This is a genomic window from Paenibacillus glacialis, assembly GCF_001637205.1.
GTDB classification, from domain to species: Bacteria; Bacillota; Bacilli; order Paenibacillales; family Paenibacillaceae; genus Paenibacillus_AQ; species Paenibacillus_AQ glacialis.
Genome location: NZ_LVJH01000074.1, coordinates 173,015 through 230,685 on the forward strand (window position 1 = coordinate 173,015; position 57,671 = coordinate 230,685).

General features: G+C 38.0%; 49 protein-coding genes and 2 pseudogenes (2 of these 51 running past the window's edge). 16 read left to right on the forward strand and 35 right to left on the reverse strand.

All coding sequences use genetic code 11. The features are described 5' to 3' along the window. Positions 1 to 1,219, reverse strand: partial view of a DUF1963 domain-containing protein gene (locus PGLA_RS26100; RefSeq protein WP_068538121.1) — the 5' portion only. Its footprint begins 83 nt before the window's first position; 1,219 of the gene's 1,302 nt are visible here — the first part of the coding sequence; the start codon lies at positions 1,217 to 1,219; the stop codon falls past the left edge of the window. A 362-nt stretch (positions 1,220 to 1,581) separates the two neighbouring features. Continuing rightward, positions 1,582 to 1,983, reverse strand: coding sequence for a hypothetical protein (locus tag PGLA_RS26105; RefSeq protein WP_068538122.1), 402 nt, complete (start codon positions 1,981 to 1,983; stop codon positions 1,582 to 1,584). A gap of 606 nt (positions 1,984 to 2,589) precedes the next feature. On the opposite strand from PGLA_RS26105, the pseudogene PGLA_RS29635 reads away from it, so the two are divergent. After that, positions 2,590 to 3,741: pseudogene (locus tag PGLA_RS29635) on the forward strand (family 8 glycosyl hydrolase); the annotation flags it as partial. 81 nt (positions 3,742 to 3,822) lie between these two features. Next, positions 3,823 to 4,446, forward strand: coding sequence for a discoidin domain-containing protein (locus tag PGLA_RS29640; RefSeq protein ID WP_425415426.1), 624 nt, complete (start codon positions 3,823 to 3,825; stop codon positions 4,444 to 4,446). Between the two features lie 188 nt (positions 4,447 to 4,634). On the opposite strand, the gene PGLA_RS26115 is transcribed toward PGLA_RS29640, so the two are convergent. From PGLA_RS26115 to PGLA_RS26140, 6 genes are all read right to left on the reverse strand, one after another. Next, positions 4,635 to 5,957: a glycoside hydrolase family 125 protein gene (locus PGLA_RS26115; protein WP_068538124.1), complete on the reverse strand. Its 1,323-nt coding sequence runs from the start codon at positions 5,955 to 5,957 to the stop codon at positions 4,635 to 4,637. A gap of 13 nt (positions 5,958 to 5,970) precedes the next feature. Continuing rightward, positions 5,971 to 6,804 carry a carbohydrate ABC transporter permease gene (locus PGLA_RS26120; protein ID WP_068538125.1) on the reverse strand — a complete coding sequence of 278 codons (834 nt, stop codon included), beginning with the start codon at positions 6,802 to 6,804 and terminating at the stop codon, positions 5,971 to 5,973. Further along, positions 6,797 to 7,687: a carbohydrate ABC transporter permease gene (locus PGLA_RS26125; RefSeq protein WP_245700374.1), complete on the reverse strand. Its 891-nt coding sequence runs from the start codon at positions 7,685 to 7,687 to the stop codon at positions 6,797 to 6,799. Before PGLA_RS26125 ends, PGLA_RS26120 begins: the two co-directional genes overlap by 8 nt. Before the next feature lie 77 nt (positions 7,688 to 7,764). Further along, the gene (locus PGLA_RS26130; RefSeq protein WP_068538127.1) at positions 7,765 to 9,090 is read right to left on the reverse strand and encodes an extracellular solute-binding protein; all 1,326 of its coding nucleotides are present in this window, start codon (positions 9,088 to 9,090) and stop codon (positions 7,765 to 7,767) included. A gap of 125 nt (positions 9,091 to 9,215) precedes the next feature. After that, complete coding sequence (locus PGLA_RS26135) at positions 9,216 to 10,832, reverse strand: response regulator transcription factor (RefSeq protein ID WP_068538128.1); 1,617 nt, start codon at positions 10,830 to 10,832, stop codon at positions 9,216 to 9,218. After that, positions 10,807 to 12,588 carry a cache domain-containing sensor histidine kinase gene (locus tag PGLA_RS26140; protein ID WP_068538129.1) on the reverse strand — a complete coding sequence of 594 codons (1,782 nt, stop codon included), beginning with the start codon at positions 12,586 to 12,588 and terminating at the stop codon, positions 10,807 to 10,809. Before PGLA_RS26140 ends, PGLA_RS26135 begins: the two co-directional genes overlap by 26 nt. A 249-nt stretch (positions 12,589 to 12,837) precedes the next feature. On the opposite strand from PGLA_RS26140, the gene PGLA_RS26145 reads away from it, so the two are divergent. After that, entirely contained in the window at positions 12,838 to 15,981 is a 3,144-nt protein-coding gene (locus PGLA_RS26145; RefSeq protein ID WP_068538130.1) for a beta-galactosidase, read from the forward strand. A 279-nt stretch (positions 15,982 to 16,260) separates the two neighbouring features. On the opposite strand, the gene sigJ is transcribed toward PGLA_RS26145, so the two are convergent. The 3 genes from sigJ to PGLA_RS26160 form a co-directional block, all read right to left on the reverse strand. Further along, the gene (sigJ, locus tag PGLA_RS26150) at positions 16,261 to 17,124 is read right to left on the reverse strand and encodes an RNA polymerase sigma factor SigJ (RefSeq protein WP_068538131.1); all 864 of its coding nucleotides are present in this window, start codon (positions 17,122 to 17,124) and stop codon (positions 16,261 to 16,263) included. Positions 17,125 to 17,166: 42 nt separating this feature from the next. Further along, positions 17,167 to 18,360 (reverse strand): NAD(P)/FAD-dependent oxidoreductase, encoded by a 1,194-nt coding sequence (locus PGLA_RS26155; RefSeq protein WP_342671713.1) that lies wholly within the window; start codon positions 18,358 to 18,360, stop codon positions 17,167 to 17,169. Positions 18,361 to 18,647: 287 nt separating this feature from the next. Further along, positions 18,648 to 19,433, reverse strand: a complete 786-nt coding sequence (locus PGLA_RS26160) for an SDR family NAD(P)-dependent oxidoreductase (protein ID WP_068538133.1) — start codon at positions 19,431 to 19,433, stop codon at positions 18,648 to 18,650. 239 nt (positions 19,434 to 19,672) lie between these two features. On the opposite strand from PGLA_RS26160, the gene PGLA_RS26165 reads away from it, so the two are divergent. Next, complete coding sequence (locus tag PGLA_RS26165) at positions 19,673 to 20,326, forward strand: TetR/AcrR family transcriptional regulator (protein ID WP_068538134.1); 654 nt, start codon at positions 19,673 to 19,675, stop codon at positions 20,324 to 20,326. Between the two features lie 112 nt (positions 20,327 to 20,438). Here the strand turns inward: PGLA_RS26165 and PGLA_RS26170 are convergent, their stop codons facing one another. The 4 genes from PGLA_RS26170 to PGLA_RS26190 form a co-directional block, all read right to left on the reverse strand. Further along, positions 20,439 to 22,229 carry a glycoside hydrolase family 3 protein gene (locus PGLA_RS26170; protein WP_068538135.1) on the reverse strand — a complete coding sequence of 597 codons (1,791 nt, stop codon included), beginning with the start codon at positions 22,227 to 22,229 and terminating at the stop codon, positions 20,439 to 20,441. A gap of 833 nt (positions 22,230 to 23,062) precedes the next feature. Beyond that, complete coding sequence (locus PGLA_RS26180) at positions 23,063 to 23,326, reverse strand: helix-turn-helix domain-containing protein (RefSeq protein WP_068538137.1); 264 nt, start codon at positions 23,324 to 23,326, stop codon at positions 23,063 to 23,065. A 15-nt stretch (positions 23,327 to 23,341) separates the two neighbouring features. Continuing rightward, complete coding sequence (locus tag PGLA_RS26185) at positions 23,342 to 24,334, reverse strand: hypothetical protein (protein ID WP_068538138.1); 993 nt, start codon at positions 24,332 to 24,334, stop codon at positions 23,342 to 23,344. Positions 24,335 to 24,580: 246 nt separating this feature from the next. Further along, on the reverse strand, positions 24,581 to 24,868 hold the full coding sequence (locus PGLA_RS26190; protein ID WP_068538139.1) for a hypothetical protein: 288 nt from the start codon (positions 24,866 to 24,868) through the stop codon (positions 24,581 to 24,583). 311 nt (positions 24,869 to 25,179) lie between these two features. Here PGLA_RS26190 and PGLA_RS26195 point away from each other — a divergent pair, with 311 nt between their 5' ends. The 4 genes from PGLA_RS26195 to PGLA_RS26210 are packed head-to-tail and all read left to right on the forward strand — an operon-like array spanning position 25,180 to position 27,404. Next, positions 25,180 to 25,563, forward strand: coding sequence for a GntR family transcriptional regulator (locus tag PGLA_RS26195; RefSeq protein WP_068538140.1), 384 nt, complete (start codon positions 25,180 to 25,182; stop codon positions 25,561 to 25,563). Beyond that, positions 25,560 to 26,426, forward strand: coding sequence for an ABC transporter ATP-binding protein (locus tag PGLA_RS26200; RefSeq protein WP_068538141.1), 867 nt, complete (start codon positions 25,560 to 25,562; stop codon positions 26,424 to 26,426). The genes PGLA_RS26195 and PGLA_RS26200 overlap by 4 nt, the downstream gene beginning before the upstream one ends. Then, positions 26,419 to 27,048, forward strand: a complete 630-nt coding sequence (locus PGLA_RS26205; protein WP_068538142.1) for an ABC-2 transporter permease — start codon at positions 26,419 to 26,421, stop codon at positions 27,046 to 27,048. Before PGLA_RS26200 ends, PGLA_RS26205 begins: the two co-directional genes overlap by 8 nt. Positions 27,049 to 27,101: 53 nt before the next feature. Then, entirely contained in the window at positions 27,102 to 27,404 is a 303-nt protein-coding gene (locus tag PGLA_RS26210; RefSeq protein ID WP_068538143.1) for a YfzA family protein, read from the forward strand. A 632-nt stretch (positions 27,405 to 28,036) separates the two neighbouring features. Here the strand turns inward: PGLA_RS26210 and PGLA_RS26215 are convergent. The 8 genes from PGLA_RS26215 to PGLA_RS26260 all read right to left on the reverse strand — a co-directional run bounded on the left by PGLA_RS26215 (position 28,037) and on the right by PGLA_RS26260 (position 38,496). Continuing rightward, positions 28,037 to 28,525, reverse strand: coding sequence for a DUF2199 domain-containing protein (locus tag PGLA_RS26215; protein ID WP_068538144.1), 489 nt, complete (start codon positions 28,523 to 28,525; stop codon positions 28,037 to 28,039). Between the two features lie 133 nt (positions 28,526 to 28,658). Beyond that, on the reverse strand, positions 28,659 to 29,414 hold the full coding sequence (locus PGLA_RS26220) for a hypothetical protein (RefSeq protein ID WP_068538145.1): 756 nt from the start codon (positions 29,412 to 29,414) through the stop codon (positions 28,659 to 28,661). A gap of 128 nt (positions 29,415 to 29,542) precedes the next feature. Then, positions 29,543 to 30,145, reverse strand: a complete 603-nt coding sequence (locus tag PGLA_RS26225; RefSeq protein ID WP_068538146.1) for a hypothetical protein — start codon at positions 30,143 to 30,145, stop codon at positions 29,543 to 29,545. A 2,459-nt stretch (positions 30,146 to 32,604) separates the two neighbouring features. Then, on the reverse strand, positions 32,605 to 34,821 hold the full coding sequence (locus PGLA_RS26245) for a DUF262 domain-containing protein (RefSeq protein ID WP_068538150.1): 2,217 nt from the start codon (positions 34,819 to 34,821) through the stop codon (positions 32,605 to 32,607). Further along, complete coding sequence (locus PGLA_RS26250; RefSeq protein WP_068538151.1) at positions 34,818 to 36,578, reverse strand: DUF262 domain-containing protein; 1,761 nt, start codon at positions 36,576 to 36,578, stop codon at positions 34,818 to 34,820. The genes PGLA_RS26245 and PGLA_RS26250 overlap by 4 nt, the downstream gene beginning before the upstream one ends. Positions 36,579 to 36,625: 47 nt before the next feature. After that, complete coding sequence (locus PGLA_RS27760) at positions 36,626 to 36,820, reverse strand: transposase (RefSeq protein ID WP_145939685.1); 195 nt, start codon at positions 36,818 to 36,820, stop codon at positions 36,626 to 36,628. 236 nt (positions 36,821 to 37,056) lie between these two features. Then, positions 37,057 to 37,488: a transposase gene (locus PGLA_RS26255; RefSeq protein ID WP_068538152.1), complete on the reverse strand. Its 432-nt coding sequence runs from the start codon at positions 37,486 to 37,488 to the stop codon at positions 37,057 to 37,059. A 3-nt stretch (positions 37,489 to 37,491) separates the two neighbouring features. Next, the gene (locus tag PGLA_RS26260; protein ID WP_068538153.1) at positions 37,492 to 38,496 is read right to left on the reverse strand and encodes a hypothetical protein; all 1,005 of its coding nucleotides are present in this window, start codon (positions 38,494 to 38,496) and stop codon (positions 37,492 to 37,494) included. 904 nt (positions 38,497 to 39,400) lie between these two features. Between PGLA_RS26260 and PGLA_RS29910 the strand changes: the two are divergent. Continuing rightward, a pseudogene (locus PGLA_RS29910) lies at positions 39,401 to 39,570 on the forward strand (IS256 family transposase); the annotation flags it as partial. A 272-nt stretch (positions 39,571 to 39,842) separates the two neighbouring features. On the opposite strand, the gene PGLA_RS26270 reads toward PGLA_RS29910, so the two are convergent. Beyond that, the gene (locus PGLA_RS26270; RefSeq protein WP_068538155.1) at positions 39,843 to 40,037 is read right to left on the reverse strand and encodes a helix-turn-helix domain-containing protein; all 195 of its coding nucleotides are present in this window, start codon (positions 40,035 to 40,037) and stop codon (positions 39,843 to 39,845) included. Between the two features lie 115 nt (positions 40,038 to 40,152). Next, positions 40,153 to 41,013: a hypothetical protein gene (locus PGLA_RS26275; protein ID WP_145939686.1), complete on the reverse strand. Its 861-nt coding sequence runs from the start codon at positions 41,011 to 41,013 to the stop codon at positions 40,153 to 40,155. Between the two features lie 306 nt (positions 41,014 to 41,319). On the opposite strand from PGLA_RS26275, the gene PGLA_RS26280 reads away from it, so the two are divergent. The 4 genes from PGLA_RS26280 (at position 41,320) to PGLA_RS26295 (ending at position 45,485) form a co-directional block, all read left to right on the forward strand. Then, positions 41,320 to 42,780, forward strand: coding sequence for a tyrosine-type recombinase/integrase (locus tag PGLA_RS26280; protein ID WP_068538157.1), 1,461 nt, complete (start codon positions 41,320 to 41,322; stop codon positions 42,778 to 42,780). Between the two features lie 12 nt (positions 42,781 to 42,792). Continuing rightward, positions 42,793 to 43,926 carry a tyrosine-type recombinase/integrase gene (locus PGLA_RS26285; protein ID WP_068538158.1) on the forward strand — a complete coding sequence of 378 codons (1,134 nt, stop codon included), beginning with the start codon at positions 42,793 to 42,795 and terminating at the stop codon, positions 43,924 to 43,926. Beyond that, the gene (locus PGLA_RS26290) at positions 43,908 to 44,876 is read left to right on the forward strand and encodes a tyrosine-type recombinase/integrase (protein WP_068538159.1); all 969 of its coding nucleotides are present in this window, start codon (positions 43,908 to 43,910) and stop codon (positions 44,874 to 44,876) included. Before PGLA_RS26285 ends, PGLA_RS26290 begins: the two co-directional genes overlap by 19 nt. Positions 44,877 to 45,083: 207 nt before the next feature. Then, the gene (locus PGLA_RS26295; protein WP_068538160.1) at positions 45,084 to 45,485 is read left to right on the forward strand and encodes a hypothetical protein; all 402 of its coding nucleotides are present in this window, start codon (positions 45,084 to 45,086) and stop codon (positions 45,483 to 45,485) included. Between the two features lie 274 nt (positions 45,486 to 45,759). Here the strand turns inward: PGLA_RS26295 and PGLA_RS26300 are convergent, their stop codons facing one another. The 8 genes from PGLA_RS26300 to PGLA_RS26335 form a co-directional block, all read right to left on the reverse strand. Further along, entirely contained in the window at positions 45,760 to 46,221 is a 462-nt protein-coding gene (locus PGLA_RS26300; RefSeq protein ID WP_068538161.1) for a GyrI-like domain-containing protein, read from the reverse strand. A 24-nt stretch (positions 46,222 to 46,245) separates the two neighbouring features. Next, positions 46,246 to 46,605: a VOC family protein gene (locus PGLA_RS26305; protein ID WP_068538162.1), complete on the reverse strand. Its 360-nt coding sequence runs from the start codon at positions 46,603 to 46,605 to the stop codon at positions 46,246 to 46,248. Positions 46,606 to 46,804: 199 nt separating this feature from the next. Next, on the reverse strand, positions 46,805 to 47,293 hold the full coding sequence (locus PGLA_RS26310) for a GNAT family N-acetyltransferase (protein ID WP_068538163.1): 489 nt from the start codon (positions 47,291 to 47,293) through the stop codon (positions 46,805 to 46,807). 198 nt (positions 47,294 to 47,491) lie between these two features. Continuing rightward, on the reverse strand, positions 47,492 to 48,139 hold the full coding sequence (locus PGLA_RS26315; RefSeq protein ID WP_068538164.1) for a zinc dependent phospholipase C family protein: 648 nt from the start codon (positions 48,137 to 48,139) through the stop codon (positions 47,492 to 47,494). A gap of 152 nt (positions 48,140 to 48,291) precedes the next feature. Continuing rightward, complete coding sequence (locus PGLA_RS26320) at positions 48,292 to 48,939, reverse strand: DKNYY domain-containing protein (protein WP_068538165.1); 648 nt, start codon at positions 48,937 to 48,939, stop codon at positions 48,292 to 48,294. Between the two features lie 261 nt (positions 48,940 to 49,200). Further along, complete coding sequence (locus tag PGLA_RS26325) at positions 49,201 to 50,442, reverse strand: copper amine oxidase N-terminal domain-containing protein (protein ID WP_068538166.1); 1,242 nt, start codon at positions 50,440 to 50,442, stop codon at positions 49,201 to 49,203. Positions 50,443 to 50,930: 488 nt separating this feature from the next. Continuing rightward, a complete protein-coding gene (locus PGLA_RS26330) occupies positions 50,931 to 52,139 on the reverse strand; it encodes a WG repeat-containing protein (RefSeq protein ID WP_161488005.1) in 1,209 nt (402 codons plus the stop codon). Further along, the gene (locus PGLA_RS26335; protein ID WP_068538168.1) at positions 52,097 to 52,462 is read right to left on the reverse strand and encodes a WG repeat-containing protein; all 366 of its coding nucleotides are present in this window, start codon (positions 52,460 to 52,462) and stop codon (positions 52,097 to 52,099) included. The genes PGLA_RS26330 and PGLA_RS26335 overlap by 43 nt, the downstream gene beginning before the upstream one ends. Before the next feature lie 450 nt (positions 52,463 to 52,912). Between PGLA_RS26335 and PGLA_RS26340 the strand changes: the two genes are divergently transcribed. Both PGLA_RS26340 and PGLA_RS27230 read left to right on the forward strand, forming a co-directional pair. Next, positions 52,913 to 53,323: an HNH endonuclease gene (locus tag PGLA_RS26340; protein WP_068538169.1), complete on the forward strand. Its 411-nt coding sequence runs from the start codon at positions 52,913 to 52,915 to the stop codon at positions 53,321 to 53,323. A 194-nt stretch (positions 53,324 to 53,517) separates the two neighbouring features. Further along, a protein-coding gene (locus PGLA_RS27230) for an IS3 family transposase (protein WP_145939688.1) occupies positions 53,518 to 54,875 on the forward strand; the annotation gives its coding sequence in 2 pieces (ribosomal slippage) (positions 53,518 to 53,971 and positions 53,971 to 54,875; 1,359 coding nt in all). Between the two features lie 391 nt (positions 54,876 to 55,266). Here PGLA_RS27230 and PGLA_RS26355 read toward each other — a convergent pair. Then, positions 55,267 to 56,133: a hypothetical protein gene (locus PGLA_RS26355; protein ID WP_068538172.1), complete on the reverse strand. Its 867-nt coding sequence runs from the start codon at positions 56,131 to 56,133 to the stop codon at positions 55,267 to 55,269. Positions 56,134 to 56,381: 248 nt separating this feature from the next. Between PGLA_RS26355 and PGLA_RS26360 the strand changes: the two genes are divergently transcribed. Next, on the forward strand, positions 56,382 to 56,861 hold the full coding sequence (locus tag PGLA_RS26360) for a L,D-transpeptidase (protein ID WP_068538173.1): 480 nt from the start codon (positions 56,382 to 56,384) through the stop codon (positions 56,859 to 56,861). Between the two features lie 618 nt (positions 56,862 to 57,479). Here the strand turns inward: PGLA_RS26360 and PGLA_RS26365 are convergent. Continuing rightward, positions 57,480 to 57,671, reverse strand: the 3' portion of a protein-coding gene (locus PGLA_RS26365; protein ID WP_068538174.1) for a hypothetical protein. It continues 81 nt past the right edge of the window; only the last 192 of its 273 coding nucleotides appear in the window; its start codon lies off the right edge, out of view — the gene reads right to left on this strand; the stop codon is at positions 57,480 to 57,482.

The window sequence follows — 57,671 nt, forward strand, 5'->3', positions numbered from 1 at the left end:
CTTCCCCCCAATCTAACTGACTGAAAAAAATCATGCGCTTGGAGCAACAAGGACATACCGGATACTCCGCGTCCTGTATCCAAGTCGGATGTCCTCCAACCTGTGAAACCGTTGGCTCTAACGTCCAGTGAGCTGCGTAGTAACTGTTTCGAGACTTGCTGGCTAGCCTAAAGGACTTACTTGCAGATACATGTTGGTTATCATAATCTTCAATATTACATACAGGCAAATAGTCTGGTCTCTGATTATATGTACTCCATCTGGACTCACCGTTTGAATCAACATCCATATACATAACGCCATAACAGCTACATTTAACACATGTCTCCAACTTAAGCCGTTCTCCAGACATGGACAAAAAAAGAAACGTAGGGTGGCTTACCTTGAAATCCAAGAGTGTAGTCATCTTTCCTCCACACCACTGACAAGTATGTGAGCTTTCAGTCAGTAAGGTTAGCGGCTCGCTTGCTTCAATACTTGAATCCTCCACTTCTTTTAACTTCTCAATGGCGTAGCTGAATTCATGAAACAAATTTTCTCGCTCCCCGTCTTCGTTGAGCTTCCAACCTGCTTCATGTGTGTATGTATCAGGTGTGACATAGGTTTCTTCTACCCATGGTGGGGGTGATTCACGCCATTCACGAAACCGCTGTACTATCTGTTCATCTCCAATCCAAGCTAATGCTAACAATAGATGATTGCGGTTATCCGTATCATGTTCCACCCGATTCAGCAGTTGATCCCGAGCCTCCACTGAGGCATCCTTAAACAAAATCCCGGGATAATATATATCGCGATTGATAAACACAGGAATCGAGGTAGCTAGCGATTTGTTCTTATAACAAACCAGCGATAATAAAATATCCTGGCTTGTATCTTCATCTCCCGAATCTAGCAGGTTCATGGCATAAGTCAACATTCGATCTGTATCTTCTTCAGTCAATGATATGTATAACTGCTCCTTGTTCAGTTCATATGGAATGAATTTAATTAACGGATCGTATGGGGGACGGTTGTGCATGATCTTAAGAATTTCAACCGGATCATTAATCCCCTCGTACAAATCCACATCTCTACGATGATCCTTGATATATTGTTGCCTCTTTTGGCGCTCCGTCTCCTGACGGCATGGCATGCAATAACCACCTGTTTTTTCAGCAGTGGTTGGTAAAATAGTTGCTGAACAGCCTTCGCTTTTACATGGAGTACGTATCATCATATCTCCTCCTTGCTTTTAAATAATCTTCAAAACGGCATTAATACTGCGCCATCTTGAGACAACATCTCATAGACTCGTATGATCTCGTCTTCCGTTACACATAAATACTTGTCCATTTAGCGAAAAACTTGCTTGTAATACGCTTCCTTCAACACCGCTTCATTAGCTCCATAATGTTGAATGTTACACGGATTTGAGGATATAATCATTTTTTTGCAGTTGATTATTTATAACAGTTTCATTCACTAGAGGCAAGCTTAATCGATTGGATAAAATCGAAACAACAGAGCGCCAGTGCCGATTATTGGGCACTGGCGCTCTGTTGTTTCGGAAGCCGATCCCTCGGCTTTTCCTAAGATAGACTATTGCCACGACGAAACGATATTCGCATTGATCGTCCAAGTTTTGAAAGGCGTTCCTATAATTTCGACTTTGTACGTTCCTGATGGATGAGTAATTGCTGGATAAGAGGTTACTAGACGAACATACTGGGATGTGGTTTCATTCTGGATGATGGAGAATTGATTATAAGAGATCCCCAGCCAATTTCCAGTTGACGGATTATAGTAAGAAAGTAATGCAATGACGGATTCAGTAGCGGATGTCGTAGCTCCATCGACGCGAAAGTCGCCACTGAGGTAAATATGTCCACCGCTATGATAACCAGTAATTATCTGCTTGTAAGGAGGATCGGCGAATGCGGAAGTAGCCAAGCTAAACATGAATACCAGCATCAACAGTCCTACAGTAAACTTTTTTCTCATCAGTTATCTCCTTCGTTTTTGGAAGTCGGGATGCTGCGGTAATATACTTGAACCGTAGTTCCCAAATAACTATATGCCGAGACCTTCTTATATAGAATCTGAACATCGTCCTCATTCACTTCTACCCAATCCCTCATTCAAAGGATATCGTACTATTTCATAATCACAAATTTCTTATATCGTTATAGATCAGCTCACAAGATCATGGATTTCTAATTTTACATTGCGAAAATGAAATTATTGTGGACACAACCAAAATTTGTATGTTAAATTCATTATCAAGAGGGAAGAACATCTTCCCTCGAAAAATTGTGGGTTATAAGTAACTTAGTCGATCCAGTGGCGGGGCATGCTCCTAAGGTATCCTCTAAATTACTTTTTAATTAACCCAAAAGTTAAAGCGCTTTAATTTAAGAATGTGTGTTATATGGAAAGGAGGCTGTGATAGCGTCGAGGATTGTTAGAATACAATACAAGGAGGAGTTTTAATTGTACACTTTAAAATCGAACAAAAGTTTGATGAAATTGATTGGTCTTGTTCTTCTCTGTCTAACAATGCTTATGACACTACTGGGTGCACCTGCTCCATTTCAAACAAAAGCTCATGCTGCAGGAGAACTTAAACCGTTCCCACAGCAAGTCAGCTACCCAGGTATTATTAAGCCTAACCATGTAACTCAGGCAGCAATGAATAGCGCAGTTTCAAGTTATTATGACTATTGGAAAGGAAAATACTTAAAAAATAACTTATCTTCCTTACCTGGCGGATATTATGTAAAAGGCGAAATTACTGGTAATCCTGGCGGTTACACTCCGCTCGGATCTTCAGAAGGACAAGGTTATGGAATGGTCATCACAGCTCTGATGGCAGGGCACGATTCGAATGCAAGAACGATCTTTGATGGCCTATTCAAAACGGCAAGAGCTTTCAAAAGTAAGAATAATGCAAATCTAATGGGCTGGATTGTCGCGGATAGCAGCAGTGCCCAAGGGCATTATGGCTCAGCTACCGACGGTGATTTAGATATCGCTTATTCCTTGATTCTTGCAGATCGTCAATGGGGATCGTCTGGTACGATTAACTATTTGGCAGAAGCCAAAAAAATGATTACCAATGGAATCAAAGTAAGCATTGTGACAACGAATAATAGGCTAAATCTTGGAGATTCGTTTGGGAAAAACACATTTGACACTCGTCCATCCGATTGGATGCTCTCCCATTTAAGAGCTTTCAACCAAGTTACAGGAGATCAAGTATGGTTAGATGTCATCAATAATTTGTATACCGTTTACGGCCAATTCTCAACATCTTACTCATCTACTACAGGTCTAATCTCTGACTTTGTAGTTAACAATCCCCCTATACCGGCTGATCCCGACTTTTTGGAGGGTCCGTATGATAAGGAATATAACTACAATGCAAGCCGGGTTCCATTAAGAATTGTAATGGACTACGCTTTTTACGGAGACACTAGAGGCCGGGATATTGCAAACAAAATGGCGGTATGGATTAAAGGTAAGACAAATGGCGTTCCAGGCAACATTAAAGACGGATATCAATTGAATGGTACAGCAAGAGGATCATATGCTACAGCCGTGTTCGTATCACCGTTTATTTCAGCAGCGACAACGAACAGCGCTCATCAAGCATGGGTGAATTCTGGTTGGGACTGGATGAAGAACAAAAAAGAGGGATATTTCAGCGATTCCTACAACTTGCTTAACATGCTCTTCATTTCAGGAAACTGGTGGATACCAACGGCTGGCGGCGGAACACCAGATACACAAGCCCCTACAGCTCCTTCTAACCTGACTACAGCCGTTGTATCAAACAACCAAATCAATTTAAACTGGACAGCTTCGACAGATAATGTTGGCGTAGCTGGATACCAAGTTTTCCGCGGTGGCACTCAAGTAGGTACACCGACTGGTACCACTTTTAATGACACAGGCTTGACTGCATCAACGGCATATAGTTATACAGTTAAAGCCGTTGATGCTGCTGGTAACCTTTCGGCAAACAGCAATTCAGCGACTGCTACAACAAGTGCAAATCCAACAACGGGCACTAACCTCGCTCTTGGCAAGACGGCTGTAGCTAGTTCGGTAGAAGCAAGTGGATTCGAAGCTTCCAAAGCAACTGACGGCAATTCGTCGACAAGATGGGCAAGTAATGAAGGAAGCAATAACGAATGGATCTATGTGGATCTTAGTGTAACCCAAAGCGTATACCAGGTAAAATTAAACTGGGAAGATGCTTATGCTAAAGGTTACAAAATACAGGTTTCCGACGACAAGACCACATGGACAGATGCTTATACGGCAACAACCGGTAATGGCGCAATTGATGATATTACATTCTCAACTCCTAAGAGCGGAAGATATGTAAGAGTACTTGGCGTAACAAGAGGCACAGCATACGGATATTCACTCTTTGATTTTGAGGTATATGGCGCTCAATAAGTAAAATCTAACAAAGCCTGACGGAGAAATTCCGTCAGGCTTTGTTAGATTCGCTCACAGGTACCAAATAAAATATGTCGAAAACGAGATGAAAACATGTAGTAAAAAAGATATATCGCTATGAGTTAAGTACACCGAAAAAAACAGCTAACCTATCTCGATAGGCTAGCTGCTTTACATTTGCTGATTTATTCGAATAACCCACGTTCCATCGCCTTATTGATCAGCATAGCGAACATACTGTTAGACCATGCAAACCATGGCCTTGTAAATTGCGAAGGATCGTCAGCATGAAAGCCTTCATGCACATAACCGGTATCCGCATCCGTTGCTTCGATCATATTAATCATTTCCATCATTTCTTCATCGCTAGATGCCGTTAACCCTTGCATGGAAAGTGCTATATGCCACACATAATCCGGCGGAGTATGCGGACTGCCTATACCTTTGGCTACTTTGCCTTCATAATAATAAGGGTTGTCCTTACTTAGAATGAATCTCCGTGTATTCTGATAAATTGGATCGTCATTTGAAATATATCCGATATATGGGATCGACATAAGAGATGGCGTTCCCGCATCATCCATTAAGCAATAATTCCCGAATCCATCTGTTTCAAATGCATATATCGCCCCATATTTAGGGTGGTTATAAATTCCATAGAGTCGAATTCCATGCTCGATTTCTTCCTCAAGCTTTGCCATTTCCTTAACAAATAGTTCATCGCGGAACACATATCTGGCAATTTCCTGCATTTGACGAAGAACGGCAACAGCGAACATATTCGAAGGAACATTGTAATGAAAGTCGCATGCATCATCACTTGCGCGGAATCCAGACCAGATCATCCCTGTATAATTAACAGACATGCCCTTCCCTTCATTACGTAGAGTGTCAATGGCTGGGCAATTCCGACGCATGAAAGTATATGGAGAATCCTCCCCATGCCGTTGCTCTACCTTCCACAAATCAACCGTCTTACGCATAGCCGTAAGGAAATGCTCATCGAATATGTCCGTTTTCCCTGTTTCTTTCCAGTATAAATACGAAAGCTGCATCGGGAAACAAATGGAGTCAAGTTCAAACTTACGTTCCCATACCCACGGGGTCATGTCCGTTTCATCATTAGCATCCCAATGCCAATCATTCGGGCCTTCATTAAAGGCATTGGCATACGGATCTTTTAGAATATAGAACATTTGACGTCGAATCAATCCACCAATTATCCGCTGTAATTCCACGTCATCTTTAGCAAATGGTACATAATGGCGTACCTGTTCGACTGAATCGCGCAACCACATAGCTGGAATATCCCCTGTAATCACAAAGGTCGTACCGTCATCCATCAATTTTGTCGTTGTTTCTAACGTATTTGGAAAACAATTTTTAAATAACGTGAGCAACTTAGGACGATGCGCTAGTGTCTGCTCTGCGATGTGTAGTACCTGCTCCACACTTTGTGGAATGGCCACTGACCCCAAATCAATTTTTGGTAATCTAAAACGTTCCATAGTTAAGCCCTCCTTATCCTTTTACAGCCCCAGCTGTCATCCCTTGCATAACCTTTTTGGCGAAAGCCAAATATACGACTACAACTGGCAAGACCACAATAACCATTGCCGCTAGCATCTGTGTATAGTTAGCCGTATATTGCCCGTTGAAATTAGTTAAACCGATCGGCAAGGTGCGCAGTTCCGCACTCTTAATAAGAACGAGCGCAAACGGAAATTCGTTCCAAGCTCCGAGGAAAAATAAGATGATCGAAGTCGAAATGACCGGCATACAAAGTGGTAATACGATGCGAAATACGGTATTTGTCGAACTACTTCCATCGATACATGCGGCTTCTTCCACATCAATAGGTACCGTCTTAATAAAGTTCTCAAACAAAAAGATGGCCATCGATAAATTAAAGGCTACATAAGGAAAAATGAGCGTAATCCGCTTATCTAAAAGTCCCAACGCTTTGAATTCAACGAAAATAGGAATAAGTAAGCCGTGTACCGGAATAAGCATACCTGTCAAAAACATAAAGTAGATTACATTTCGGAAAGGAAACTTAAATCGAGCTAAAATATAGGCCGTAAAAAATCCGAATAATATCGTGAAAATAACAGTAAACAAGCTTACAAAGGCACTATTCCAAAAGTATGTGCCCATTTTTCCGATTTCGAAAGCATCGATATAGTTTTGAAATTGAGGCTTAGAAGGTAACGACATAATATTGAGGTCAAATTCTTGTGATGTTTTCAATGAAGAGTAGAGCATCCAAATCAAAGGAAATATACACGACAATGAGACCGCGAACAAAAAGACGTTAATCGCGATTTGACTGATTCTATTTGCTGTCTTAGTCACGTTTTTTTCCTCCAATCAAGCGGCTGATAACAATCAACCCAACACTTAAGATCATAATACCTACAGAAATCGTACTTCCGTATCCAAGCTTAAACGATTTAAATGATGTGTCGTACGCATATTGTGCCATAACGGTCGAGCTACTGCCCGGTCCGCCACCTGTCATGACGAAAATACTATCAAACGCCTTCATATTCCCAGCGATACAGAGCATAATTGCAATCTTAATCGTGTCTGACAACAACGGAAATGTAATATAAAGCATTTTCTTAAATCCGGTTGCACCATCAAGTTCAGCCATCTCATAGACCTCGCTGTTAATACTTTGCATCGCAGCCAAGAAGATAATCAGATAAAACCCGATATATTGCCAAACAATCGGAACTGTAACGGAGAACATAACAATATTCGGATCATCTAACCACGGTCTGATCCAAGACTCTAAGCCAACTGAGCTCAGTAGCCAATTTAACATCCCGGCATCTTGGTTAAATATCATTCCCCACAAAAATCCGATAACGACGGAAGATAGAACGACTGGAATGAAGATGACCGTACGATGAAATCCTTTCCACTTCACGACTTTTGACATCAAAAAGATGCTTATAACGAAAGCAATTCCAATTTGACCAAACACACTAAAAAATACTATAAGTAAGTTTTTCAGAAAAGCATTCCAAAAATAACTATCTTTTATCAACGTCATATAATTATCAAGCCCGATAAACTCCATTTTTGGTCCGCCTGACCAATTGAAGAAGCTGTATCGTACAGCTAGAATAACTGGAACAAGTACCATGAAAGCAAACAATATGACACTTGGTAACAAGTATATTAAAAACGTAATCCGTTTGGGGCGCATGGCCGGTGAACTTTCCATCATGCTTCCTCCTTCTATTTTGAAAATAATATTCTCCTGGGCAATTTGCTCAGGAGAATATCGATAAACGTTTCCGTTTATTACTTCATTTCATTATCGTACTCTTTCTGAAGAACCTCTGCTGCTTGCTCAGGTGTGTATTTATCAATCATCATCTCTTGTAATATCGTATTCATTGCCTCAGTCAAAGCTGGAGACAAGCGGGTATCATATATTGGTGAATATTTTGTAGTCTCAAGCAATTTAAGAAGATCTTTGCTTATTGGTGTTAATTCGATGCCTTCAATGTTTTCTACTTTACTAGAAGGAATATCCCCATACTTCAACATCAATTTTGCAGCTTCAGAATCCGTTACGCTTTGAATCAATTTTTGAATATTATCCAATTTAGCCGGATCTATATTTGTATTGACTGCATAAGCCCAACCACCGCCGCCTGAAACGCTGTTCTGATCACCTTTGGCTCCTTCAATCGCAGGGAATACTGCAACAGCTGTATTCTCAATAATTTCTTTCGGTGCACTCGTTTCAATAGCAGTTACTGCCCAGTTACCTTCAATGAACATCGCTGCTTTACCGTTATAATAGAGCGTTCTTTGTTGATTATTATCGATACTGTTCATATCTTTATTGAACGCCCCGATCGTAACAAGGTTCTTCAACGCGCCTAACGCTTGTACAAATTCAGGATCCGTAAACTTCGCGCCTTTATTGTCAATTAGACTGGTAAACCATTCGGTACCTGTAAAACGATCACCTAATGTACTCATATAAGAGGAGTTCGCAACCCATTTACCTTTATTACCAAGTGCAATTGGCGTAATCTTTTGCTCAACTAATTTATTAATTAAGGTTTCGAACTCGGTCCATGTTTTAGGGAATTCTGAGAATCCTGCATTGGCAATCAGTTCCTTATTGTAATAAATAACATGTGTTGGTCCGCCTGTCATTTGAATACCATAGGTCTTCCCGTCAATCGTATAAGGATCAAGTACACCCTCATTAAAACCTTCTTTCCATGCTGTGTTCTTATCTAGCTGATCATTTAGCGGAAGAAGTAAACCGTTTTCAACAAAAGTCGAGACCATCGATGGTTTCACAAGAAAGACATCTGGTAATTCGTTTGCCGCAGCTAATGTTTTAATTTTTGTTTCATAATTATCATGAGACTGAATTTCTTCGTCAAAAGTGACATCTGGGTTTGCTGCTTTAAATTGTTCAATCAATTCCGCTTGATGACTTGGTTGTGATGAATTTTTATCATACATATGCATGAATTTAATCTTCGATGTTGCCTTTGCTTCATCTGTTCCTTCTGTTGCGTCATTTGAGCCGCATGCCGTAGCTACAAGCACCAAACTCGAAATAAGCATCATCGCAGTCATTCTTTTGAAACCTTTCTTCATAACAACTCAACTCCCCTTTATGTTTGTCTTACTTCAATTGATGATAAGGTGAGTATATAAAAGATAAGGACTTAAAGAAGTAGACATTTCTATGAAAATATCCGTAAATCTATCCTTTTGATTATTTAAGACTGATTTCGGTACTCCTTCGGAGTTAATCCTGTAACCTTTTTAAAAATATGTGTGAAGTATTTGTAGTCATTGTAGCCAACCCGCTCCGCCACTTCATAAATTTTAGCGCTAGCATCCTTCAATAATACTTTGGCCTTCTCTACACGATACTTATTTAACCACTCCGTAAAATGCTGTCCTGTTTCTTCCTTAAAAATTCGACTAAAATAATTCGGTGTCACAAAAACTTGGGCAGAAATGTCCTCCAGCCTTATTTCTTCCGAGTAGTGCTCGTGTATATACTTAATGGCAACGGAAACGATATTTTTATATCGTACATTTTTGTACGCTGCGATCGATTCGATAAATACGGTAAATAAACCGCCTAACCACCGCTTTATATCATCAGTCGTTTCATATTTTTCAATTTCTGCATACGGATTCAAGACCAAACGCTTACTATCGCTCAGGTCTACTCCCATTTGTTCCAAGTGTGCTATCGACAATATGACCCATTTCACACTTATGTTTTTAATGTTCTCGTAGGAAACGTACGATTGCGCAAACTGTTTGAAGCGGTTATCGAGTAATTCATCAATTTTCACTTTATCCATCGTACTCAAGTATTCAAGTAATACCTTCTCGTCGTCCGTTGGTAACATGATTGCACGCTTAGACGACTCCCCTTGAATTTCGGATTCCACTTCCTGATATGCAATGATTTGCCCTTTCCCGCGATAAACTTTACACTGCATGGCATAAACGGCCTGAGCGTAGCTCTCATGAACTTCCTCTAAATCGTTAACATATTGACCTAAACCAATCGTGACGGAAAGTTTCATATATCGGGCAATACAACGTTGCGCTTCGACGCAGCATTCCATTAGACGGTGTTTGTTTTGCATAGTTGCATTTAATAGCACATTTATATTATCGAAATCACTGTGACATGCCGTGCAAAGAAAAACGGATGAGAATATTTCCTCCACAATGTTGTTTATAGAATAATGGATTAATTCTTTTTCCCGATCCGACACATGCTCAGTATTTAATCGGAAATCATCGACATCCACAACCACAGCACAGTACTCTGGACCATGTAGAGGAATATGTAGCTGAGCTGCTTTATCCAATAGGGCATTATTAAGCTTGATCTCCCCTTTTAACAAACGGTTCAACCACTTCCGCTGAATATAAGGGAAATTCTCACGCATCAAAAAATGGTTGTTCTGTTCTTTTTCATTTTGAAGCTTTTCCTGAGTAATATCATTGCCTAATTTGCTGATGAGTTCTGTTAATTCCTCCGCACCTACCGGCTTCATTAAATATTCGGATACACCGATTTTTAAAGCTTGTCTAGCATAATTAAAATCATCATACCCGCTTAAAATAATAATCTTGATATGCGCAAATTGTTCTTTCAATTGTTCCGCGAGTTTCAATCCATCCATATGTGGCATACGAATATCAGTGACAACGATATCAGGCATTAATTGTTCCACTAATTCTAAAGCTTGTGTGCCGTTACGCGCCTCACCAACAATCTCCACATTTAATGCCCACCAATCGATGGAAGTTCGAATTCCTTTACGAATGATGGACTCATCATCTACGATCATCAACTTGATCATTTTTCATTTCCCCCTTAATACACGGTTGAACCACTTTAACGACGGTACCTTCCGGTTGATTCATAAATTCGATACCGTATTGTTTGCCATAATACAATTGAATACGATCATTTATGTTCTTCACGGCGAAACCCTTATTGTTCTCACCATATTGCTCTAACAAACAATGGATCTCCTCCAAGTCAACACCATCGCCTGAATCGGAAATATAGTAAACCAAGAAATCTTGTTCTCGTTTAATTTCCACCCGAATCGTACCCGATTCGCCCTTTTTCTCAATTCCATGCACAATCGCATTTTCTACAAATGGCTGTAGAATTAATTTCACCGTATGACAATTGAGTGTTTCTTCATCAACTGAAATTTGAAAATCAATCATTTCTTCGTAACGTTTTTGTTGAATAACGACATAATTGCGAAGATGCTCAACCTCATCACGAACAGTCGTTATTTCGCGTCCGCTATTTAAGCTAAGACGAAATAATTTAGATAGAGCTTGCACAAGCTCTGATGTCTCAAACGCTTTTTCCATACGGCTCATCCAGTATATTGTATCCAACGTGTTATATAAGAAATGTGGGTTGATTTGCGCTTGGAAGGCCTTTAGCTCAGCTTCCTTCTTATTGAGCTTTGCTGTGTATACTTCTGAGATTAATTCGCGCAAGCGCTCAAGCATTTTATTAAAGCTTAGCCCTAATTGCGTAATTTCATCATTCCCTGATACATTAATGTGGGCTGTGAAATCTTCTACTTTCACTCGGCTCATCAATCGGCTAAGCTTTCGAATCGGAATAATAATATGCCTTGAGAATAAATAGGCCATTCCCGCACATAAGAAAAAAGTAATAATGATCGTAATGATAATAATCCGCGGTATAACTTGATTTTCTTTCAACAACTCGCTTGAAGGTACGAGATGAAGTACATGCCAATCTAGCGCCGTAATCTTGTCGTAGGTTAACAAATATGACGTATGATCTATCGTCAGTTCCAAGTATCCTTGATCATTTTCAAACGCCACCGAACCGCCAATAATATCTGACATCATTTGATTCTCATGTTTCACATCCGTTGATGCGACAATAGAATAATCCTCATTTATGAGATAATAACCGTCAATATCCCCGCTTAGGCGGCTCGCCAATAGCCGATTAACTGCTTCCAGATCCATATTCATTTGGACAACCCCAAGTGGAGTGGAGATATTGTTAATATCTTTAATCTCCCTTTCATAGGAAATGACCATCTTTTTCGTTCCATTACCCAGTATGACTTCGTTTAAATACCACAGTGGCTTCCCCTTACGCTCCAATATCCTAGCTATTTCCCCCGGTAGTAACGAACGTACCTCGCCACGCGCATTTAATCGGTTATCGTTCATCCCTTCGAGTTGAATCGATTGCACGAATGTTTTCATACTCGGTAAATTCGTTAATAACTGTTCGGTTATAGATTTTTGTTCGTTATATACTAGCGGGTCTTCGTCAGTCTTCATTTTCAGGAATTGCCTTACTTCATGTGATTGCATCATAAAAAGCGAGGTGTCGTTGAAATAATCAAACATAAATTCGAGATTTTGTGTTATTTGCGTTACCGTGTTCAAATCCGAAACGCTAACCTTTTGACGAATAATTTCTGACGATTTGACATATGACAAAATGCCGACAACCAAGAGTGGAATAAGTACCAAAATTAATGTGAAAAATAAAATTTTGTACTGCAAACTAATGAATCGCTTTTGACTTTTCCGTATCATAACTGTTACATCCCCCCTTTCCATACCCAAATGTTATCATCCATCATCGATAGGTACATTCTTTCAAAAGAATGAATATAGCATACATTTTCTAATTGAAACAATAAACAAATACTCCAGCCTACCCAGGCTAGTTCCTACTTTCCATAGATAATTGGACATTTACATAGTTTTTTTTATATTCTTATCCATTCAGGCATGATAGTGTTTGATTACTATATGTAGCGTGCTGAAAGGGGACAATCAACTATGAATCACATTGTTGTTTTATATGATCCAACATTTCCTTATCAAGGGGACGAAATCGACAAGCTATCTTTAACAAAGCTCCAGGGTGGAGCAAATGTCGTCAATGTAGATGATCTTGATCAAGCACTTACTACGCTAGAGGGTGGATGCTTTGTTAATTTACATGCGCCCTATTTCCCTAAAAATAGCTGGGATATCATTGTAAGATTTCTAGAGCGTGGCGGTTCATTACTAAGTATCGGAGGAGCTCCGTTTCGTACTCCAGTATACCGCGAGAATGGTCAATGGCTGGCAGAGGTGGAGCAAACCTCCTACCACCAACATTTAAACATTCATGAAGCGATGCCTATTCAACCTGAACCTTTCGATCATTTGATCAGTTCCACAGATAATCCCATCTGTTCGCCTTACATCAACGGGTTAACCATCGAGCCGACATTTAGTTTTGTGCTACATGTAACGAAGGAAACGTCATTACCGCATGAAATGGGTTCTTTAGGCCCGATGAACGCTCATATCCAACCTCTTGTTACTGCCATTTCTAAGGATGGTCGCGAAGTTGGTGCCCCGATTGTTATGATCGAAAATACACGAGGAACGTTTGCTGGAAGTCGCTGGATGTTCGTCAATCAACCTCTCCGAGCATCGTTTTGGAATGCTGAGGGCGCAGAAGCCATTGTGACATGGGCGGAATATTGCTCTCGCGGTGTTACCGAATTGTGGTTAAAACCGAGCTATGCCAGCTATGATCCAGGTGATCGGGCTAAGTTTAAATTCCAATGGCAAACACTTGGGAACAATTCTACTTCCCAGGCAGATACTTCCAACAAGGAATGGACAATGAAGCTTAGCTTCGGTAAAGACGCTGGTGGAGAACCACAGGCCGAATGGACAGAAACATACGTATTGACTAGCTCTCGTGAGCAGCAATCGATCACGATAAACGTTCCAGTAGAATTACAAGCGGGGCAGTATACAATGCGTGCCGATCTGATAGCAAACACCGGCGAACGCAAGACGATGCGCCAAGGTATTTGGTGCTGGGATGAACAAATGCTTCAGACAGGTGAACCATTAACCTGTGATCGTGACTACTTCCACAAAGGTGGTCGTCCGCTACCTCTTGTCGGTATGACTTATATGACTAGCGACGTCGCACGCAACTTCCTATTCCTGCCAAATGTGGCCGTATGGGATCGAGACATGGGAGCGATGAAGAAAGCGGGTATCAACTATATTCGTACCGGTATTTGGACGGGCTATCGCCAAATCATGCTTCTCGATGGCCATCCGTCAGAAGACGTGTTGCGAGCGATTGATGCATTTGTAATGACAGCCAAGAAACATGACTTAGAGCTTACTTTCTGTTTCTTCTCATTCGCACCAGAGATGTGGGAAGGACTCAATCCATATCTCGATCCGCGTAGCCTAGAAGCACAGAAACGTTTTATCGGATCAATCGTCTCACGGCATAGCCAAACTTCAAACGTCCATTGGGATTTGATCAACGAACCGTCTATGTTCGATCCTAAGCAAATTTTCTCTAAAGGTCCGCGCAGTGCTCATGATCCATATGAAAAAGCGGCCTATATTGAATGGTTGAAACAACGCCACGGCTCGATCCGAGAGCTACAAGAACGTTGGGGCATGACGCCAGTCAAACTTCCGAGCTTCGATTCGATCCAAATACCAGAAGACAGTGAGATTAATTCGGACATTCAAGATGTGCACTTAGGTAAAAAAGGAACACGTTGGCTTGATTATTCGCTATTCTCAATGGATATGCTGAACCGTTGGGCGAACGAGTTAAATGAAACAATCCGTTCTTTTGCACCGAATCATCTCATTACGATTGGACAGGACGAAGGACTAAATGCTCAGCGCCCTTCCCCGTTCTTCTATGAGAAATCTATGGATTATACAACAAACCATTCCTGGTGGTTAATGGACCAGCTCGTATGGGACGGAATATTTGCCAAAACACCATACAAACCGAATGTCATCCAGGAAACAGGTATCATGTATGTTGAAACACCCGATGGAATGGCTAAGCGGAGCGAAGAAGAATTACGCAATATTCTTGAGCGAAAATACGCTTATGCTTTCTCCACTGGTGGTGCAGGAGCCGTACAATGGTTGTGGAACACCAATTATTTCATGAACAACGTAAACGAATCGAATATCGGGGCATTGCGTGCAGATGGCACAGAAAAACCTGAAGCGAACGTTTCCTATGATTTCGGTCAATTTATGGGCGAAATCCGCGACTTGTTCGTAGATCGTAAATTAGAAGATACCGTCATGGTTTTCCCTTATTCAAACGATTTATCCAACCGCCGTTTCGCTGTCGAAGCGACAAGTCGTGCGACACGAGTGCTCGCTCATGATATGAATGTACCATTTCGAGCTATGGGCGAATATCAGCTAGATGCACTGAACGATCAACCTGCTAAGCTGATTATTGTACCAAGTCCACATAATTTTAGCGATGTAGCCATGGAACAACTGCTTGATCATGTCGCTAAGCATGAAACAACGCTATTATTTACTGGACCTATGAGTTTAGATGAATATTGGCATAAGACTGATCGGTTTAACGAGGTGATCGGCACCCGCTCACTCGGTAATGTACTACGTGAAGAAATGTTCACGTTGGACGAACTGAATGTACCGCTATCTTATGGTGGTCGTAAAATAGCCAAGCTAGTGAAAGAGGTTGTGCTAGAGGCTGTTGATGGAAACGCGGTGAAACCGAAATCTTCGGTTCAAGAAGTGAAGGTCGGTAAAGGACGTCTTCTCTGGTGCGGATTGCCTGTTGAAATGAATGATCGTACGGATTCCATCGCCGCATTGTACACTCACGCGATTAAACAAGCTGGTGTTTCACCGGAGCTTGTTTGGGAGCAAGGTGGGGAATATTCAGGTGTGTATGGTCGTAAACTTAGCTTCAAAGATGGGGATTTATTTATCTTTGTTTCCGAATTTGGAGCAGATGCCGACATTCGCATTACGAATCCGAGTACGAACCAAACGTATTCGTTCACATTAGAAAGCGAACGTACCGTTATGTTTGTAACAGATTGTAATGGACAGATACAATCCGTATACCGTCCGCTTGAAGTTAACGTCACAATACAGTCTTAAGAATAAGAACAAATAAACGGCTTTCCAGGTATTCATTTCGGTTGATCCTAATATAGGATATCCACCCGAAATGAAGTACTCGGAAAGCCGTTTTTCAAGCCACACTCAAAGTGAGAACCTTAAGCGGTGTCCCCAAATGCTTCCGCACTCCACATGTGTGGTTACTGTTAATTTAATACTACCAATTCTATTCGCAACTCTACTTTTCGCTTTACCACCATGCGCGAAACGCATCTCCATAACGGGTCTAACGGCGAAATCTTTTTCGAATGCTCTTTTTCATTTCAATAAATGCCTCAGCTTATCTGGGTTCCTAACAAAGTATAGGTTGCGAATCGAATTTCTCTCGACATGCATTAGCGCAACAGTTTCGATGCCCTCTCCTGAACGGACAACAAGTCCTGTTTGACCATTTATATCCCTCATTTCGACATGCACGCCTCCTTCGTAATGAGGAGCCTTACGAATTAGACCGAGAAGGAACCGGGCGACGAGATCGCGCGATTCAATAGGATGGACGGCGGCGAACGCTTTACCCCCTCCATCTGAGACCAACACGACATCTTTGGCGAGCATGGATACAATCGTATCCACGTTACCCTGTTCGAGAGCCGCAAGGAATCGACGGACCCACTCTTCGCTCGCTGCTTCGGGATAGACCGGCTCTTCGGGGGTAATCCCCATCTTTCCTCTCGCACGGCTGATCAGCTTGCGGCAATTCGCTTCGCTTTTGCCAACGAGCTCGGCAATATCAGGATATTCAAAGCCGAGCGCCTCACGAAGCACGAACACCGCCCGTTCCGTAAGGGACAGTCTTTCAAGCAACACGAGCATAGCATAAGACAACAGCTCGCCACGAATAACCGATTCAAACGATTCATCATTCGGAGTAAGAATGGGCTCGGGAAGCCATTGTCCAAAATACTGTTCCCGCCGCTTACGCGCCGATTTGAATAAATCCCGACAGCGATTAGTTACCATTTTGCACAGATATGCTTTCGGTTCAGCCAAACGTTCCGGCTTTACGTCATACAACTTCAGGAATACGTCCTGCACAGCATCCTCCGCATCGGAGGCCGATCCGGTCAGTTGGTAGGCAAGCGTAAACAGCAGCCCTTTATACTGAACATATAACTCTTGCATCTTACACTTCCATCCTTATCCTCTAATAATCCTCTGTTTACATTATTTTAACAGACTTGCCGAGTCCCATGTGAATTTTCTCATTCGCCAACCCAGCTTTCCTGTAAAAATAATATCTAAGCCCCATTGACGTGTCCATACCATTCCCTGCCCCGGACCTAAGGCAAAGCAGAAAAAGTCAATAAACCCCTTATGTGAGGGTGCCGGACGCCCTGCAATATCCGCCGACAAAATCTTTCCAAGCCTTGCCGCTTGAGCGGTCGCTTCCTTACACGTCTTCCCGTCCGCCCGTCCGCTAGCAGGGTCTACGATTCGCGCGCAGTCGCCGATACTGTATACACCCTGAGCCCCTTGAACCCGATAACTTGCATCTACGATCACGTATCCTTCCGGGGTGACCGGCAACCCAATGCTTTGCAGCATTGGATTGGGTAACAGCCCCAGCGTCCAGACACATAGGCCGACGGACATCGTTTCGCCGCTAGATAAGGTTAGCGTTCCCTCTTTCTCCTGTAACACCCTGCTCCCATGTAAGATAGTTACGCCGCAAGCGTCAAGTGAACGTTCCAGTTTAAGTCCTACCTTAGCCGGACCTTCCGGGAAAAGCCTCTTGTTCGCGTTAAATAATTTCATCCTCACAGCCCCCGGGTCAAGTCCCAATTGTTTCGCATCTTCATGAATGAAATAAGCCAGTTCGGCAGATGTCTCGATGCCGCTTATGCCTGCTCCCGCAACGGCAATGGTCATTAATCTCTGACGCTCTTTCGCGTTTGTTTCCTTAACGGCCTTCTTTATATTTGCGCGCCACGCCTCTCGGATCTTCCACGCAGCGTCCAAACTCGCCAATGCCATCCCCCCCTGATCAGGGTCGGGTTGCCGCACGACGCTGCCGACCGCCAAAACGAGGATGTCATATTTCATCGAATTCTCATTTCCTTCGGCATCCTGATAAATCAGCCTTCTTTCCCCTGATTCGATTTTCGTTACGGTAGCCTGAACGAATTCAACCCCCTCGGGAAACAACCTTGTCAGAGGTACAGTAATATCTTCGTCTCCGACCGCGGGCTTAAAAAGCAATACTTTGCGAAAGTGATAGGGGTTCTTGTCGATTAAAATGAGTCGAAGTGTTCGTTTGCTTGCTTCACCCTTAAATATTTTTCGAATCGCTTTAACTGCATTAATGCCCGCATATCCTCCGCCAATGACGATGCATGTCAATTCTTTCAATGCAACCACTCCTTATTCTTTTTCCATATAAAACGAGATAAGGGATCGTTTTGTGACAACAACGATATGTCGACGACTGCCGATTATTTGTGCTTGAAAAATTCTGCTTCCGCCAAAGACTCTTTCCAAGTCTAGAAGTTGAAAGAAGCGGAAGCTAACACCAAAAAATTTAGCCGTCACTTGTGGCACGGTTCACCGCTTTGTAGCTTGAGCAATACTGTCACATCTCATCAATTCATTCAGAACCATCAATATTAAGCACTCCACATGACTGGAGTGCGGAACATTACGATATATTAGTGACGTGTGCGTAGCATTCGTCCGACAATATAAAGCATTTGTTTTCTTGTGATGAAACGAGACATTTGAGCAGAGATATAGTTCTTAAACCCTGGGATGACAAATACCTTTTTAGCTTGAAGTGAGCGAAGAGCAACATGAACCACATTTTCTGGTGTATCCCGTTTCCCTACAGATGCTTCATCTGCCCCCACAACATTGAAAAATTCTGTTTCCGTTGACCCAGGGCATAACGCAAGAAATTGTACTCCATGTTTTCGATTTTCCTCCCATAGTGCCTGTGTAAATGATAATACGAAGGCTTTAGTAGCACCATATACGGCCATATTAGGAAGAGGTTGAAATCCTGCTGTTGAAGCTACGTTCATGATCACCCCACTTTTCCTTTTCAACATTTCTGGTAAAAATAAATGGGTAAGATCTACAACCGCCAATACATTAAGCATCACTTCTTCATGCTCCCTTAGGCCAGATAGTTGTTCAAATCGTCCATAAGTAGCGAATCCTGCATTATTAATTAGAAAATCAACACTCAGCCCACGTTCCTCACATTGTTGATAGACCTTGATTGGGGATCCTTCTTGAGATAAGTCTGAAACAATCACTTCCGTTTGAATACCGTGCTCTTTTTGTAGTCTCTCTGCTAAAGCATTCAGTTTGACTTCCGAACGAGCGACTAGAATCAAGTGTCTTCCTTTTGCTGCCAATTCATGCGCAAACGCTTCACCAATGCCCGATGAAGCACCTGTAATCAACGTCCATTTAATTTGTGTTGGTATCATTTTTTCATCTCTCCTAAATTTACACTTTTCGAAACACTGTTTCATTATGAATCACTATATCTAAAACGGGGTTATTTTGTCAAATAGTGCTTGATAGAGCAACAAGGCCATTGCTTTATTAATTTCATGTACATGTGTAATCCTTTTTATGTTCGCAATTTACCATTCAAAACAGTAAAATAAGCTTTAGAGAAGAAGGGTATTTTTGAAAAACTAATGTTCTAAGGGTGTGAAATTACATGCATAATTCGTCCAAAATGCCTTCCATAGATGCTCGTACAGTTACAACCTACCCAAAGGCCAAACTTCAGCATACCGAAATGTTGAAACTTAACATTATAGAAGCTGCTGCATCGATTATGCAGGAACACGGTCCTGAAGCCGTAACCATTCGCAGGGTCGCTGAAAAGATGGAATGTCCAACAAAAATGATTTATAACTTGTTTGGGAGTAAGGAAGGTTTGGCTAAACGACTTTTCCTAGAAGGATGCAAATTGTTATCTGCTGCCTTTCAATCAGTTCCAGAACAAGCAGATCTTGCACTATATCTTCGCGATCTTGGACAAGCTTATTGGGATTTCTCACGAAATTATACCAGTTACTATATGGTGATGTTTGGTGGAGCCTTTAGCGAATTCAAACCAGAAGAAGAAAGTTTACAGGCTATTGTAACAGCTTTACAACAAGTGATCATCATTATTACAAAAGCCATTGAGCAAGGACTTATTTCCGAGAAGGACCCCATACTTGTTGTTAACCTTGTCTGGGCCTCGCTGCACGGTACAATTCACCTGCATTTAGGAGGACACATTCAACATGAAGCAACAGCTAAAATGTTGTATGATAAATCTTTATCGAATTTAATTCATACATTCTTTCGGAGTGATAACTAAATCAGTAAAAAAATATAAGCCGCTATCTTGGAATACTCCATTGATGGCGGCTTATTTATACCACTTATGTTACAGGCGCGGTTAATGCCTAGTATTCACCTGATTTCACCCTTTAAGGATAACTTAGACCAAAATTTCTCGGATAATTCGTATTTATGGTTACTGGTAATTTCCCCTTAGGATTTGAACCAAATATGACCTTAACAGCTGCTTCCCAGGATACCGGAATGGGTGTTATCCAATACCAATTATCCAATGCATAAGCTGATATATAAGCCTTAACATCAGGATATCCCAAAAGGTCGCCAGGGCTACCGAGAGAGACAGCAACCACAGGCTTCCCAGTTGCAATTAGTCCGTTCACCATATCAATTTGCCCTTGAGGTATTGCCTGATCTGACTTCGTAAATACAAGAATCCGATCAGCGTTCTTAGCCAGCTCAACCGCTCTTTCAATAGCCGACGCCGAAGCATTCAATGCTTCACCTGATGCTTCAGCTACTTGAAAAGAAATGACTTCTCCCTTACTTACTTTCCTTACGATCTCCGCAATTTCCTCTGCATAAGCCATACTAACGACAAGAGTTGTTTTACTTACTTCAGGATCAAATGGTAGAATATTCTCATTCTTTACTAGTGTTATGGAATCCATTGCAATTCGCTCAGATTGTTCCCAATGTTCTTTGCTCCCTACGACTTGTGTTGCATTATCAATGTCTACGAATCGATGATCAAACATGTTCAATTTCAATTTATAAGTAAGAATCCGTTCCACGGATTCATCTATTCGACTTCTCTCTAACTTGCCAGTCTGCAGTGCTTCATAAAGGGAATCTAACGTATCATATTGGTCGGATTCTGAACCATTTGCCATAACGATGTCTGCTCCAGCATTCACAGCCATAACTGCAGCTTCACCCGCTCCCCAATTGTTTGATATCGCTTGCATGACCATCGCATCCGTGACTATGATCCCTTTAAAACCCATATCATCTCTCAATAGTCCTGTGAGAACTTTTTTCGAAAGGGTTGCAGGCAATTCAGGATCAATCGCATCAATAATAATATGTGATGTCATAATCGATTCAATGCCTTCGTCGATCACCGCCTGAAATGGTGGAAGATGAACCGTTCGCAATACCTCTTCGCTGTACGATACTTTGGATAGTGCCGAATGGGTATCGAATCCTGTATCCCCATGCCCTGGAAAATGCTTGGCGCTGGATATAATCCCTTCGCTTTGATAACCCTTCACTTCTGCTATAGCCATATCGCTAACTAACTTCGTATTCTCACCAAAAGATCGAACACCAATGACCGGATTCTGAAGGTTGGAGTTAACATCCACCACAGGAGAGAAGCTCCACTGGTAACCCATCGCTTTGGCCTCAACAGCCGTCACCCGTGCAGTTTGTTCGGCGTACTCGATGTTTTGTGTGGCCCCAATCGCCATCTGTCTTGGCAAGATTGTCGCTTCTCCTGGAACTCTCTGAGCAGCCCCATATTCCAGATCACCAGAAATAAATATAGGGATACCTAATCTAGATTCTGATGCTAATTGTTGTAATTGATTATTAAGTCTAGCATTCTCGGCAGCAGTATCCATTCGTCTGTTTAAGAGAGCACTGCCCACATCATATTCCTTGATCATCTTCCTTGAAAACGAATCTGCTTGATCTGTAGGTGTATACATCACCAATTGACCTATCTTTTCTTTGTCATTCATTTGAGCTACAAGTTCTTTAGCCTTATCCTCATTGGACATTTCATTCCCGAGATTTTCAGTAATCGATGCACTTAGTTCCTTACTCTTTTCTTGGACATTAATCCGATTTATTGCGTACGTAGTAGCTGTTGCGATTACTAATATGGATGCGATTAAAATAACAAGTTTCTTTTTCATCGTTACACCCCTCTTCTCAATCATATGGGCTGCTGAAATAATCTCCCCATTAATTAAGTGAAATTCACTTTAATTAACATCTTTGGGATAGTGTAACACTCCTAAATTATTGAAAACAATATCACAAATTAATGATTCTTTATAAATATCCATGTTTTAAAAAAATAATATGGTTGATTCAACCCTCCTTTAGAAGTTCAAGGATAGCATCCAACAATTTCTGTTAACAAGGACTAAACGACGGAGATAGCCACTAATAAATTCACCTAAAACCAGAAAACCACGTCCTCTGGACGTGGTTGAATTATTTGTTTTGGCGAAAGCCTAGGGGGTTTAACCATTGCCTCATCGCTGCCCTCGATATCTCTGTCGATTCCAATATGCAGAATTTATGCTCAATATCCTTGCTTCTTTTGTTCATAATAATCACTCAAATCACTCAATTGTTGAGCAATTTGTATTGCTTCCATCCGTGAATTTGCAGGTGCAGAAATAACAAGATCCCTATCTGATTTATTATCACGATCAAGGGGTTCAAAAAAAACAAATTGTTAATTCATCAAAATTATCAATCATGATTGAACCAACAAATTTGGGATCCAAAAAAAATCTTTTGTATAATTTTCCTTTGACAGAAATATTGATATTTTCTAAATAAGTTTCATCATTCACTCGAAATTGGACAGCAGCATACTCTTTATCTATTGTTCGGGGAATTCCCGGACCTCCCCCTAACCTCATAAATTCTAGTGAAGAAATGTTGACATGTATGTTAAGGAACAAGCAGAGGATTCTGGGATAGGCTTCTTTGAAAACAGAAATGCAATTGGTGCTCATGTATCCATGTTCAGAGCTTCTTTAATTTGTGGAATAGATAATCCGTCTGCTTTCATTTTTTTAATCAGCAGAATCCGCGTGACGGTTTCTTCTCTATTATATCTGCGTGTCAGATTCTCTTCCGCCTGTTCGAAAGGTAGCATACCCTCTTCTGTGTAAAATTTCAGTGTACTATAGCGAGAATCCGTAAGCCGCACTAATTCCCCTATGGATACGAACTCAGAACTCAATATAGATTCCATGGAACGTTGTCTTGACATTATTGACCAACTCCTTTAAAGAGGGCGTTTCGGCATCAGACGCACGCCTTGAATTGGCACCTTCATCATAACGTAATGCGGCATCGCATCGTAAACCAAATTATCTATTTTAATTGTCGAAAATGATCCTTTTTCTATCACTTTAACCTCATGACCATAGGACTCTAACCGCGTAATTACATCGTTCAGTCTTTGATTGGGATTGGAAAACCAAGCCTCCGTTTCAATAAAGACTGCTTTCGAGCGCTCAAGCATGGGAAAAAAGAAATTTATAGTGCTACCGATAGATGTCTTCACAAACCTTGTCTTCAAATGAAGAAATTGTTTAATTCCTAACTCGATTCCGTGATGGATCTGGATTGGAAACAATGCTTTTGCCAGTAAAGCACTTTGATACAATTCATTCATTCTAGCATTCACCTTTTCTAACTCGCTCCGTGAGAAGAAATCATGCATACATCCGCTTTCACGAAGAAGCCAAAGCATACAAATGATCTCATCAGTTACAAAGCCATCTTCCAAAATTTCTGCTCGAATATTCTCTGAAACCCTTGTATATGCATCAATATTACTACGATAATCTTTCATTTCAACGCCTGCGGAATCATAATATAGGTCGCACCCCAAAAGACCAGGGATTTCTTCAAGCAAACTCAGTTCCTTTAGAGAATCTGACATCGCGTGCTCAAACTTTTTTAATTTTTTGTTAGAAAGATTGGAAGCCCTCTTCAACCACCATCTCAGATCGCCCTGTGCCCCATCTTTTTTGTGAATCAAGGATTGGATAACTGCTTCTCGATAGAGCGTTGGATGAGATGCATCACGTATATCTTTATGCAAAGTTAATTTATCCTCAGCTTCTGTAAAACCACTGTCTAAGTAGACTTCTAAAATAACTGCTGCTGCCATGGAACGGAGCGCCACTTTCTTCACCGTAGTCATATGAATACTACTCTGTCCATTTAACGCCATCATCGAAAAACTTTGTGCCAATTTTAGATCTGTCATAACAATCCACCCCTATTCATGATTTTTATTCATGCTGGCTGATGTTTACTTATGTAAGGAATCATTTGAATTTTACTTACTACTTACTACTTACTACTTAATATATATCGTATTTGTATTAATTTGTCAATCAATTGCAGCTAACGTTAACATCAAAAAAACTGTCCTTTTTTATAGCTGTTACAGCTATAAAAAAGGACAGTTATCTTTAAATAATTGTTGTCGTATCCACAATCGATACGCTTTTTATTTACGTTCATACTCCTTGTTTGCTGTTTCCAACATGGATTTCCAATCAGCAAATTTTGTCTCCCGATTAACATGTCGATCAAAAAATTCATCAGGCAGATTATTGATATCTTCTTCTGAATTCACTTGAAAATTCCCTTTGATTAAAAACTCCTCGAAACTCTTGTAACTCGAATACTTACTCATGAACGTTTCATTAAATAAATCTTCTAAAGAAATCTGATTTGGATCTTCTTGATTCGTTTTCTGACCTTGTAAATCGATCATCAAATCTTCTAGTGACATTGGTTTTTGTCTTCTCAAATGACCACTCCTAATTTTAAAATGTTGTTTCAACCTATCTTGTGTATCCAAACAACCATATCGATACAATCATCTTAACATCATATCATCTTTTCACTTTGAGTGGTGATAAACTCTCTCCACATATCATGAGTCAAATGACGACAATCCAAACAAAAAAACGTCATCTCTGCCGTTTGAATTTAATGTATTGGTGGAATCGCAATAAATTATAATATTGACGCAAAATATAATAATGTATATATTATATATACACGGTAGATACTCTAATCACAGAAACGAAGTGACTGAACATGAAAATTATAATATCCAACGCATCAAGCGATCCAATTTACGTTCAAATTTTGAACCAGATTAGACAGAGCATCTTGAGTGGGGAACTGCATGCAGGCGAAATACTTCCTTCCATTAGGCAGCTTTCCAAAGATTTGCAAGTTAGTGTAATTACAACTAAGCGTGTCTATGAAGAGTTGGAGAAAGAGAAGTTAATCGACTCTGTTGTAGGGAAGGGTTGTTTCGTATCAGGGGCAAATAAAGACTTTATTCGAGAGCAGCGCATGAAACTATTAGAAGAGAAAATGATAGAAATCATTCGAGAAAGTAAGGATTTAAGCATGAGTCAACAAGATTTAATCGATCATATAACACTATTATTCGAGGAGGAACAAACCCCATGAATGCAATTGAATTACGTAATCTAACGAAAACATACCCTCAATTTACTGTCGACAATGTATCTTTGGATGTAAAAAAAGGCTACATTACCGGACTCATTGGTCCAAACGGCGTTGGTAAAAGCACCTTGATCAAGATGATGCTCGGCATGATTCGTCCTGACTCCGGGAGCATCAAAATACTAGGCCGCGATATGCCTAAAGATGAAGTTGACATTAAACAGGATATTGGCATTGTGTCGGATGACTGCTTTTATTATGAGCATCTTACGATTCGTGACTCGAAGAAGATGATCGCACCTTTCTACAAAAAGTGGAACGAAAAGAAGTTTAACCGCTATCTTGAACAATTCGAGTTATCCCCCAACAAGAAAATTCAAGATTTATCCAAGGGGATGAAAGTTAAGTTTTCCCTTGCAGTTGCCTTATCGCAGGAGGCTCAGCTTTTAATCATGGATGAGCCTACCTCTGGACTTGACCCCGTGTTTAGAAGGGAAATACTTGATCTGCTTGCGGATATAATGCAGGACGAGAGCAACTCAATTCTCTTCTCGACCCATATTACAACAGATTTAGATCAAATTGCTGACTACATTGCTTTCATCAATCGCGGAAAACTCGTATTCAATGAAGTGAAAGATGAAGTGCTCGAGAGATTCGCTATCGTAAAAGGCGACTCACAATTGCTCGATTCAGATATTCGAAAAAAATTTGTCGGGATTCGAGAAACAGCTGTTGGTTTTGAGGGAATGGTAGATAATAGGCAGGAGGCAGAACTGCTGTTTGGCAATTATGTTGTTTTTGACAAACCATCCTTAGAAGAAATCATGTATTTCACCGCCAAGGGAGGACGCATTCATGCTTAACTTGCTTCGTAAAGACTTCATCGCCTTAAAAAGTTCACTATGGCTGGGTATTCTATTTCTGGCTGTATTCAGTGCCTTTTTTATACCAAAACTTTCGACGTCTATTCACCTTGTGGGTATCTATACAGCATTTGCCTTACTTAATCACGGTACGATGATAGATATCAAAAATAATAACCATAATTTTCTTCTCACGTTGCCCATAAAACGCAAACATATCGTTCAAGCCAAATACATAACTGCCATCATCTATACCCTTTTCGGAGTCCTTGCTTCATATGGGATACACTGGCTCGTTAAAAAACTAGCAATCTTAGACCTTAATATGCCAGACTATTCGGTCCTGGACATTCTGGTTCCAGCAGGCATAGTGCTTGTTCTAACATCCATCTATTTGCCCCTTTTTTACACACTTAGTAAAAAGGGAACCTCTATTATCAATGTTGTATTCTTTTTATGCCTAATTGCTCTGGCGAATCCTACAGCACTTTTTATGAATATGATTAACGAGAAAGGCTTCAGTAGTGACCAAACGTTATTTCTTATCCTGACCGGTATCATATTGTTATTCATTGCTTCCTACTACTTAACTATAAATCTATTTACAAGAAAGGACTTATAGGAAAGTCGCACAGATATATAATCAAGTGATGAAATATAAGGAGAACTGGTCAAATGAACAATACACCAAAAAAGGATCGTCCTATTCTAAAAAGAGTATGGATGTTTCCCCTTGGACTATTTCTTGTTTTGCAATTATTCTTTATCGTCTGTGAAGTTCTTTCGTGGGCACCAAACTTACAAGATGGAGAAATATTTACCCGGATATATGGCCGCATATCTAATTCGAAGCTGTTTACGGAATGGTTCGTCCCTTATAAAACCACACAATTCAACATATTCACAGCAATTTTTTCTATTACCTTACTTCCCACAGCATTTATAGTTGCAATAAAAGACTTCTATTCTAGGAAATGAATCCATCTGCACGTACTATTTAGTGATACTATGTAAAGAAAGTGCGACGGTTTTTGCTTATCATAAAATTCATGACAGACCTAAACAAGCTCAAGCATATGATTGCTTGAGCTTTAATAATATTTTAATGCATCTGATAATAAGGCTTGGGATTGCGATTAGGTTTCGGTAACCTATGATGACATGTTTTTCATCCTCTACAAGAGAGTATTTCTGAGGGATATCCAATAAAATCCAAGATAGCCTTCCTAATGGGCTCCACCAAACAATAAAAAAACCCCTTCGGATGAAGTGGTTTGAATTTAAGATATTGGTGGAGCCTAGGGGACCCTCCCCCTCCTGACCTCATCACTGCCAGTGATAGAGACAAGTTAGGGCGTGATGGGATGATGTATGAAGAATCCTTATTAAGTAAGGATTTGTTCCTACTGTCGTGTGATCTATTCTGTTCATTTATGACGCTTGGTGACGCTTTTCGTCCCCAATCCGTCCCCATGAAATAGTATTATGTTTCCGTACTCCACATGTGTTGAGACGGTGATAGGAATATATTTGGTCCTGAGTAATGTATGTGAGATTCCACAGCGGGAACACAATGTTATAAGATGTCGGCTGCTTTCAAACTCTCATAATTACTGACTATGATTTATTAAATGAGCAATCTCTTTTACTCTCTCCATCGTAATTCCTTCTCTTTTTTCAACTGCAAGTGGATGATCAGTCTGTTCTAGTTCTATTAACGGAACAGCGCCAACTTCTTGCGTATGCACCATTGTTTTCAACGACAGTGTAGTTATTGGATATATTGAAAGTTCCGTCGACAACCATCCAAAATATGGTTGGTTATTTTCTCTTCCTTGTACGTGCAATAATTCATTGGATTTCAAAAAATTTTCTTCACTAAGTGAAACCCAAACACTCCATATAAATTTCTCTAAACTATCAATTATCGGTATTTCAATATGTCCTCTAATAAAAAAATACTGTTCATCAATTACGCAAAAATCTCTAATTAATTCTGTTCTTTTCTCTTCTGACACCGTATAAAAATAGTATGGCGCTTCAATTCCATAACATAAAGGAACTTCACTTAATTCGTTATTACATTGAGGGCATTTCATGGTTCCTCTCCTCCTTTAAACCATCAATTTCCTTCGACCCACCTATTTGTCTAATGATTCCTAAATTGGATAATATTCTCTTTGGATTAAATTCTCTTTCCTCCTTATAGATTTCATAAACGGGATCGGCAACTTACAAATTCCCTTCAATCGCAATTTCATCCACATGCTCTAGCGTTGCTATCACCCACCGACTAACATAATCTATAAATTCAGCGCTAGATGGGTTATGGATTGCAAGTTGCGTCCAATGCTCCAGGATCATTTTCCATTCCGGCTTACTAATAAAATTCATGCCAGTGTCATCAAAATTCTGACAACCTGTCCCCTTACGCGGATATACCACCTTGATTCCTTCATATAAAAGATGAAAATCCTCACGATATATCCATAAGCCAGCACCCAAATTCTCACGCCAACGTCCCTGCTCATCTTCTGCATAAGGAAGCATAGCATAGCCGATTTTTCCATCAGCGCGATGATGAAATTGCCGTACTTCGATGAATTTTCCTGTTTGATCTATATGAAGTGTTACGGTGGGATACTCCATATGTTCTTTCATTTGCAAGACTATTTTCTCGAATTGCTTTTTTCTGGTATTATCCTCCAAACGATTAAAAAAGCTGCATTTCAATAGAAAATGCCCACTCCATCTCGCTTGCTCCGCCCATTCAAAAAGAAACAATTCTTTAGTCGTTCGATCCGGTCTACCTGTATTTATCCACTCAAAAAAAGCTGTTTCCTCTTGTACAGCTGTTATAGAAAAGCCCGTTTCAACAAGAAAGAAGTGAGTTGTGCCAAAATAATCAATCAAAAATGACTTGATCCGTAGCTTTTGTTCGTGAAGTGTCAAATAAGATGTGCAAGCAATTTTAATGTCATAACGCAATAATAGAACTCCCTTCTGATTGTGGTAGAGGGATGACCTTTCATTTATATAGAGGGAACAGGAACAGTGGGACTTATATCGTGTAAAAAAAGACACGGAGGAACAAATCCGTGCCTTTCATAAACACATTACTTGCTTCCCCAAAATTCATCAAGCATTTTCGTGGTTTCTTCTGGTGACCGAAGTTGGACAGAATTTCCTTTTTCATTTATCGTAAAATGTCCTTTGAAAGCATCTGGCATTGCATTGTATTGTTTTTCTTCTTGTGCATATGCCTGAATAAAACAAGCGTATCCAAATCTATTTACTAAATACGGTAACCCAAAAGCAGAACGAATCAACTCATATTCTTGATAGTTATATGGTGTATTTTCAGGACGCTTCATCAGAATTTCTATGAACTTAGACATCAGTTTCTCTACTTCTTTTTCAGTGGCATAATTCGCGTATCCTCGGATTGCAGTCAATCTCATATCTAAATAGCGTTCTTTTTTAAAGGCTTTGAAGAAAAAATCCTTTAAATCAATATCTTCACAAAACACAAGTGACATCATTATTGTGTTACGAATGTACAAATTTTTTGCTAAAGAATATAGTTCAGTTAAAAATTCAACATCTGTACTTGACAACGTTATGGTCTTGCATTTTTCCAGCAACTGTTGAAAATCAGTTTTATTTTCAAATCCCTTTTTTTGAGACATTTTCTTGAGCTCTTCAATTATGTCTGGCATTTGATGTATTCCTCCATAATATAATTGTTATACGTAATCATTATATAGCATTTCCAAAGAACAAGATTTGGAGCGTGGTAGGCATGCAAGTACAACATCCGTTCGTTATTGAAAGTGATGCTCCCATCAGCGGATTGGAGTGATCTATAATTTCGTATTCTAACTTCTTTTAACCGAATTCCCATAAATTCAATTCCCTCCCAAAATAATTCTATTAATACCGAAATATAACTTCAAACAAAGCCTTCAATTCCAATAAGTTCTGAATAAAATGTCCGCCAAATTAATTTAGCGGACATGAACACTCACTATATTCTATACTTTATGTCTACCAATGTCATTCCACATTTTGGATTAAATAATTATCTTTGATTCACGAAAGAACACAAGAAACTAAAAAGGTATCTTGTGTTCTTTGAAGCAATTTCTCTAAAGTCATTTTTCTCCGGCATCATATATACTTACCCCAATAAGGCTGCTGCTGTTCCACTGGCACTTCCAACAATAGGATCTATCACTCTTTATTGGAATACATCTCGTTCCCCCTATCTCCTATCCCATCCAACTCTATTTCGAGATGGGAGTAATACATGTGAATATAACTCAATCAATTATTATGAAAAAATGGATTATAAAATCTTTATTTATTAGTCAGTGTGAACGACAATTAGTAGGTGATTTATCAAGTGAACAGACCATAGTAGAAAACAAAAGTACAGACTGCTGCAGGAAGTTCTTTAGAGCAAATATTCAAACAAAAGCTATTAGATAATAGCCTATTCCTTCATGCCCCAGAAGAACACTTTGATGATGGAGAGTGATACCCAATGTTAAATACCACTGACAAGAGAAATTTAAAGTGGTTTTTAGATAGACCATCACAAAAACGTGACGAATATAAATTTTGGTGGGAACCCAGTTACAAGTCTCCCGATATAGATTGCGGAGGCATTAACGTCGAATTTGAAACATGTAAACCGGATTTAGTTTTAGCTACTATTCAGGACTAGTGTCTTCTATCGGCTCGAAAAATAGATGCTCTAAACAGAGTCTAACTTAATTGGATACGTCTGATTAAATTACTCATTGGTTATAATAATATCTAATAATAATTAGGAGGAATCTATCAATGACTTACGAGGATATATATAATCTACACTTTCAGCTTCTCAAAATATATGAGGAAAATGAAAAGGTTCCAACTCCCTATCAAACCGAAATAGATCACTTTAAACGACAGCTAAATCTTTTTAGTGAGGATATAGTTCAACGGATTTTTGTTCTAAATCAAATAATAAAAATTTACGAGAAGAGTAGGCAAACAAAAATCAAATGGTGCTCTGATAAATACTTTTAAAATATAAACTCTAACAAAGGAATTGATATTATTAATTGGGACACCGTAAATCGAAGATAGATATTGAATTATTCTTTCCGTCACATAATCAAGTTCAGAAGTGACGATAATCATATTGTGATTCTAGTGAGTTTCTATTGAACCCTGATGATGAATTTTTTTAGAAAAGACTTCATGCAACAAGAATGCAATATGTCGTATGTTCAATAAGCCAGAAGATGGGATTCAATAGATGTATTAATTGGTACGCCTGGTATTATGGGAAGGGTGCATCAATGGAATTGGACGGATAACCGTTATGTTGTTACCAAACACTTACAACGCTTTTCAGCGAAATAAACCGACGAAAAAAGCACTGTATAATATTATTACAGTGCTGGTAACTCTACACGGGTTATTATTTAGTTCTACCTTGATCCATAACCCATTCTTCAATCCGTTCTTGGGACGTTCATGATCCCAGTGACGCTTTAGGATACATCATAGTCTCGTCCAAGACGATCCAATACATCGATCTAAACCAAATCCCCCTCTCGGATCATCTGACGAATAACCTGTTACTATGGTCGGTTAAAATCATTACCACTCAATTTGTCTACAACTATAGAACGTTCCTCAATACCTAAATCCCGCTACTTGATAAGTTGCCGGACTTCATTCTGATCTTTCACGGAAACACGCCCATATCCTAACATCAATGTGTCTCCTTCCCTTTTTATCGTGCAAAAACATAACGGTTAACGAATGGCACGTGCCTAAACTTATTTCAAAGATTTTTGGCACATTAATACAAGCTATTTTTCATATGCCATAAAAGCATGCTTTTAGACATTGTGGATTGGTATGGATTTATGAATTGTAAGGGTTTCAGTTCTAGTGTATGAATAGGCCATGGTTCAGTTTGATATGAACTAGATAATATCATTAACTTGTAGATTCTTTATTACAAGAATATTAAAAGAAACAACCTGACCCCTCTGGCTGTTTCTTTATAACTACCCCAGAGATATCAACATTCTGAGCAAACCTAAAATAGAATACTGCGTCTTAATGACGTGGATCCATTTTTGTTAAATGGAGTCTAACTGTGAAATAATAACAATTATTTTATATACCGTTGGCTCTTAAGGTAATCTAAAACTTCTTCTTGATAAATAAATATGATTTTCTTCCCTCCGACTTCAACCACATAATCCCATTCATACATTATTTGAATTATAGTATTATTACTTTTGAATTCAATAAACTTAAGGTAATCTACTCCCCTAGAATCAATATATGGTGGTATATAATTATTTTTCTTCAATTCCAAATATAAAGCATAAGTGTAATACTCTTTGCAATACCCACCTGTTGTAGAAGAATTTAACAAAAGGATGTCCCTATTGCTTTTCATGCGTATATACTTATTTGCTCCGCACCCCTCTTCTATTAAGTATGGATATTTAATAAAGTATTTTCTCCAATCGTCCACATTACTGTTATCAATGACTTTTTGAAGACTAGCACTAATATTTTGAGTATCAATATCATCCAATAAATTTTGAACAAAATCTCTCTTTTCATTTTCCCGCAGCAACCGTTTCCAACTTATATCTCTGTGACTATCAATCAAGAAACTACGATTCAGGTTATTACTTAGTAAATAATCCCCTTTACATAGAAGTGCTCTTCTCCATAAATCATGATTAGCTTCCAAACCACTGTTATTAAATACAGCACTTGCTTTTTTAAAATACTCGATAAACTTACCATAATACTCATCGTCAATTTCTGCAGTCCAATTCAATTCTTTGTTTCCATTACGATATGCAAATAATATATTTGAAAACTTAAGAAGAAAGCTTATTTGTCCCTTAAAATATCCGTGGTTTTCAGCTTCAATAACTGCCTTTTCCCATCTATTACTTTTTAAAATTAGAACTGCTTTTATTCTTTCTTCTTCTACTTGTTCACCTAAGAAACCCAAGTCAGCATTCTTTACTTGTATTAGAAAATGAAGTATATCTGAACTTTCACTTATAATCTGAGCAATAGATCTTATCGATCTTACAAAGTCTCTCACATTATTATATTGAGTGTATTCAGACAAATTTCTTATAACGCGAATCCAATTGTATAGCTGTTCACTATCTATATTCGATTGGTTTTGTTTGAAAAACTGACTTAATGCATAAAAACGTATTCTATCAGTGTACGTAATATTCGAATTTCTAATGATCTTATCAAACAATATATTCTCGTCAATTAGCGATCGATCGATTAAATATGTTTTTATTTTATTTCCATCGCTGTTATACAGGCTATCCAACATAATAGTAATATCATGAATAACATTACTATCAAAACTAGCGAATTCATTATATTTAACAAATGATACATGTTTACTATATTCAATCAAGTAATTTAATCTGTTATCTAATTCATAATTCCCCATTAATGCATAGTTATTTATTACCATTGCCCTAATGAAATTCATTATTTGATCATCAAAAAGATTACTTATCGGATCTCTATAGCACCAAAACAAATCTGTCCATTTACTATCAATATTATTTGCATATTCTTTCGTGAACCCTTTTATCAACTCAGATTTTTCTTCTTTCTCAGTCAGTAATTGTTCAAATTTAGCTTTAAAATTTTCAAAACTAGTTAATGCTTTTCCCCTTGCATTCATTTTAATATACAGACTATCCTCCAAACCGAAATTTTCCAATTTTATAAACTGGAATGAAACCAGATTGCTATCTGAATTAGTTAGCTTTGTAAAAAGTAGGTCAGAATATTTGAACCTCTCATGAATGGCATCTATCATAACCAACATTGATTTTATGGTGGGGTCTCTTTTCCATGAAATGAAAAACCAAGGAGCATTCTTAATTTGACTACTCACAGGAAAAAGTTTATCAAGCTCTACTGTATCAATCTTTACACTTTCATCATTCACTAATGCATTACAGAATTCTCTGGAACTTGTTCGCGTCTCATAAGAAAAATTAATTAAAAATCGACTTGCTTCTTGCCTTTTCCCTTCTTTTACAGCTAAATACCAATGTAAGAGGAATAAGGTTGTTAGTCTTTGTTGTCCATCAAGCGGAATAAAGACTTCATTATCTTGTAAATTGCCATATACAAAATCCAAGTCCAGATGTTTATCTTGAATTAATGCATCATATAAATTGTCTAAAAAACCATTTCGAATTTCCGTTATTTTATCATTCTCTCTGCCTTGAGCGTAATCTCTTTGTATAATAGGAATTTCTATCGAAAAATTGGTAATCAATTTCCAGAACGAATATGAATTTATATTATTAATCATTGTTCACCTCTCTTTTGCTCAGGTAAATAACCCCTCAAAACTTCGATAATTGCATGGACATAGTCCTTCCTGTCATCTTTTCCCCAAAAGGTCATTTGCTCAATATCTTCACTATAATACTTTAAAAAAACATTTTTCGTGCACAATGGTATAAATGTTCCTGCTTTATCCTTAGCTAATATAGTCTTTCTTTTTATTGGAAAAATAGCATTTTTATATGAACGATTTGTTGCTGCATCAAGCAAAGTCAGATTTGAAATGTCGTTACTATCTTCGCTCTCTCCATATTGTTTCAGTACATCCATATATATTTCTTCAAATTCTTTATCATCTATAACTGCTCCATTTCCTATGATGATCTTAATTCTTTTAACTAATTCCACATCATCTACTTCATCCACAACTGCTCTTAGCCAATCTATTCGATATTTTCCCTCATTCGGCATTTCGGAATGAACTGCGTGAATATGCTCAATATCCCATTTCTCAATCTTATATCTTGCGAAGGGAAACCGTAAGTTTGATTTATCGTTTGACTGTATTGAGATAATATTAAATAACAAAAGGATGTTTTTTATAACTCTTCTGTGCGTTTCATAGTTTAAATCTTCTATTGTCAGATTCCTATTAAAAGATCCTCTAATACTCTCTTTCAGAAATTCTCTCATCTGAATTTTTGTCATTTTTTCAGTAGCGGCTTTAATCAATTCTATGGCAGTTCCCGATGACACAATATATCCTACTAAGTGATACAGCTCTCTATCTGAATACCATTCTTCAAAAGTCATGTAAAATCTCTTAATAGATAACCACAGGCTATCAATTGGTGATATTGAATGATTATTTTTCTCCTCTTCTTCTTTAAATAACTGACTGAATACTAAAAAGGAGTGAAACTCATTATTTTCTTTCTTTATTTTCTTCTCAGCAGACCAAGCTTTATTAATCTGTTGTGACATCATGTCAAATATGAATTCAATTCGTGTTTCATAATCCTTATCTCCATTATTTAAAAAAAACCACAAATCATTATTTTGAAGTGAATATTCCATTCTATCCCATTCATTTGCAATTTCTAACTGTTTCAATCGAATTTTATCAATATTCGTATGATCTCCGAAGTTATCCTTCTTTAGAAATAAAGCTTTAATCAACTCAGCATTAGTTAATGGTATTTTACCTAGATTAATTCTTGTGAAAATATCAATTGCATTTGTATTATCGTTAATTTGATACCATATGACTTTTGTTTGATTTCTAAGTTTTTCATATATCCCTATTCCAGCAGTAGTTTCATCATCTTTTGACTCAAACCATTCTTTCACAAAATTAAAAGCTGAATAAATATGAAAATAATCTATATTGTTATCTTTCAGATTAGGATCCATATTCATTAAAAAGTTTCTACTATCTGGTCGTGTTTCATATTCTATTGAAAAGGATATGTCTACTTTAGGAAGAAGATTTATTTTTATGTATGACATGATGATATATATTGTTGTTAATCTCTGTTGACCATCAATTACTTCCCACTTGTCTTTATTATTCACCTGTATTGGCTTTACAACAATCGGTTGCAAGCAATAAAACTCATCAATACTAGGGTTTTTTTGATAAAATTCCCAAATATCTGTTAACAGGTCTGTGACCTGTTGTCTATTCCATCTATATCCTCGTTGATACGAAGGAATATAAAACTCGTATCTTGACTTAAGTAAATCATTTATAGTTTTTAAGTCAATTATGTTTCTTATCATAAGATCCACCTTCCCCTTATTGATCAATTGTTGCAAATAACGAGTTATTAAATGTCGAAAAAACGAGCCACATGAAAAGTTATTTCTTGATCAGCTATACTCATCTGGACAGAAGATGTCATAAGTGCTGCGAACAATTGATTAAATACGGCATTCTTTGTCGTACCAAAAAGAACAGAGACATTTAAGTTTTTCTTAATCCATCTAAAGAACACTTCGATGCCCCAACGTGCCTTGTACATGTCAGCGATTTATTCGGCCGATACATGCATAAGATTGGTGATAACACGAATCTCATTTTGATTGTTATCCTGGAACATCGCCTCACGGTGACGAAGTTCTGACTGTGACACTGCGGTGTTCCTAGGTAGCATGTGATATCTTTCGTTATATTCGAGTCTTCAACGGATTGTCATTTTAACGAATGAGGCTTTACAAACATGACATTTTCTTTAATACGAGTAACAAGATACTTTTGTTATCTAGCATATTGATCAAATCGTTTGATATTTCCGTAAGCACGGTCTTGAACAAGGATGTAGTTCTTGTCCGCAAGTTTATCGCCAATCGGGCCATCGTAGACTTTAGCGTTTGTTTCAATAACTCGAACGGGTTGCTCCGTGGTAGTGCTAAGTGCAACATGAAGTTTAATACCTGCCCGTTGACCGTGAAAAAGGGCCCAAAGAAGACGACTTTTGCCTACCGTAATCGTTGTAGAATATACTAATAATAGATCTTTTGGGATACGAAGACGGTGTCTTGTCGGTAGTCGATTACATCTTGACAGAAGTAAATGAAATAGTTGCTTGAACAACTCATAAGGTACATCACTAGCATTCGTGGAAAAGGTTGAATAATCAATATTACGAAGGCCACAGAGGGAGTTCCAACCAGTTTGACATTTTTCCATATATCATTTAGATAAAACAATAATTCCATCTATACCTACTGAAGTTTTATCGTTATCATGATGATCCTTTAATTTCAGTTCAAGATTATCAAGCATTTTATTAATAGTCTGATTTAGCCCCGTGACTGTTTCCATAGTTATTTGCTGCTCTAGGCTCACTTTTGATTCTAATAACTTATATATATCTTCAATAACACCGATAGAGAAGTCAAACTTCTTTAATTCTATCACTCTAAATTCAAGTCCTAAAACTTCAATAATATCAGATGATTCTTCTTTAATAATTTTTATTAAATTCGAATAATATTTATATATTAGTTCATCTCCATTAACTTTAATAATCTTTTGTTCTCCATCAATTGGATCAATCACATGTTGAGTGACTTCTCTATTCATATTTGGATGTGTAGCTATGATTAGTTTATTTAAATTAGAGCTTATCTGATTAAAAGTAACATTCCCCTTTCCAGATGCAGTATAATCTATTTGTGTTACTGCTCCTAATTGACTCTCTGCTTTTGTGACATTTCCATTATCGAAATAATCACTTTTTTTTGTAGATCCTTTTGCTTCAACTAAATATGACACCATTGTTCTATTATTTAACCCCCATAAATCAGGATTCTTATTATCCCCAGGTAAAGAAGTAGCTAATATGCTTCGATTCTTCAAATGTTCTAGATGTCTAACTCCATAATGACTCTGCATATAAATTTGAGCAAACACCATGCCTAAAAAATAAGCAACAGTGACCTTCTCACTAGTTTCCAATAAATATGTATTTTTAATCTCAAACGAAGTAGGATTATAATCTACAAACCCAATAACGGTAGACAACTTCCATTCAATAACTTCTTTAGGAAGCATTAAATTACTTTTAGGAGCCAACCCTACAATTAGCGCCCCACGAAGTAAAGTAAGTTTATTAGAATAATAATTACCACTTAAAGATACATTCCTTCTCATATAATCTGAAACGCTAGCATAGAAATTGTAATTAATCGTCAAAAAAAGACCTCCTAGTTATCAAAAAAATATCAGGTACTCTAAGGATATCAAACAAATAGAATCCCTGCCGTAGTATTTTCTTAAAAACATTAAAATAAGTAACTGGCAGTTACTTACGCCGCTCTGGAAGACTTCAAAATATTAGCTCGGCTCAAGAATATTAATGCTACTTCTTATCGCACTGATCAAAAAGGAACAATAACTACTAATAGTGACGGCCGTAATATAACATTGACGTCAACCAAGAGAGCAATATAAATGAGAAAAGGGATCCTTGATCGTTTCGAGGGCGAATACGCTGCTATGGAATTAATCAGGCTAAACAGAGGACATTTTAAAATCCCTTTTTCCAAAAGTTTTTAAATCAGGTGATACAATTGTATTTAACAAAAACTTGATCACAGTAGATTTTAGAGAAACGGTAGCTCTTAAATGAAATTAATAATTTAATTGATGACTTTTCCTGGGAAGAGTAGCCATACGTCTGAATTGTTCATATGAAATTCATCATGTATAAACCAAACATGAAAAATATTTAAGTAGGTTGGTGGGATAACCGGTAATATGAATATTAGAAATGAACTTTATATAGCTGAGACTAGTAGTCAAAGGATAACTGTAAGCTCAGTGGTGGCGAAACTATAAGCGGAGTAACAGAAGTATCGACCGATTCTGAACGTACCAAGATACATGCATCAGATGCTTCAGTGTGGGTTCCTTAGGAAGATGTAGATCATGTATCGCGAGTGATTCATTTGTTTCATTAAACAGAAAGTTATATTGGAGTTAATCCTTTGAGTCTGTAAAATAGATGTGTAAACTTCTAAACCCATTCTAATTGTAATATACGAAAGGTAGTGGAGAACACATGTGATTATAGATGAAACAGCAGCTTTGAGAGTTCATTGAAGAGAACAATTTGGTATCTGCAGAGGATTCTCAAAATGCATTGAAAGAGTTATTCGATGAGACGTTGCAAGAAGGGCTAGAAGATGAGATGGATGCTCATTTGGGCTACCAGAAGCACGACATACAGAATATAAGCAGACAACGAATAGCCGTAAAGGCAAGAACCTTCTTAGAACATGCGACAATGGGCGCAAACCATCCAAAGAAAAACAATATGAATGAACAGCCTCCCAATGAAGTGCAACTCTTCGATTGGGACTAATTGCTTCTGTTTCCCTTGCAATTTATAAGCCGTGAAAGGCATGCTCTATTTTGGTGCATTCCCTCACAAAGCACCTACGGGTGTCTTCTTTTTTCTGCCTATTGGTCAACTTTCAGGTTAGCAAGGTGATAAACCTATATTTATGTTTTAATGATCATACAGTCAGAAACAAAGCTCATTTCTCATTAGCGTTTACATTGTTATTCGATGTCCGTAACCACTCTTCTATAGTTTCTTTATAAAAGATAACTCTTCTTCGGATTCTTAGATGTGGTATTTGCCTTTCTCGTACCATTGTATACACGGTGTCTGTAGAAATTCCTAGTAATTCCGAAAGCTCAATCACGGTGTATGTTACTTTACCCTGCATTTAGGAACTCCTCCATTCACAAAATCATAAACAAAAAAAGACAAACCATTATATTATAGGTTTGCCTTTTTTCTATTTCCTATATCTATGCTACGAATCCGTAGCTAGATATCACTTATTTTTGAAATTCAATTGGAAGTTCCACCATTTCTGAATATAAAGTCACGTTAACCCGATTTGAAATAACAGTTTCTTCATATCCATAATTGCAATCAAAAAGTTCAAGTATTTTACTCATAATAAATAATTCTTGCCCCGTGATTACATTATTAAGAATTTCGATCATGAATCCTCCAGAGTTAATCTCTAATCGAAGGTTTAAAGTGACCCCCTGCTCTTTTAATACAACGCATTTCACAACATGCTTATTCATATCCTCATCATTAATGTTTTGAAGGATTTTTATGAATTCAGTCTTTGATAAGATTCTATTTGGAATCATCTTTATATAACCAATATCCCATTCATCATCTGGGTTCTCATCTAAAAGCCAACTAATTGGAACTCTGCATAACAGTGCAATACAGGCCAAAAAAATAGAGTTATAGCCCAGTTTTGCGTTGTCTTTTACAAAGGCAGATAGCTGCGTTGGATTAATACCAAAGCAATCGCGAATATCTCTCCAAGTCATACCCGTTGAGGCCATATTTAACAGCACTTTTCTTCGTGTTTTTACGGATAGACTACGTAAAAACAAATTAAATTTTTTGATATCCTTTTTAATTTCCGGTATTTCATACCAAAAATCTTCCCGATCTATTAAATGACTGTTTGTATATTGCTCTTCAATTAGTATTTGAAGATATCGTTTACTGATTCTTTTGAACTCTAACCCGGACAGGATTTCCTGACTCTTATCAAACCAAGTTTTATATTTTTCTTCAATTTCTTCAGTTAATTTGCCTGTAATAAAATCTTCATAATATCTCATGTGCTGGGGCTTTCTATAACTCTCACCAGATCTTGGCTTATACATTGCAATCACCAAGATTAGCGTAATTCACTTTGCTTCCGATTAGAATGTTGCTACAAATTCGTAGCATAGGTTTTTCTTAATCAGACAAGGTTATTACTAATAACAAGATATTTCAAAACTCTTGTTCTGGTTAACAATTTTACGTGTTTAATAAAATACTTGAGGTTATAGGGAATCGCTTTTTTAAAGATATACCTAAAAATATAAAGACGGGCATCAGTCTTCACAATATCCCCTCCTTTCCTAAAACCCAAACTATATAAAAAACGTAAATTGTAATTTATTCAATACAAAGGAGAAATACAATTGGAAAACATCAATTCAGCTAATTTACTCGAATTATGGAAGAACACGAAACCTATTGCATGGTCTACTTCAACCACGCAAAAGATTTCGCCTACAAGTTTAGAAAATTTCATTTCAGTTCATAATGATATTAAATCATTTACTTTAGAAAATGGAGGAGAATTATTGAATACAATTTTAAATCGTACTCCAAAGCAACTCATAGACGTAACAGCACCAGAACGAATGAATCCTCAAGACTGGTTATGGGATCATCTCGTAACAGGTAAGATTTCGTCTTTACATGTACTAAGATTATTACACGAAAAGAAACGAAAAAAAGCTTATGCGTTCTACCAAGATATACTTTTTGTCACTGATTTCCTCAGCTTTTGTTCTTCAAAAGCTGAGGTTTCCATTCACCTGCTAGGAGACGATCACTTAAAGGAAAGTATGTTTACTGACTATCTGAGTAAGAATGAAATTTCTATCGATAAGCAACAACTACTTAAAACCTTATTCTCCCGCTGTTTCCCAAGTCAACAGTTATCCGTTACAGCTAATAAACAGGAGGCAATGAAATTGATCTCTCATCCACTTCTTGATAGATATATAACTTCTTTAAAAGAAGAAGGTGTGAGTGAGTACACACTGTATTTCTGTAAGCATAGCTGCAGTAGATTTCTAATATGGGTTCACCAAACATTAGTACGTTTTCATCCCTATTCACCAGAGACCATTCCAATTTTTTTGGTTCAATCTTCGGATCTCACAACATATAAGCAGTACTTAATCAAACAATATCAGCACGGATACATAGGGGACCACAAAGCGAGTGATATCTTTTATTATGTACGCGCTTGGTTTGGCCTTCTGTCCCAATTAGAGCTAATACCTAAAGATATTTGCCTAGGAGTAAAAGCGATTTCTTTTGAAAGGCACCACGAAAGAGACCTCCCAACAGATGAAGAGCTTCAGCAATTCTTTAGAGTCGTGAACTCTTATTCACCCTCACCAAAGATCCACATCACTGCGTTTTCACTCATGGTTTATTTAGGTTTACGAATAAAAGAAGTTGGCAGGCTTCAGTGGGAAGATCTTAACCTATCCACAAAAACAATTGTAGTGCATGGAAAAGGCAACCAGTTCGATTTGCTCCCCTTACCAGCTGTTCTTGTCGATATGCTAACCGACCTGCAAAAAAAAGATCGATTAGTAGGGAATATTTTCAATACCTCTTCAAAAAGATTTATGAAAAATCTGTATCAGTGGTATAAGATTTATGCTCTCATTGCCGGCTGGAGTTATCCTGGAGGAGTACATATATTCCGGCACTGCTATATCACTACCTTGTCAAAGCTTAAATGTCCTCCTCAGTTGCTTATGCATTTAGCACGACACAAGCGACCTGAAACGACAACCCGTTATATTCACCGCAATAACGAGCTACCCGATGCTGTAAATAAAATTAATTATTTTTAGGAGGACATACCGATGAGTATTATTCAATCCAAATCGAAACTTCAACTTGCACGAGAAGAAATACAGCTAGCCATTTCACAATATGGCATAAATACTTTCGAACAAGTAATGGTCGAAATCGGTCTAACTAACTTACAAGAGAATCCCGTCATAGAAGAGGATGTATCCCTACAAGAAGCAGGTGATTATTTCATCGAATGTGAAACCTACCAATATTACAGTACTTCCTCGAAAAAGACTTATCGTTCAGAACTATCTCAGTATCAACGGTTTGTTTCCTCTCAATATGGTTGCAACCAACCCAGCTTAAAGCAATCAGCTGATCGCCAAATTATAATGAAATACTTATCGAGATACAAAGGATCTAACACAATGGTAAAGAAAAAAGCGTTCCTTCGGTCTTTTCTCAGGGTTACATTGGGTCACTATTTCCATCAATCATTAGATGATTACAAAAACACATTAAGGTTAAGACCTGAGGCTGAAGATGAGGAACCGAAAGCCTTCAGAAAAATTCAGCTCGCTGAACTACTTAATCTTGCTCAACTAAGCAATCATGGATTTCGCAACCATGCAATTGTCTGGGTCTTTATGGGATCTGGCATTCGGTTAAGCGAATTATGTAAGCTTCAAATTTGTGATGTCTTACCGACAACACAACAAATAAAGATATATCCTAAAATGAAAGAATATCAGAAAGAAAAACGAACGATTAGCAGCTTGGCATTACTTATCCTGACAGATTATATCGAGTTCACGTATAGCTACTGTCGCCAAACTCTTTCATTAGAAGAATACAGAAATTTGTATATATTTTCTAAAGATTTTGGCAAAACTCATCTACAGCCGCGTGCAATTCAATATATAGTAAAAGATCTAATTAACAAAGCCAAATCTATTGAAAATAAAAATCTATTTTGCGTGCACAGTTTCCGACATAGCTTTGCTCTCTATGCTTTAGAATCTGGAGTTGATATTTATATGATAAGTAAGCTTCTAGGTCATAAATCAATTGAAACTACTGATGAATACCTTAAGTTATTTGATTACCAGCTTCGAGAAGTTATTGACAAAAACCCCATCGCAATGGAAGAAATGAAAAAACTACAACAAAGGATGAATACATTATGTCAAGAATCCTATTAGACTCCCCATATTACATCAATTGGAGAGCTTACTCTGATTTAAAAGAATCTGCAAAAGTTGTCTATAGTTATCATATACGTAGATTCGAATCTTATCTCATTAAATGCGGCTACCAAGGTCATTTAGACTTTGATAGATTCTACTATTACACAGAATCGCATGACTATAGTCCGATCGATAAATGCTTCATTAGCAAATACATTCTTTACCTTGAAGAAGAACAAAAAAATAGCACAGGTGTATTATGCAATACCATTATTTATCTGAAACAGTTTTTCAGTTTTCTTTTTGATATTGGTATGATTAAAACCAATCCTATGAAACACTTTCGAAATAAATACTATGTTCGGAAAATCATTGATCGCTCTCTTTCGCTTGAAGAATGTCGTTCAGTACTGGCTACAGCGGAGAAGACAGACCCTTTCACGAAAATGAGTTATATTCTTTTTTTAACCATGTTAACAACAGGATTACGTAATTCAGAAGTCGTGGAATTGACCCATCAACAAATTGATTTTGAACGTAACGTAATTCATATTAACAAAGGTCACAAGACAACCGCAGAAGTTGTATATATGCCTACAGTCTTAGCAGAATTGTTGAAATTATATTTCAAACACCCATCTTTTGATGTATGGGTTAGAACTGAAAACAAACATGTCTTTTTCCAAAATGGAAAACCATTTTCCAATCGAATGCTAACGCACTTTGTCAAAAAAATTATGATAGAATCTGGAATCACAAGAAATATAACTCCACATTGTTTACGCCATACCACTGCTTACCTAATGCAGTTAAACGGTATTTCATTGAGCGCAATCAAAAGACAGCTGAGACATAAGTCTAGTGCAACAACACTTCGTTACCTGCCTCCAGTGCAACTGTCTATTGAATTACTCGACCAAGTTGTCGTCACCATATCTATGCCTAAGAAAAATGGGAAGCCTTAATAGGCGCTACTGTGTAATTAGCCAATGGTTTATATTTACATCAGCATTTAGAATATCTGGGGAGATAGTAATTGGACCACAGGTTGGCCACTTTTGGCCCATGAGGAATGGGCAATAATACTGGGGATGATATTAAAATGTTATATCAAATAGCTCCCATAGTAAAGAGAATATTGAAAAAAACACTTTTATAAAAAAGGAGTTAACATGGACAAGCAAAAGGTAGAACGAAAAAATGCTTGGAGTAATACGGATGATATGATTTTAGCAACAACTGTACTGGATCATATAAAAAAAGGGAGCACGCAGACAAAAGCCTTTGAAGAAGCTGCCCAATTGCTCAGCAGAAGTCCCTCCGCTAGTGCATTTCGATGGAACGGTGTAGTTCGGCAACAGTATGAAAGTGAATTACTAACAATTAAAGAGAAAATCACTGTATATATGGAGACCCAGCTTGAGAAAGAATATATGAGTTTGCAGTCTTCTTCAGTAGATACTCACGATTTGTTAAATCAATTATCTAAGTCTATCCACGATATGCAAAACAAACTTATTACGATGTCCAACTGCGTTACTCAACTAGGATTAACAATAAAGCAGAGGAACTAGGAAATGGATGCATCTTAATTAAGAAGCAATCCCTACTATGATATGCTCCCCCTTATAGTAGACAGAAAAAAGCAAGCCGATTAATCTGTCTACTATAAGGGGGATTTTTTTATGGGCGAAATTAGGAAGACTTACGATGTTGCATTTAAGAAAAGGCAGTCAATCTCTATCTCAAAAAGGGAATGAGCTACCCGTTAGTTGAGCAAAGGGCTACCTCTCGGCAGCTCTCTCATTATTGAACTATAGTTCCCCGTTAGCTGAAGAAGATTCTACCTTATTCAACAGGTATCCAAATTTCCATTTCATATTCATCTGTTTCTTCTTTCTCGTACATATTAGTGTCTACTATTTCAATTTCGGGCATTCCTTCTTTTATTCTATATCCTTCCTTATCAAATATTTTCCATAATTCCCCGTAAGTATTTGGAATTTCTTTAACGTGACCAATATGTTTGAATACAACATATTTTTGTGTAGGAAAGGTATGTAAAGTCATTCCTTGTTCAACTTTGTGGAAATCAACAGACTCTATCTCAATTCCACAGGTATAGAAATAATGGTCACTTCTTGGAGGAAGGCATACTCCTACTATTTTATCTACATTGTTTTCACTGATAAATTTATACGATTTTTCCCATAGTTCTGGAATTGGATGAACAATATCGCCACTCCATTTTCCTGCCGCACTAAAACCTACTAACACAAATGAACTCTTTATAATTTCTTTAAATTCCATATTTAACGCCCCTTCTCTACTACTTTATTTTCCTACTAAAACAAAAACATTTCCGTCTGGAGCTTGCATTACAGCCACATGACCACCTAAAGAATTAGGGAATGGAGTGCGAATCCATTGAACTTCAGGATTAGATTTTAATGATTCGTAAGTCTCCCGAACATCTTCAACAACAATCTCAGTTTCAGCAAACTTCAAATTAGGGTTGTTCTTTAACACCAACTCTGAGCTACCATCAGGATACTTCATACCAATAAGTTTCCATTGTTTTTCTTCGTCTTGAAATGCTTCCCAAGCTTTTGTTAGACCTAACGATTGATAGAACTCAACTGACTTTTCAATGTCTTCTGTATATATCGCAACACATTCTATTCTTTTCCACATGAACCATTCACCCTTTCTTAATAAGAACCTATGTTCCCTTAAGTGTACACCAAATTTAACCAGATAGACAAGCTAGTTATTGAATAATCCTGCCCGTTAGGATAATAAAAAGAGCAGGATACCGAAGCACCCGCTCATCAATGTGTGTCATTCAACTATCGTTTCCCACTAGTTTAATAAAATATTTCTTAAGATTGCATTAACCCAAAAACGATAAATCTTTTATAAACCAAGCGTCCGTAGCATTATGCTCTGAACCATCTAGTGGTCTTTCGAGTTGTTGGAAACCTAATTTGATGTAGAGGAGATTTGCCGCTTGAAGTTTCTTCAATGTTTCTAAGTAACAGTGTGTATAGTGTTCTTTAGCGAAGTCGAGTGCTACTTTCATAAGATCCTTCGACAGACCCTTACCTTGAGCTTCGGGCGTAATGTATAGCTTTTGCAACTCGCAACTTCCCGGTTCCTGCCCAAATGGTGCAATCCCCACACCGCCTACCACATCATTTTGTTCATTCACTGCAACCCAATACTTTGAATTTGATTGTTCCTTGTAATATTGTGCCAATCTGCTCAGTTGAGGGTCAAAATATGCCGTTCCCGGAATGTTTAGATTAAATGATTCCAATGAGTGTTTAATTATTAACTCTATTTTTTTATTGTCCTTTTCTTCAATTTCACGAATTTGCATAGTTTCTTTCCCCCGATATCTAAAAAAAATTTATATTTTCAACTTTAATATTATTCACCAAATAATTCAACCTATTCTAGTATCCTGCCCGTTAGCGTAAAGAAGGGCTGCCGTTTAGCAGCCCTCATGTGATTGAACTATCGTTCTGCGTTAGCTTAACAGGCTACCGATTTGCCTATCCGATAGGGGAACATTATCTTAGAAGTATTTTGCCTGTTCGAATAGACTGATTAGTTGGCTTGAAGTGTCTTTTATAAAAGAGCGTACACTTTTTTCAGTAATGTACTTCGGCTCAATACACGGTTCTTTTTCAGGATGAGTATACCAGTCGAGGATTCTCTTTTTCCACTTTTCCACCTCTTCTTGTGTCAACATGTTTGGGATAGAAACAGGGGGGCAATTAAGTAAAGCTTCCCATGCTTGTGGCCTCCAATGTTCATTCCTGAATAAATTAAAATCGATTTGATCAGTCTCAGCATAATACAAGGTGCGTATGTCTTCAATTTGTTCAATAGCTACTTTCCTTTTAAAATCATCGTAGATCGTTTGAGTCCAAATCAAATCCGTTAATACATGCGAAACATATCCTTTCGCAAACATTGTCCATTGATCATCTTCAGGACAATCATCAATTAAAGGACGCATCTTATTTTGAAAGAATTCGTTGATTGTATAGTCTTCCTTTATATTAAAATGTGTTTTGTTTTTATCCTCCCTAGTTGTGTTCTCCCTCATGTGAATTGCATCTGGGGCAATGCTCCCTAACAAAAAATTAGGATTAACTTCCATACCTTTTTGTCTAAAAATACGTTCTGTAATACACATATGTACTAGAGGTAACGGCATAAGTAAGCTCCTTTTTTGCATTAAAATGTATATCATTGTAAATATATTATCACATTGATACATTTTCATATAACTATACTGTCCGTTAGTTGAATGAATGGTATGGGTTTCAGCAGTATCTGTCTTCAATAACTTTTAATCTTACTTATTCTTTATCTTTTATCTTCCACTAATTTATATCCTATATAAGTAAGTTTATCCGTTTTTGCTTTTCCATCTTCAGAATAAATAACACTCTCAGTAATAAACCCATACTTCGGGTCATTTTCTTTACCCAAGAAGCTGTCAAACGAAGACAGAGTTGAAAAACGTGCTCTCTCGATGACTTCAATTTTAGAAACATCATCTACAAAAAGTGGTAAGCTACCACAATAAGCGTCGTTTTTATCTTTTGAATAAGGATACTCCAGAACTTCAAAACTATCTGGATCTGCATTGATTACTTTAAATATTGACCAGTCATTACTAACGTAAATATATACATTATTCTTATCTTTTGCGTAATGATATCTGCCTTCGGTGCTAATAATTTTAAAGGTTTCCGGATCAGACCCTTCTACTTTATGGTTTTTAAAAAACACACTGTTATTATCTCTTGCAAAATCACTGTACTTTAAAACCTTGAATTCATCCTTTTGTACATTGATCGGATTAATTCTTCTGCCCGCGCCCTCATCATAGGAAACATAATTCCATGTTCCATTTTCATATACAAATCCCGGTTTGAACGAGAACCATAAATATAAACTTATAGTAAGGGTGCAAACAACAATTCCGGTTATTACTAACTTCTTTTTCATTAACACCACTCATTCTAATTAATAGTAAGGAAACAAAGGCCATAGATGTGTAACATTGATTTAATACATATTCGTTTAGGTTATCGTACTCTACTGCCGGTTAGTTGAACGAGGTTCGAGCTGCCATTTCTATTCCACCGTTACCACTGGAAAGTTCCCTTCCATGAGTATTATTAGAATTTATTGTTTTTCTCTGATTTCCTATAACGTTTCCATTCGCGAACACGAAAGGTTTTAGGCGCATAGCGCAGATTCGTTCTGTCACCACCCACTTAGCTTGGCAGGATTGCCCGCTGAATCAACTCGTTCATCAAAGTCTTGGTCGAGATTGATGTACTCACTATATGTCCAGTGACCATTAGCATATTTCAAATAAATAAGGGCTTCATATATATAATTATCTGCCCCTTCATCGTCTTTACCTGTACTAAAATCAAGCTTACCTTGGACGACAGCTTCCTTCTCTCCAAGGTAAACGACTCGTTCGTCTAATAAAATATATCTATAGTCGGAATAAGAAAAGTGCCCCTTCATTGAACTGTCCCATGTTAGAGAACCGAATACTACATCATTCCATTCTTTAATAAATGAAGGATCCGTATATTGAACCGTGAATTCTAGATTCTCCTCATTTAACGCTTTATAATAGGTTCTCAGATCCGACAAGACGGCATTCTGCTCGCTGTAACGATTTTCCATAATAGACGCAGCCTTTTTATCGATGTCAACTGGAAGTTCCATACGATTAAAAATTGAGGCTTCATTTGCGATCTTCCATTGTCCACGCTCATAACGAACGTCGAAGAGATACACATCTGATTGATTCAATACTTCTGAATTCTTGATATGCGTTACTTGGAGTTGTGCTTCAGTGGCGGAAGTGTATTCAATCCAATCAATTGTCACCTTAAAGTCTCGAACTTTGATCTCACTGACTGGTTTATTGGCTTCGTAATCATAATCAAGATTCATATAACCCAATTTAAGATTGTCAGATGAATACAACCGGGGACTAAACGTTTCGAAGTACTTCGTAAGAAGATCTTGTATAGCAGCTTCTTCACCAAATCCGTATGGCTTCAAACTAACAGTTAAATTAGATTTATCATAATTAATAGAATATTTAGCTAAGTTACTAACCAAACGAAGAGGAAGATAAACTTGTCCATTAAAAACAGGAATCGCTTTGTCTAAATAGTAAGTCACCCTGCCATCATACTCAATAATATCCTCGCCGGCCCAGAATTGGATTTCAGCGCCTCTAATGACCCCTGAAATTTGCCGAGTATCAGTATCATATGCAACCTCAAATCCTAAGGCGGCAAAAAATGGGCGGTATGGTACGTACATAACGCCCGACATCACGATCGGATGAACTCCAGCAATCTTCACACTATTTACATACAATTGAATCGATTTGTCAGCAGATGCAACTCCTGAAAAAAGCTGAGTAGTCACTAGAAAGCAAAAGCTAAGCAGCAAAACTAAGGATTTTCTAATCATATAACACTTCCTATTCACTTTAATGTGTTTTATATACAGTATTCTCCTTAAGTAAGAATTTCCCTTTATGTATTTATTGCGTTGTCGACCTAATATTGATCTTATTACCTTACCATATAGTCCATACTATGGATATTCCCATTAAACTATCCTGCCCTTTAGCTTAATGATAAAATCAACATCGAGTTTTAACAGAGCCAAAATCAAAAAAAGCCTTGCTGTTCGGTGATAATAAAGTATTAGACTGGAGTCTTTGATTTAACGCAGTTTTAAAATTGAAAAATCTTCAGCTTTTGAAAAATAAGTATTAGACTGATCCATTAAACGAAGCAGCGGCGGACCAAGACTTGATAAATAAAGTCTTAGACTGCCGCTGTTATCATTCAACTATCGTTCTTACGTTAGTTCAAGAAAAGGCTGTTCACTACATTTGTCTTATTCCCTGAAATAATTTAAGTTAGTGATCTGAGCAGATGTCCTTCACTCATTCACCAGCCCCAACTGTACCAATTCATTTTGGATAAGAATTCCGAAGAAGTATCGATCTTAATCGCACGTCCATTCGGATCCTCGGTTATTCCAACATTCAGCGCCTGGGCGATGGCAGATAGTCTGAAATAATTATTCCCCTGAATGGTGTATGCGTCCATAGTCAGATAATCACCATTGATTTCTAGAGCAATATCCGATTCAGTAGCACTTGTCTGCTTATCGAGTAATGTCATGGCAAGCTCACCAGATACCGGTGTATATCGACTCTGGGTAGTAAGATAAATCATTCCTGATTCGTGATTGTAATCTAGCTCAAATGATTTGTTAGTATTATTTAGCACCATTGCGAGGTCGCGTAGTTTCATATATGTGCTGCCATCAATCTCAAACACCTGGACATTCTCCTTCTCCCCGTCTACCATCAAACGGAAAGTTGCAGGGTGAACATTCATTTTCACGGAAGGCTTATCAACAATATAATAAGTCCCCTCTCCGTTGTCTGAGACAACTCCTTTACCATTTTCGAAAGGTCCTCCATTGAAATTGAAAGCTCCGAAATTGAAACCAACTACTCTTTGATTGTATTTATTGATGTACCCTTGTACTGGAAGGCCGTATTCGTCTCTCGTACTGACAAGCGCAAGACCATCAGAAAAAGCTGAAACGGTTTCATACTGAGGTTTGATAACTTCTTTACCAGTCCGATCTACGAAGCCATTAAGACCATTTCTACCCACTTCTGCTAACCCATCCTTGAAATAACTTACATAGTTATATTGAGGTGTAACTATTTCTTTGCCAGAATGATCAATAAACCCCCACTTCCCATCCAATTCAACGGCAGCGAGACCAAATGTAAAAGGATAAACGTAGTCGTAGCGATATGGAATTACAACTTGATTCCTCTTGTCAATGTAGCCCCATTTCTCATTTATAGAAACAGCTGCTAATCCTTCAGTGAAAGGAAATGCTGCAGCATACTGTGGCTGAATGACGAATTCGCCTGCTTTGTTTATGTAACCATATTCGCCATTCTGTAGAACATGCGCCAAACCTTCCCCAAAGTTGTTAATTTCATCGAATTGTAAGGCAATCAATTCTTTTCCTTTCTTATCGACATATCCCCATTTGTCATTCTTCATGACTTGAATGACCCCGTCCTTTATTGGTATCGCAACCTCGTCATATTGAGGTTGAATAACCATTTTGCCACGCCTGTTTTGATATAGCCCCATTTGCCATCTACACTTACACCGGCAAGTCCTTCATAGAAATAAGTAACCGACTCGTACTGTGCTGGAATGAGAACTTCACCATTTCTGTCGAGAAAACCACAAGCATTTTGCTTCTCATCATAATTACAAAACTCTGCTAGCCCCTCATTAAAAAATCCCACATCATCGTATGGCAAATATTTGTTCTCCTTCACTGAATCAACTCCACTGCTGCTGATTTGTGCATTCGCAACTGGAGCGACGAAACAAAAAATAATAAAAACTGTTATAAATGCTTTGTGGTTTTTTTTCATTTAGCAGCCTCCAATTTGCTTATCATTTATATCTGATTATTGAAGCATCACTATATAATATCGGTCAACATTTCCCTGAAATGTAGATTTCCGTTTCTCCACCTGCCAGCAGAAAATAAATGAGCAAACCTGCCCGTTAGCCACACATGCAGCGCAAGCGCCGCACCACGGATTATGGAAGTAATTCCATTCTTCCATTGGAGCTTGCTGGGGCGTTGCCAGTCTACAACTTTATTTTCTGAGTCTAATGCTTTATTTTTCAGTCCAACACTTTATTTTCTTTGGACACTTGCAGGGATGCTTTCTCATACAAGGCTTCTTCGACATTATCGAACTGTTAAGGTATTAAAGTTATCCGATACTCCTCTCGTCTCCAACATACATATCTACGTATCAAATAATCAAATTGTGTGTGGTTATACTAACTTTAGCCTTAGGAGGCGATTAACTATGATAAGAGTGCTCAATGTGGATGGCCAAAAACTAACCCCATGTTTACTTCACCGGGCTTGGAGGGAAGTTAATCGAGCCCGTGCCATCTGGATCGACGAGCAGACAATCCAATTACTTTACAACCCATTCTCATTTCGAGAGTATAGAAAAGCTGCATTAAAACGGGATCATTACACTTGTTTGTGGTGTGGACGTCCCGCAACGACTGTAGATCATATTGTCCCTTCAAGCAAAGGAGGCTCAGATCTTCCCCAAAACTTACTCGCCTCTTGCATTGAATGCAACACGAAACGAGGAAATCGTTCAGCGTTCTCCTATCTTTTAGAAAAAGTACTTTCCGTGCCGAATTCTTTAAAGCTCTGTTACCGCATCATTAAAGCTAAACATAACCATCGTCGAGCGAACTGATGTAAGTACTCTTCACCGTCTTGAGGTGTTTTTTATCTTTTGCCTGTTTTCGATGAATTTATTGTTTAGCAGATCGAAACCTACCTTTAAGTGTATTCTATAAATTTGATTTTCAACAAAAAAAAAGCCGCCTCTTGATATGAACTGCACCCCAATTGTTAGACACTAACTTACTATTGGAGGTGCAGTTTTTTATGACCAGATTCAGTACAAATGAAAAAATACAAGCCGTTATGCGTTATAAAAAGGGATCAGACAGTTTGAAAACCATCGCAAAATCCATATATCTTCACCATTCTGTCTTTTCAAACTGGATTAGGCAATATGAGCATCATGGTGAAGAAGCTTTTAAAAAGGGCTATACATCATATTCTGTACAGATTAAACTAGACGTACTTAATTATATGAACGAATTCGGGACGTCTGCTAGAGAAACGGCTGCGATATTTAATATTGCGAGTCATAGTACCATTTTAAGCTGGCAAAGAAGCTTAGAATTACATGGAGTGGACGCCCTACAACCAAAGAAAAAGGGGCGCTCATCCATGAAAAAAGAATCTAATAAACGGAAGAATCAAATGTTAGTAGAAGGGTCTGTAGAGGCCTTACATGCAGAGGTAGAGCGTTTACAAATGGAGAATGCATATTTAAAAAAGTTGAATGCCTTAGTTCAAAACAAGGAAAAATCACCAAACAAGACAAAGCTCAAGTAGTCTATGAACTAAGGAACGGATTTTCGGTGAAAGCACTGCTACAACTAACAGATATCCCTCGTAGCACGTATTATTACGTGGTGAAAACGTTTAGTATGCCAGACAGAGATGCTAAGTTAAAAAACGTTATTCAAGCGATTTATGAAGAGCATGAAGGGCGCTATGGTTATCGTCGTATACGCGACGAGTTAGTGAATCGTGGATACCATGTGAATCATAAAAAGGTACAACGTTTGATGAAGGTATTGGGATTAAAATGCTTGGTACGTATGAAGAAATATCGTTCGTACAAAGGGACGATTGGCAAAATTGCACCGAACCTATTAGAACGTAACTTCCACGCTGAGAAGCCAAATGAGAAGTGGGTTACGGATATTACAGAGTTTAAATTATTTGGAGAAAAGCTCTATTTATCTCCAATACTCGATTTATATAATGGCGAAATCATTACGTATACGATCGGTTCAAGACCGGTCTACTCGCTGGTTTCAACGATGTTAGATAAAGCATTTAGTCGATTAACAGATGAAGATAAACTTCTTATTCATTCTGACCAAGGCTGGCACTATCAGATGAAACAGTATCGTCATGCCCTTGAAGAACGCGGCATCAAGCAAAGTATGTCCCGTAAAGGTAACTGCTACGACAACGCCGTCATTGAGAACTTTTTCGGCATCATGAAATCTGAGTTTCTTTATTTAAAGGAATTTGAAAGTATCGCACATTTTAAACAAGAGCTATCAAAATACATCGATTATTACAACAACAAGCGCATTAAGGCAAAACTAAAAGGCCTGAGTCCGGTACAGTACCGAACTCAGGCCCAACAAGTCGCCTAATTATATAACCTGTCTAACTTTAAGGGGTCACTTCACTTCAATAAAGGCGGTTTTTTGAACTATCGTGTCCCGTTAATTCAATACTAATTTTTTTTATTTCTAGATTTTATATCATTAGAAATTTATCTAGATGCTCAATAAATTTATCGTAGGGTTCAACACCATCAATGAAAGATTTCAGGCATTTCAATCCCTCCATTCAATTTAGATACTTTTTTAAGCTCCAAATTGAATATCTTTCAAAGATAATCAGAGTCCCTTCAAAGTTACTGACTGAAAGGCTCTCGGTTGCGACAACGCTGACTAGGTGGTGATCATCGGCGCGTTCCCTTATAGCTGCTACATTATTCATCCATTGTTTTTGTCAGTGAGTATATTCTGACATTGGCAATCATTTTGGAATTAAGTTTATTATCTTATCAAATACAGCAAAGTAATCAGAGAAGAAAGATTTTAAGAAACCTTGAATCAATTTATCTTTCTCTTTATCAATCTTTTCTTTGATCATATCAATTATTTTGTTTTCAAGTTTATTACTATTAAAGTTAAATTGAACGTCAACCTGAGGTGCTTCTAGTTTAGTTATTTCTTGCTCTAGATCTGTTGTAAGTACAGCAATGGCATTTGTTAAAGGATCACTTGCGTCAGTCTCATTAAGAAGAAAGTAAACAAAAACTTCTATTTTTATTGATGTAGTGGATAGATCCAATTTCACATCAGGTACTGAGGTTAATGTTATGGCTTGTGCAATTGGTTCGATTTTATTTTTTAAATATTCTTCACTCAGTTGTTCTGCTTTTTCTAACAGTTTTCTTTTTAGAGCATCAATGTTAGCTAATTCAATTAAATTTTGAATTTCCGATTCAATTTGTTTAACAAATAACTGTCCCTGTTCAGATAAATCATTGATATTAGAGACCACTTCACCCAATGCACTTTTTATTTGATCTTTTACTAAATTCTCAGCCTGTTTATTTAATTCAGCAGCGGCTTTTTGGGCAGCTTCAATGGCTTGATTTTTCAATTCTTCTTCCACACGTTTAGCTTGTTCTGCCAATGCTTCAGCTTGCTTTTTGAGTTCAGCCGCGGCAGCTTGTCTGGCAATTTCTTCAGCTGCTCTCTTTACTTCATTTGCAGCAGCTTCAGCTGCTCGAGCTGCTTCCTCTCTAACTGCTCTTTCTGCGGCAGCAGCTGCTTCGTCAACCTTATTTACGACTTTACTAGCGGCTTTCCGTATTTTTTTCATTGATAAACCCATATCTTTAGCTGGCTCCTTAAATTAAATTTAAACTTCTTTTAGTTTTTCAAATAATCTAGATACTATTCCTTTTCATTTTTGTACCTTCTATAGTCCTCACAAATGTACCCCTTTTTTAACAAGCATTTGATCTAGTTATGCAATACTGATTTCCGTAAATCGGACTTGATAAGAATATCCTGGATACTGCCAAACCATGTGGAGAATAATAGGATGGAACTTCAGATATTACACAGGAGGAGATGTCGATGAGCTATCGTATTTCCGCCACATTTCCGAGCGATCGGGATAAACATGGCACACTGGAACTATACGATTCTTCGGATACCTTAATATTCGGTCCAGTCCCGGCATTGGGACGAGGTTCGAACAAACCTGAAAACGGGCACGACCATAGGTTGTGGAAACTGAAAAACGCGGACACACCAACAGGAGAATACGAAGCGTCCATTATAGAGGCCAGCCCCGATGTATCAACCTATGGCCCATATCAGCGTGTGATGCTATACCCTGCAATTATGGGAAATGCAAAAATTGCCGAGGACAACGGTCGCAAGGATATTCTGATTCACGGCGGCGATCCGGAAACGGACAGCAGTAAGGAGTGGTATCCCCTAAAAGCGACCTATGGCTGCATTCGTGTTTCGAATGAGGACCAAAAGAAACTCATTGAGGCAATCGTTGTTTCCGGCGGGGGCAGTGGTAAAGTGATGATCACAGACGTGTAACAAATACTTTTATTTCGACGGATATATATTGCCTCCAAGAACTGATCATGTTCTTTTTCTTTAATCCACTATAAAGGGGCAGATGATGTTTAAAACGCGAAGCAAATCAAGTATACTGATAGCTTCCCACTCTTTCCACTCCAAAAATAAATAAAAAGCGAGCACCTGAATCCTAGTTCAGCAGCTCGCTTTATTCTTCTACTACTGATGTATCAATCTCTGGCAATAATGCTCATGGCTGCTGTTCTCAGTTATTTTAATGTAGTTAGATGGATACCTATAGAATACAAGTCAGCTGTAACGTCCCCTTCGACCTAAGCACTTTTGATAACATATAAAAATTAATAATCAATTATGTATTTATTTTCTAGCAGTATTCGATGAGCTGCCCTACGCTATTCCAGCACATTTATAAAGCGAAAAATTCTTTTAAACACTTGTTAATTCCATTCTTAAAGGATTTGTTTCGCATAACTGCCCGTTAGCTTAATGAAAAACTGACTTAAATCCTCGAAATGCTATGGGAGAATCCAATGAACAGAAGCGTGAATATCGTGTTATACGATGTTGCACACTCCTTGAAATACGGTCAAAGCTTCTTAATATGATAATTTGTTGTTAGAATAAAAATAGTAAGTGTTTGTTTTCTTTCATCTTCTTTATAAATTTAACGATTCCTCGAATAATAAATATTGATAAAATGATAATAATGACTGGAGCAATTTCTAAAATAAAAACAGGAAATAATGCTGATAATGAAACGAAAATCTCGTAAATAAAAAAATAATCAACTATTCCAACAACTACAAA

What these genes read in the sequence shown, in the direction of transcription:
- PGLA_RS26105 (WP_068538122.1), bottom strand. Translation starts at nt 1,983, where the DNA reads ATGAGAAAAAAGTTTACTGTAGGACTGTTGATGCTGGTATTCATGTTT.
- PGLA_RS26115 (WP_068538124.1), bottom strand. Translation starts at nt 5,957, where the DNA reads ATGGAACGTTTTAGATTACCAAAAATTGATTTGGGGTCAGTGGCCATT.
- PGLA_RS26125 (WP_245700374.1), bottom strand. Translation starts at nt 7,687, where the DNA reads ATGATGGAAAGTTCACCGGCCATGCGCCCCAAACGGATTACGTTTTTA.
- PGLA_RS26130 (WP_068538127.1), bottom strand. Translation starts at nt 9,090, where the DNA reads ATGAAGAAAGGTTTCAAAAGAATGACTGCGATGATGCTTATTTCGAGT.
- PGLA_RS26135 (WP_068538128.1), bottom strand. Translation starts at nt 10,832, where the DNA reads ATGATCAAGTTGATGATCGTAGATGATGAGTCCATCATTCGTAAAGGA.
- PGLA_RS26140 (WP_068538129.1), bottom strand. Translation starts at nt 12,588, where the DNA reads ATGATACGGAAAAGTCAAAAGCGATTCATTAGTTTGCAGTACAAAATT.
- PGLA_RS26145 (WP_068538130.1), top strand. Translation starts at nt 12,838, where the DNA reads ATGAATCACATTGTTGTTTTATATGATCCAACATTTCCTTATCAAGGG.
- sigJ (WP_068538131.1), bottom strand. Translation starts at nt 17,124, where the DNA reads ATGCAAGAGTTATATGTTCAGTATAAAGGGCTGCTGTTTACGCTTGCC.
- PGLA_RS26160 (WP_068538133.1), bottom strand. Translation starts at nt 19,433, where the DNA reads ATGATACCAACACAAATTAAATGGACGTTGATTACAGGTGCTTCATCG.
- PGLA_RS26165 (WP_068538134.1), top strand. Translation starts at nt 19,673, where the DNA reads ATGCATAATTCGTCCAAAATGCCTTCCATAGATGCTCGTACAGTTACA.
- PGLA_RS26170 (WP_068538135.1), bottom strand. Translation starts at nt 22,229, where the DNA reads ATGAAAAAGAAACTTGTTATTTTAATCGCATCCATATTAGTAATCGCA.
- PGLA_RS26180 (WP_068538137.1), bottom strand. Translation starts at nt 23,326, where the DNA reads ATGTCAAGACAACGTTCCATGGAATCTATATTGAGTTCTGAGTTCGTA.
- PGLA_RS26185 (WP_068538138.1), bottom strand. Translation starts at nt 24,334, where the DNA reads ATGACAGATCTAAAATTGGCACAAAGTTTTTCGATGATGGCGTTAAAT.
- PGLA_RS26190 (WP_068538139.1), bottom strand. Translation starts at nt 24,868, where the DNA reads ATGTCACTAGAAGATTTGATGATCGATTTACAAGGTCAGAAAACGAAT.
- PGLA_RS26195 (WP_068538140.1), top strand. Translation starts at nt 25,180, where the DNA reads ATGAAAATTATAATATCCAACGCATCAAGCGATCCAATTTACGTTCAA.
- PGLA_RS26200 (WP_068538141.1), top strand. Translation starts at nt 25,560, where the DNA reads ATGAATGCAATTGAATTACGTAATCTAACGAAAACATACCCTCAATTT.
- PGLA_RS26205 (WP_068538142.1), top strand. Translation starts at nt 26,419, where the DNA reads ATGCTTAACTTGCTTCGTAAAGACTTCATCGCCTTAAAAAGTTCACTA.
- PGLA_RS26210 (WP_068538143.1), top strand. Translation starts at nt 27,102, where the DNA reads ATGAACAATACACCAAAAAAGGATCGTCCTATTCTAAAAAGAGTATGG.
- PGLA_RS26215 (WP_068538144.1), bottom strand. Translation starts at nt 28,525, where the DNA reads ATGAAATGCCCTCAATGTAATAACGAATTAAGTGAAGTTCCTTTATGT.
- PGLA_RS26225 (WP_068538146.1), bottom strand. Translation starts at nt 30,145, where the DNA reads ATGCCAGACATAATTGAAGAGCTCAAGAAAATGTCTCAAAAAAAGGGA.
- PGLA_RS26245 (WP_068538150.1), bottom strand. Translation starts at nt 34,821, where the DNA reads ATGATTAATAATATAAATTCATATTCGTTCTGGAAATTGATTACCAAT.
- PGLA_RS26250 (WP_068538151.1), bottom strand. Translation starts at nt 36,578, where the DNA reads ATGATAAGAAACATAATTGACTTAAAAACTATAAATGATTTACTTAAG.
- PGLA_RS27760 (WP_145939685.1), bottom strand. Translation starts at nt 36,820, where the DNA reads ATGTACAAGGCACGTTGGGGCATCGAAGTGTTCTTTAGATGGATTAAG.
- PGLA_RS26255 (WP_068538152.1), bottom strand. Translation starts at nt 37,488, where the DNA reads ATGGAAAAATGTCAAACTGGTTGGAACTCCCTCTGTGGCCTTCGTAAT.
- PGLA_RS26270 (WP_068538155.1), bottom strand. Translation starts at nt 40,037, where the DNA reads ATGCAGGGTAAAGTAACATACACCGTGATTGAGCTTTCGGAATTACTA.
- PGLA_RS26275 (WP_145939686.1), bottom strand. Translation starts at nt 41,013, where the DNA reads ATGTATAAGCCAAGATCTGGTGAGAGTTATAGAAAGCCCCAGCACATG.
- PGLA_RS26285 (WP_068538158.1), top strand. Translation starts at nt 42,793, where the DNA reads ATGAGTATTATTCAATCCAAATCGAAACTTCAACTTGCACGAGAAGAA.
- PGLA_RS26290 (WP_068538159.1), top strand. Translation starts at nt 43,908, where the DNA reads ATGTCAAGAATCCTATTAGACTCCCCATATTACATCAATTGGAGAGCT.
- PGLA_RS26295 (WP_068538160.1), top strand. Translation starts at nt 45,084, where the DNA reads ATGGACAAGCAAAAGGTAGAACGAAAAAATGCTTGGAGTAATACGGAT.
- PGLA_RS26300 (WP_068538161.1), bottom strand. Translation starts at nt 46,221, where the DNA reads ATGGAATTTAAAGAAATTATAAAGAGTTCATTTGTGTTAGTAGGTTTT.
- PGLA_RS26305 (WP_068538162.1), bottom strand. Translation starts at nt 46,605, where the DNA reads ATGTGGAAAAGAATAGAATGTGTTGCGATATATACAGAAGACATTGAA.
- PGLA_RS26310 (WP_068538163.1), bottom strand. Translation starts at nt 47,293, where the DNA reads ATGCAAATTCGTGAAATTGAAGAAAAGGACAATAAAAAAATAGAGTTA.
- PGLA_RS26315 (WP_068538164.1), bottom strand. Translation starts at nt 48,139, where the DNA reads ATGCCGTTACCTCTAGTACATATGTGTATTACAGAACGTATTTTTAGA.
- PGLA_RS26320 (WP_068538165.1), bottom strand. Translation starts at nt 48,939, where the DNA reads ATGAAAAAGAAGTTAGTAATAACCGGAATTGTTGTTTGCACCCTTACT.
- PGLA_RS26325 (WP_068538166.1), bottom strand. Translation starts at nt 50,442, where the DNA reads ATGATTAGAAAATCCTTAGTTTTGCTGCTTAGCTTTTGCTTTCTAGTG.
- PGLA_RS26330 (WP_161488005.1), bottom strand. Translation starts at nt 52,139, where the DNA reads ATGGTTATTCAACCTCAATATGACGAGGTTGCGATACCAATAAAGGAC.
- PGLA_RS26335 (WP_068538168.1), bottom strand. Translation starts at nt 52,462, where the DNA reads ATGAAAAAAAACCACAAAGCATTTATAACAGTTTTTATTATTTTTTGT.
- PGLA_RS26340 (WP_068538169.1), top strand. Translation starts at nt 52,913, where the DNA reads ATGATAAGAGTGCTCAATGTGGATGGCCAAAAACTAACCCCATGTTTA.
- PGLA_RS26355 (WP_068538172.1), bottom strand. Translation starts at nt 56,133, where the DNA reads ATGGGTTTATCAATGAAAAAAATACGGAAAGCCGCTAGTAAAGTCGTA.
- PGLA_RS26360 (WP_068538173.1), top strand. Translation starts at nt 56,382, where the DNA reads ATGAGCTATCGTATTTCCGCCACATTTCCGAGCGATCGGGATAAACAT.